Source organism: Paenibacillus sp. J22FR5, assembly GCF_059691975.1.
In genome coordinates, this window is sequence record NZ_JCAUAN010000036.1 from 1 (window position 1) to 57,671 (window position 57,671).

The following is a 57,671-nucleotide window of genomic DNA, read 5'->3' on the forward strand; positions in this document are numbered from 1 at the left end:
GCACCACACTCGGTAACCGTAAAAGTAGATAAGACAGCACCAGTAACTACAGATAACGCACCAACCGAATGGGTAAACAACGAGGTAACGGTAAACTTAAGCGCTAGCGATAGCGGTTCAGGAGTAGCAGCTACCCACTACCAGGTAGATAGTGGAGTTCAACAGGCAGGGAATACTGTTGCTCTGACGACAGAAGGTGTTCATACGCTTGTTTACTGGAGTGTAGACGGAGCAGGAAATGTAGAAGCACCACACTCGGTAACCGTAAAAGTAGATAAGACAGCACCAGTAACTACAGATAACGCACCAACCGAATGGGTAAACAACGAGGTAACGGTAAACTTAAGCGCTAGCGATAGCGGTTCAGGAGTAGCAGCTACCCACTACCAGGTAGATAGTGGAGTTCAACAGGCAGGGAATACTGTTGCTCTGACGACAGAAGGTGTTCATACGCTTGTTTACTGGAGTGTAGACGGAGCAGGAAATGTAGAAGCACCACACTCGGTAACCGTAAAAGTAGATAAGACAGCACCAGTTACCAATACATCATCTAGTGATGTGAATGGTCAAAATGGTTGGTACGTAACAGATCCAACAATAACTCTTTCTTCAAGCGATAATTTATCAGGTGTTGCGCAGACGTTGTTCCGTCTTAACGGAGGCCAGTGGACAAATTATACGAAGCCAATTACGATTTCTACGGAAGGCATTCATACACTTGAATACAAGAGTGCTGATAAAGTCGGAAATTGGGAAGCTGTAAAATCTTTGATAATTAAGCTTGATAAAACATTACCTAATCTAAATATTGTTTTAGATAAGACAACATTGTGGCCGCCAAATCATCAACTTATAACAATTAATGCTGCGATTACAACAAATGATGGCATCTCCCAAACCAATCAGGTAATTCTAACTTCAATTACAAGTAATGAGCCGGATAATGGACTTGGGGATGGGGATGAGCAGAATGATATTCAAGATGCTCAGTATGGTACAGCAGATACTTCGTTTAAGCTTCGTGCGGAAAGATCAGGAAAAGGTAGCGGACGTGTATATACAATTACATATACCGTTATGGATAAAGCAGGGAACAAGGCATCTAAGTCGGTAACTGTAACAGTAGCTCATGATCAATCCAAAAAGTAAACAGTAGCTTTACAATAAAAGAGGGTGTCCCAAAAGCCATGAATTGGCTGGGGCACCCTCTTATAATTTTTCAATCGCAGTAAATCAACTACAAAAATGATTAAGCTTGGACAGTCCATGACTATTCCACTTCGATCGCTTTTACGGTTTCGCCCTCAATTAATACGGGCTGGTAGTAGGTATTGGTGGGCAAGTCTTTTTTGCCTTGTAAATTCTTAATGACCCAGTCCGCTGCGTCGCGTCCCATTTGTTCTTGGGGGTGGGTCAGCGTCGTTAGTTTGATATTCGCGTTTTTGGCGATATATGAATTGTCCTGGCCAATGATGGATAGCTCGTCTGGAATGGAGATACCCAGTTTTCTGCAGACATGTACGACTTCCAAGCCTACCTCGTCGTTGTAACACACAAGCGCAGTCAAGTCATCCCGATTGTCGTTCAGATACACTTCCAAGTTAGCGGACAGGTCCGACTTCGTCGCCGTATCGAAAGAAAGCACATGCTCTTGCTGGAACCGTAATTTGGCTTCACCAAGAGCCTTGATAAATCCCTTCATTCTATACTTCCCTTGCAAATCATCCATTTTCGCGATGATGCCGATCTGGGTATGTCCTTTGGCAATCAGCTCCCGAGTTGCTAGATAGCTGGACTGCACGTCATCCAGACAGAAGAAAGGAACTTCCAACTCTTCATAATAGGCATTGATCATCGTGAACGGAACCTCCTGCTCCTTAAAAGACAGGTAGTAAGCGATATTGGGGTTGTATACATTGCTTCTGGTAGGTTCTATAATCAGTCCATCCACGCCGAAGGACAGCATCATTTCTAACGCCTTTTTTTCCTGGGAGATATCGTTATTTGTACTGGCTAACAGCAAGGAATAGTTATCTTCATTTAATCGGCTTTCAATGCCGCGGATAATGGAGGGAAAGATGTAATCCGAGATATAGGTTGTGATGACGCCAATCGTTTTATTCATGGCTTTCCCACCCGTTCTGGACCGGTATTGGGTGCTGACGTACGTGCCGGATCCTTTCTCGCTTCTTAGGAAACCCTCGTTCGATAACTCCAGAATAGCCTTTCTAACCGTCTGCCGGCTAACGTTGTAGTCCTCCTGCAAAGCGAATTCCGAAGGGATTTTCTCGCCTGCTTTGTACGTTCCCGAGAGGATATAACTTTTAATCTCATCTATGATGATCTGGTACTTTGGCTTCATGAAATCCACTTCTTTCATCGTTGTTCAATAAGTTGTACGTACACATTCTAACATGAATTGCATGAAATGCAAATGCAGTCATATTTGTTTATGATCTCAATGGTACAAGTTCTATACTTATCCTTAGGAAGACGCTATGGTGAGACGAATAGGGGTGGTATTGCAGCTTATGTTAGTATAACTATTAGACTATATTGACAAATGTACGTACAGAAAATATACTAAAGCTGTCAGTAAGAGAAAGCGCCTTCTTTCGATCGAAATCGTCCGTTTGTCTCATCGAGTGACCGGTTCGATCGGAATCAGGCTATTATACGATTCGCAATCGTTTGGGTTTAAGCCACGAACAGAGAGGGGAGATACGTGATTATGAATCATGTAGACTTGAAAGAAGCGATAACCAAGGGTGAAACTTCGCTAGGTATCGAATTCGGATCTACGCGGATCAAAGCGGTGTTGATCGATCGTCGTTTCGAGACCATCGCATCGGGAAGCTATGAGTGGGAAAATCTATTGAAAGACGGATATTGGACGTACAACCAGGAGGATATTATTAAAGGCCTCCAAACCGCTTATCGTGAAATGAAGCAGGAAGTGGAACGGAATTACGGGGTCACCCTCCGGGCCGTGGGTTCGATCGGGTTTTCCGCAATGATGCACGGTTATATGGCATTCGACAGCACGGGTGAGCTGCTGGTGCCGTTTCGGACTTGGCGCAACGCAACAACAGGTGCGGCAGCTAGGGAACTAACGGAATTATTCCAATTCAATATCCCCGAGCGCTGGAGTATCGCACATTTGTACCAAGCAATATTAAACCAAGAGGACCATGTACCTCGCATTGATTTCGTAACGACGTTGGCGGGATACATCCACTGGCTGCTGACGGGTAATAAAGTGATCGGCATTGGGGATGCTTCCGGTATCTTCCCCATTGATGAATCAACCCATAATTACCATCCATCGATGGTCAAGCAATTCGATGAACGAATCGCAGCCAAAGGCTATCGGTGGAAGCTTGAAGATCTTCTTCCCAAAGTGTATCTCTCCGGCGAGCAAGCTGGCGAACTAACGGGGGCGGGAGCCGACATTCTGGACCCGGCCGGGGATCTACAGCCGGGTATTCCGCTATGTCCTCCGGAAGGCGATGCCGGTACAGGCATGGTTGCGACGAATAGCGTCAGGAAGCGTACAGGTAACATTTCTGTGGGCACTTCCGTTTTTGCGATGATTGTATTGGAGAAAGAATTATCCAAGGTTTATCCGGAGATCGATATGGTCACGACGCCGAACGGCAGCCCGGTCGGCATGGTGCATGCCAACAACTGCTCCAGCGATCTCAACGCCTGGATGGGATTGTTCCGTGAATTCTCCGAAGCCATGGGATACGGCGTAGATTCCGGCAAATTGTTCAGCGTGTTGTTGAATAAGGCATTGGAAGCCGACCCGGATGGCGGAGGTTTGCTTAGCTACGGTTATCTCTCGGGCGAGAATATTACGGGAATCGACAAAGGCAGGCCGTTGTTCGTTCGCTCGCCAGAAAGCAACTTTAATCTGGCTAATTTCATGCGAACGCACTTATTCACTGCTTTCGGAGCATTAAAGCTTGGAATGGATATTTTGACCGAAAACGAACATGTGACCATTGATAGCATATTGGCTCATGGCGGCCTATTCAAGACTCCTGTCGTCGGACAAAAAATCTTAGCGGGCGCGCTGAACGTACCGATCTCGGTCATGTCCACGGCCGGCGAAGGCGGGGCATGGGGCATGGCGCTTCTGGCTTCATATTTGATCAACAAGGATCAAGAAGAGAGTCTGGATAACTTCCTCGAGCAGAAGGTCTTTAAAGATGTCGAAGGACAGGAGATTGCTCCGGATGCAACGGATGTACGAGGGTTCCAAGCCTTCATCAAACGATACCAAGCGGGGTTGACCATCGAACAGGCCGCAGTAGACCATCTGCTAGAGAACGGGAGGGACTAACGTTGTTAGAACAACTGAAAGAAGAGGTATATCAAGCGAATCTGGATTTGCCAAAGCACGGACTCGTAAAATTTACTTGGGGCAATGCGAGCGCCATCGATCGGGAAAGCGGCCTGTTCGTGATCAAACCGAGCGGAGTCAGCTATGAAAAGATGAAACCGAGCGACATGGTCGTTGTGGATCTCGACGGTAATGTGGTCGAGGGAGAGCTGAGACCTTCGTCCGATACCGCGACTCACGCCGTGTTGTACAAACACTATCCGCAAATCGGCGGCATCGTGCATACCCACTCGACCTGGGCAACCATTTGGGCGCAAGCGGGACTGGATGTACCCGTTATGGGAACGACGCATGCGGATACCTTCTATGGCACCGTGCCTTGCGCCCGTTTCTTGAATCAAGAGGAGATTGACCGGGGGTACGAAGCGGAGACGGGCCATGTCATCATCGAAACGTTCGAGGAGCGCGGACTGGATGTCATGGCAGTTCCGGCCGTCCTGCTTCAGGGACATGCGCCATTCACTTGGGGGAAAGACGCGAAATCGGCAGTCGTGAACAGCGTCGTGCTGGAGGAAGTTTGTAAGATGAATTTGTACGCGCGGCAATTGAATCATTTTGCAAAAGAACTGCCTCAAGGCATTCTGGATAAGCACTATCTTCGGAAACACGGGAAAGATGCCTACTACGGGCAGAAGTAATTGCCATACCCATTATTAAATACAGAAAAGAGGATGATTAATATGTCAATAACAGCAGCTAAACAGTTTTGGTTCGTCGTAGGTTCGCAACATCTGTACGGGGAAGAAGCGCTGGCTGAAGTTAAAGCTCACGCGCAGACGATGACGGATGCCTTGAATAATAGCGGTGTGCTCCCGTATCCGCTTGTTTTGCAGGACCTGGCAGTAACCGCGGATAAAATTACAAGCCTCATGAAAGAGGTCAACTATCGCGATGAAGTGGCGGGTGTTATCACATGGATGCATACGTTCTCGCCTGCAAAAATGTGGATTCGCGGTACAAAACTGCTGCAGAAGCCGCTGCTTCACTTGGCAACTCAGTTCAATGAAAGCATTCCTTGGGCAACGATTGACATGGACTTCATGAACCTGAACCAAGCCGCTCACGGCGATCGCGAATACGGCTTCATTAATGCCCGTCTGAAGAAACAAAATAAAATCGTCGTAGGCTACTGGGAACGTGCGGAAGTGCAGCAGCAGATTGCGGACTGGATGGACGTAGCGGTTGCCTATAACGAAAGCTTCAACATCAAAGTCGCCCGTTTCGGCGACAACATGCGCAACGTTGGCGTAACGGATGGGGACAAGGTCGAGGCCCAAATTCAATTCGGATGGACCGTGGACTACTACGGCATCGGCGACCTCGTGCAATACGTGAATGCCGTTACAGAGCAAGAAATTGATGATCTGATGGGTCAGTATGCGGAGCTCTACGAATTCGATTACGGCACGAACAGTAAAGAAGCCTGGGAAGCGAGCGTCAGAATCCAAGCGAGCTATGAAATTGCCATCAAACGTTTCTTGGATGAGAAAGGTTATAATGCCTTCACGACGAACTTCGAAGATTTGCATGGAATGAAACAGCTTCCTGGTCTTGCTGTTCAACGTCTGATGGCGCAGGGCTACGGCTTTGCCGGCGAGGGCGACTGGAAGACGGCCGCGCTCGATCGCTTGCTGAAAGTGATGAGCCGCAATCAAAACACAGGCTTTATGGAGGATTACACTTACGAGATGGCGACTGGTCAGGAAGCGATCCTGCAATCCCATATGCTCGAGGTAGATCCGAGCTTGGCAAGCAACAAACCGACAATCATTGTTTCCCCACTCGGAATCGGCGATCGTGAAGATCCGGCGCGTCTGGTATTCGACGGCAAAGCTGGCGAAGGCGTCGTCGTATCCATGGCGGACTTCGGCACTCATTATAAATTGCTGATCAACGAGGTTTCCGCATTCGAGCCGACGGTTCCGGCTCCTAACCTTCCTGTCGCTCGCGTCCTGTGGACGGTGAAGCCGAACTTTCAGGATGGAGTGAAAGCTTGGATCGAGAATGGCGGCGGCCATCATACCGTCGTTTCCTTGAACCTGACGACAGACCAAATCGTGACCTACGCCAAGCTGGTTAACTTGGAATACGTTGTTATTAAGTAAACCTTACTCGAGGCAACCGCTTCCTTGAGCAAAATGTAAAAACCGTTTCTTTCCGTAAATAGGTCATTCTATTTACTAAGAAACGGTTTTTTTGTTTTTCAGAATACCTAACCTCATAAGTGAGATCAGATAAGTCATTAGCGCAAATGGTTTGCGAGTTCATAAAAGAGAGGCCGTTCAATTTTGTTCTATTTCGCTTTATAAATGTTACGGAGAACTGTACGCAGCCCAGCAATATTCAAAATCATCGACACAAATTCGTTAGTTAATATTTTCTCTTGAATCATTTTTGATATAATATTTGGTAGATAAGAGGATTAGTTTTTAATAAACTGTGGAATCCTATTGGTAGGAAAATAAAGAGAGAAAAGAGGAATGGAAATGTCTTATATCGTTGATTTTAAAGATGTGTCTACGGTTGGATTAGAGTCTTCACCTGTAGTAGAAGCGCTTGCTGGTTTACGTGCTAATGAAGCCCGTTACTTTATGAACAAATACAAGCATGAATTTACGGTTGTACCAGCTAGCGAAAGTCAAGAGAGCCTTGATTATGTGAACCGAATTTTGAAAGAAGAACGTGATATTGCGTTTGCGGCCAAACCTTTAGAAACGTCGCAATTTCAAGTGGAAAATATCAAATTTACCTATGTTTTTTATGAGGACGGGCTTGCGCTCAATGTCATGTATACGGTGGATGACCCTAAGAAGCGGGCCGTTGGTTTTAAGCTTTCTGAGGGGATGGAGGTACCAAAGGAGTTAGAAGAGAAGTTTAAGTTTGCCAGGCAGAAGTCTAAACTAGCCGGAACAATTCGGGGCTCGTTTTTTGTAATTAAAGGAGAATATTAGAGTAAGGAAAAGCGCAAGTGGAGGAATCCAGCCATATTATCCAATTGTTTTATCTGATTACTATGAAAATTCCCACTCAATTTTTTAGCGCCAAAGAGTTGGTCCACGCAATGGGAGGGCTGATCAAAGTCAACTCGACCCGGGTTCGTAACTGAAGCCGAAAAAATGTTAAAAGCTACTGACATACTGTTGTCAGTAGCTTTTTGTATAGTGAGATTATAAATAATAAAGGAGTTGTTTGAGGGATATGAACACTACCGAAGCCTTACAGCAGTTTGAAGAAATTGCGAATCAGTATATTCTTGAATTGAATGACATCAGCATGGAGCAGTTGAAGCGTCAACCAAGTGAGGACGAGTGGTCGCTTGGACAAATGTACCAGCATTTGATCAACTCAGCTCTTAATATGCAACTTCGAAATATTGAGCATTGTATGACGCAAACGGAGGATTCCAAGGTCTCTTCGGAGGAAATAACAAGAGAGGGTGCAGCGGTATTTGAACAAGGAAGTTTTCCGCCGCTACGTATTCAAGTTCCGCCCTCCCCACAATATACGCCGAAACAACCAGATAGCAAAGAGCAGCTAATTCAAGGATTGAACACGGTCCTACAACGAATGAAAGAAATCGAGCCGATGCTAGATAAGGTATCTAAGCAGGATACAGTCTCTCATCCGAGGTTCGGTGCCTTGCATGCGAAAGAATGGTTTCTACTTATCGAAATGCACTATCGTCACCATCTACTCCAAAGGGACCGTTTGAAACAGTGGTTAGTAAGTAATGTAAGCATATAAAAAAGGGGATGGGACTATGCCCATAGATACTGCAAACGGACAAAGCCGCTATTGGATCGGCGTTGTATCTGCTACACATGTGAAGCGGGGTGTGGAAGGCGGATTCGCCCAGCTCTGCCACGGAAAGTCAGCACCTTTAAGGCGGATGCGCCCTGGCGATTGGCTGATCTACTACTCTCCGCGAGTCGATATGGCGAAAGGGGAGGCACTCCAAGCATTTACTGCCATTGGGCAGGTTGCAGATGAAAGAGTCTATGAATATCAGATGTCTGAAGATTTTGTGCCATTCCGTCGGAATATTGACTATTCTCTGTGTCGAGAAGTGAAGATTGCAGATCTTTTGGACCAGCTTAGCTTCACGCGAGGGAACCAAAATTGGGGATATGCCTTCCGTTACGGTCATTTCCAGATTGAAAGGGAGGATTTTAAGACGATTGCTGAGGCAATGCTGGGTTCAGAACAACGGTTTGTCGAAATGAAAGAATCTATATTGTAATCAGGAAGGTGAAAGTATTCAACTCGTGCATTGGAGAAAATAACAGGAATACAAAAGGTGACCTTCATATTCCTGCTAGGAAGTAAATTTAATTTTGGATGGTTTCGGTTCGAGAAGTAAGGGAGGTATACCGCGGCAGCAATGGTCACAATTCGTCTTTCAATATACAAATTTGCGCTGCGCCCAATAGCTGAATGTGAATAAGAAGGCTTCCGTCATAAGCTTGGCAGCGACGAGCGGTATGCCGATGGTTTCATGGAAAAGGTGCATGATACCGTAATTCAACAACACGATAACGAGAACGAGAGAGAAGTACCGGGGCAACGATTTGCGGATCGCTGCTCCGTTTTTTTGGGCAAAGACAAATTTCCTATTCATCGAGTAATTGAATATGGAACTACATAAGCGTGATCCAATGACGGCTATGAACAAATTCGATGTCATCCATTGCAGCATGAGCAGCAACACGAAATCCAAGATCGCAGCGAATCCCGAAGACGCACAGAATTTGAAGAAAGGAAAATAGACTCTGGCGGAATCGGCGATCGGACGGAAGTGCGAAGATTTATTGTCGTCCAAATAGATGGTGTCGATCGGCACCTCTACCAAGTCGTATCCGACATTCGGGGCCTCGAGAAGCATATTCATTTCATATTCAAAGCGATCGCCTGGAATTTGGCATAGCCAATCCAGCATATCGGTAGAATAGCCCCGCAGGCCAGTTTGCGTATCTTGTATGGGCTTACCCGTCGCAAAAGCGTACACCATCCGCGTAGCCGAATTCCCGATGCGGCTGCGTAAGGGAACCTTGCCCGAGAATTGTCTGCTACCCAGGACGATATGATTACGATGCTCGCGAACAGCTTCCGTTAGCTTCAGAATATCTCCTGGCAGATGCTGTCCGTCACTGTCGGCGCAGACGACTCCGTCTCTTCCGCCGTGTTGTCTTACATAGTCGAAGCCTGTTTTCAATGCGCTTCCTTTGCCTTGGTTGGTCTGGTGAGTCAGCACGGTACACCCTGCTTTCCTCGCTGAATCGAAAATACCTCGGTAGTCTTCACCGCTGCCATCGTCAACGACAAGGATTGAAGCGTCGCTAACTTCTTTTAAATTATGAATAAGCGTGATTAACCGTTCGTCCGGCTCGTAGGAGGGGATGAGAATGGTCATGATAATCAGTCCTCCTTATTAGGATTTAGGAATATAGATAATGTCACTTACGCCTCGTTCATTGCCTTTGCCAAGCGGATTATTCACGACTCTGCCCATGAAATACATCGTGGACGAGCCGCCGCCATCGAGATTATAAGCCTCGGTAGCGCCGAGCTCATGGAATAGATTCGCGAACTCGGTTAACGTCATGCCTCGGCTATAATTGGTTTGCCGTCCGTCGACCACGACAAACAGAAAGTGATTCGGCGAGATCATCCCAATGCCAGTACGCGGATTGGCATCTTGAATCGAGCGGTTGCCGAAGTTTTTGTCGATTTCCACGCTACTGAAATCGCCGGCTACCTCGCCGTTTTTCACGAGGGTTGGACCGAAGGAAAAGGTGTTGGTTGTTCCGTTAGCGAGCAAAGCGTCCGAAGAAATCTCCTCTTCGTTATAAGCTTGCAAGGTGCCGTTCTCGAGGAGGGCTAAGCCGTCACGCGCCGGTTCGTCGCGGTAAATGGTTCCGCCCCGGATGATGACGCCGTCGTTACGAAAGCCGTAGTAATCGCCGTTAATCGCGAAGACTGCGTTGTTGTTGGCCGCGATCGTTGACGTGTTTTCGATGATATTTGTGCCGAAGGCATTTTTAGCGAATGCTGTAAGCAGGTTTGTTGTCTTGTTGAAAGTTACATCAGCCACGAAATAGGTGATTGTATCCGAGCCGGATCCGCTTTGCACCTTTTTGATATGAATCGTTTCGTTGGCATCCTGATAATTCCAGTCATCCGCTTGCTCTTGCGCCGCTACTTGTTTCACGGGCTCCTCTTGTGTTGCGACGTTGTTCGGGGTGACGACGACCTCAACGTGCTCGATCAAATAACGATTGGCGAGCCAATATAGGATCGAAGCGATGATAAATAGAAATACAACTATAATGGTGATAATTTTGGTTTTTTTTCGTAGACGGAAAATGATGATCACTCCTTCGTATGCTGGTTCATGAATTCATCTTAGAGCGGCAACCTTTAATGAATCTTAAATACCCGTAGCATCGACTACGCATACTGCAGAAGGCGGGTTGTCGATAACAGAAAGAGGAGGATTCCAATAGCGGATCCTCCTTCGTTGGCCTAAGTTATCAATAAAGTTTAAAGTGTAAATTCTAACGTTCAAACGATAAAGTTTAAATTTTAAAGTTTAAACTTTGAACGCTAAACTTTATTGCCTCCAGCAAATCAAATTTGTTAAAAATTCCTAGTAACCCACCCAAATCTCTCCACTAATTCGAATCTATTATACTATCTCAATAAGGTTGGGAGAGGAAATAGACATGGCCAAACAGGATATTCTTACCACAACCATTCAATTGTCCATCGATAACGGCAGCAGTCATATTAAAGGTATATATGACGATTTGAACAACAGCTTTATTTTCCCTAATGTTGTCGCACAACCGTTTGGGGAGCGCTTTTTATTGATGGAACAAGGAGATCCCTTGGATTTCTTAGATGTTCAGATCACATCGCCAGCGATTGATACGGAGCAATACCGTCATGTCTACGTAGGAAACTTGGCTATCGGAGACGAAGGGATCGTTCATGAAATTGTAGGAGATAAAGCCGTACAAAAGAAGGCGCAGAGACCCGAAACGATGGTTACCCTCCTTACGGCTACGGCATATGCCATTGCCATGAAGCATGGGGATGCTATTAAACGCGGTAAGAATCGTATTAAGGCCAAGGTGCATTTAGGAACAGGACTGCCAATAAGAGAGATCACGAAATTCAGCGAAGAATTTGCACAAAAAATAACAGGAGGCGTTCATTCCATCACTTTCATTACGACGCCGGTATTTAAAGGCGTAACGGTAGAAATGGAGTTTACGCTGCCATCGGATATTAGCATTGATGATGTGTCGGGTGTTTATGACATGGAGGCGACTTCCAAGTCACAGTTGTCACATAAAGGCTTTGGTATAGCGGATGTTGGCGGTGTCGATATGGATATCGCGTTTTTTAGACCGGGACTTGATCTGGATCAACGGCATTCTACGGGTGCCAAAATTTATTTAAACGATGCCTTGGAAAGCATACGGAATGAGATCAACGCTCAAGGTGAGGAGTTAATCTCAAGCACGGCGGAACTGACACTCATGCTCGTCAACAAGGAATATGAAATTTATGCAGAGGGTAAGGTTGCTTTCGACATGACGAACCTTGTCAACCGGCACATGCGCATCCTAGCGGAAAAGGTGCTAAAATACGCCCGTAACTCCTGGAAGCATGTTCGTTATGCCAATGAATTTTGGTTTATCGGTGGCGGGGCGATCGTACTTCAACCTTGGATCGAGAAATTAAATGCCGAATTAGGCTTGCCGATCCGTTTCGATCATTCCGAGTTCAGCCAATTCCGCAATGCGCGCGGGACCTTCTTTCTGTTAGAGCACGCCCTGAAACGTACGCATGATGAAGCAGCGGCAACCATTGAATCCGAGAGAGGATCTGAGGGTGGGAGCGGGAGCGGATCGGATTGAAGAAACGGAGATCGACTGTTTTGGTGAGTCCAGGTAAGGATGTGACCCTATATATCCCGACGGAAACACCGCCAGAGGTCATTGCGTATATGAACCAGTTGAAAGCGGAAGGTATGTTTAGTCATGGTATTATGGATATTTTGACAAAGCATATCCTCTATGAGCAATCCATTGCCATGCGGGTTAATGAAGACGATCTAAATCATGTCATCGGATCAAGCGTAGATGATGATAATTTCTTCACAGAACCTATAGAAGCCCAGGAATCTATGGATGATCCGGTTACTAACAGCCAGAAGAACTTCAGTTTGGAAGACATATTTCGTCAAGCTGGTCGGAATGCCGGTAAGCTTTTGTAAGATATAACTAGGTTGGGTGAACTCCGATCATTATGAAAAGGGGGACATCGATATGTCTAACGGACAAGCAAACGAGGGTGCGCGTAATTTTACACTTTCGGATGATATTTTTCGTACACCAGGATTAGATTTAAGTTCTCAAATGGTCTACATTATTTTGAAAAGCTTTAGCTCTGAGTCTAATTTCCCTGAGTTATCAGAGATTGCCAAACTTGGCCGAATGACGGACAAGCAGACGATGAAGGCATTGCAAGACCTCGTAGAACTGAGAATTCTTCCGCATAAATTGTTTCGTCGGATGGTTGGTGACTTCCAAGATGACCGCCTCTCCTGGGCGGCAAAGGGGTTACTCGTCTTTTGCAAAGAGAACCCGCATATTCATTTGCAAGACCTGCTGGAATTAACGAGCCAATCAGGCGAGGACGAACATAGCATTCGAAATTCACTCCAAGAGTTGAGCCAATACGGCTACCTGGATGAATACCCTGAATGGCAACAAATAGCTAACTGAGGTCCATGATACTTCGTAAAAGGCATCCGCTCACGGGTGCCTTTTACATTCTGACTAAACACACCGGAGCTAGAATGGTTTGGAGCCAATTGAGATACAATAACGCGTATGCCAAGGCAACGCGGCTGGCAACAACCACTAACGCTAAGAGGTGATCAAGTGAGCGGAAGAAATAACAAGCCAGACAATGATGGCCCAGCGGGTAAGCCGGGCAGGCTTGACCAGTATGGTGACAAGCTGGGTTCAAGCAATGAGGAAGAATTTAGTGCGGCTGCTCAGCAGGATTGCGAGGTTTCCTCGACGGAGGATTCCAACAAGTAGCCGAAACGCAATAAAAAGGGATATTGCAAGAACATAAAAGTAAGACCATTCATTGAACAGGATGGTTTTTTCATTTTACTTGCCGACAGCACCATAAGATCCAATTACGAAGGAGTTCATAATATTTTGTCGAATCATGTAGAAAAACGTTTTTTTTTGGAGACCTACATGATCCCAATTCAAGCTTCTAAACCCGCAGTACATAATTTACTAACCATGCCGGCGAATCGTTCGCAACGAAGATTTGTCTTTCTGATAGGTGCTATCGTTTGTTTCATTTCTTTGCTTACTATCCCTTATGGCCGAATGAAGTTATCGGAAATTCAAGCATATCAACCGGCAATTTTTTCGACGGTCATTTGTTTTGAGTGGATTACGGCCTATGTGTTGTACAGTCAATTTCGGATTAATCGGTCGCCTTCGGTGCTCGTGCTTGCTGCGGGGTATCTCTTCTCCGGGGGGATGAGTTTGGTGTATTTACTGACCTTCCCGGGTATATTTACCTCGTCCGGATTGTTGGATGCCGGCATGCAGACGGCGCCTTGGATTTATTTGTTCTGGCATACAGGGTTGCCCATAGCTATTTTCTTATATATGCGGGTTGAACATAAATGGAAAGATGTGCAGCTTAGCCCACAGATGGCTCGCAATGTATCCCTGCTGACATTGTCAGGAGTCGTTCTTCTAATTGGCGGGTTTACCTTGCTTGCAACCTATTTCCATGATCGAATGCCAGTCGTCATTCTAAATGGAAATCTCAAACCATTGTTCATCTATGGGCTTGGATTGCCAATTGTATTGTTTAGTTTGATTGCATTGGTCTTATTTTATAGGATGACGAGGGGAAGTACGGTGACTGCGGCTTGGCTGTGCGTCGCTCTTCTTGCGTCGTTGCTTGACGTTTTGCTTGTTCTTTGTGGCGGCAGCAGGTTCAGTATCGGCTGGTATTTGGCAAAATGGAACACGTTTGTATGCGCCAATGCCGTCTTGTTGGGTATGATTTATGAATTCAGCAAAATGTATCTGAGCATGACGGAACTGTACCGTAAAGTGACCGAAAGCGAGAGCAAATATAAAGTTTTATTCGGAGAAAGCCAGTTGGCAGAACGGAAAATTTCCAAACAAAATGAGATTATAGAGCGCATGTTGGAATCAAGCCACGAGGCTATCGTGATGTGCGATGTCGAGGGACAGGTCGTTTTTACGAATCGGAGATTCGAGCAGTTATTTGAAATACCGCTACTGAACGGCCAGAAGCTAGCCGATTACTGTGTAAGCATGAAGGCTGCTCACGGAACGTTGGCTGACATTATTGAAGGTTATTTCGATGGGCAGCTGGAACCTTTTCGCGAGCGAATTTCAATCGTTACGAGTGAAGAAAAGATCAGTTATTACGAATGCTATGTCAGTCCGCTTTCAGATGAAGCCGATGGGATGCTCCATGGTCATTTATTCGGTTTCCATAACCGGACGGAAGAGGTCCGTATGGCTTATTATGATGAATTGACCGGACTTCCTAATCGGAGATATCTAGGGGAGCGGCTCATGGAAGTAGGGGATCGCGCGAAAGACAGCATTGCAACGTTTTCCGTATTCTTTATGGATTTGGATGGATTTAAAAGGGTAAACGACACGCTAGGCCACGAGATGGGGGATCGGCTTTTACAGGAAGTTGCTCACATTCTTGAATCGAGTGTGGGAAACCGCGGCGTATGTGCTCGTTGGGCTGGCGATGAGTTTATCGTTTTGCTGGAGACGATTGAAAATAAGGAGCAGTTGAAAAAAATCGCTCAAAATATTATTCAAGCTATTCGAGAACTGCGCGAAGTAGATGGCATGGAGATCCATGTTACGGCGAGTATCGGTGTTGCCATCTATCCGAGTGACGGATCGGAAGGAAAAACCTTGCTGCAGCGTGCTGACCAAGCTATGTATGAAGCCAAAATCAGGGGCAAGAATAAATGCTGCTTTTTCTCGCCCGTTTCGGAAGTACAATAACCATTTTCTTTTTATCATTTTATGATGCGCCCGCGGCATCCGCGGTCACATTGAAGTTTGTTCCACCCTTGGGGAAGGCACAGTGATTACTTTGGTGGTGCCGAAGTGGCTATAGAGGTTTGAGGTGCCAAAAAAGCTTCATGACAGAATACTGTCATGAAGCTTTTTAACAATCTATCATGTTTTTCACAATGGTATTCATGATGATGACTAAATGAGGTTGATAATCAATCGTTACGCTGTCGAAGTTTGTCATTTTGCCGTCATTGAGGACTGATATGATCATGTTACGCTCTACGTTTTTTTCTTAAACCGAATTTCTCTAAGTAATAAGTCAATATAACAAACACGCTCATAATTCCAAAGTAAGTGAGAATAACCCCTAACGCATTCGGACTTTGAAAGCCATCCCTGTCAGGACCACCTTGTGGACGGCCAGTTGGTTGTTCCCCGTTATTGTCCTCCCTACTCAGACCCTCAGGTCGTGCCTTAAAACCAGCAGGGGGTGATCCTGTCTGACTCATTTGAAATACATTTCCTAAACTTTGGATTCTTGACGCAAAATCAGTCGCGTACATTTGATAGCCGCCAAATAATAAAATAAGAGCGGTTACTACTTTAGCAATAATACCAAGACTGACCTTCGATGATTGTATTCTGAGCATATTTTTCGTTACATTGACTACCCATTTCCAATGCAAACCGACATGAACACCAATCAAAATAAGAGTAAGAAATGACACGCTGATATGTGACATTTTAAACCAGGGGGTACTTCCGATTTGCATATTTGGAAAAACAACCTCTGAGATTAAGATGCCACTCACCACAATAAATGTCATCGAAATTAAGAGTAATAGGTTTAACAAATAACCAAATCGCGTCATGCCTGGAAGCTTGCGATCCAATAGTTTGGCAGTTACTTTGATCACCCATTGGATGTTTAACAAAATGTGAGTAATAAACGCCACCGAAATTGCGAGTCCTGCTATCTCGTGGAAAGTTAATCCTCCCAGTACCCTTTTATTGAAAAGCAATACGAAGGTTAGAGCCATAAGCATATCTAGAATAAATTTGACATAGGTAACTTTCTTCATTGTTCGTCCCTCTCCCATATAGTCTTGTGAATCAAGCATATAAGGTTAGGCTGAATTTTTGCTGAGGGCGAACTGAGTTTCTGCTTAATGCTTGGAAAACGTTAGGGTATGACAAAAATAGGAGAGAAAAGGTGAGGGCGCAATTATGAGCATTATCAAGGACTTTTTGCTGCAACTAGCGCTAATAGCCACGCTAATATTTGCCTATCAGATATTTATTGCGGAGAAGCCTGAACGAAATCATGATCACGCTAAAATCATACAAGCTGTATCATTGGGGCTAGCGATCCTATTATGTATGTCCTTTCCTGCTTATATTAGCGCCAATATCCGGTTGGATATTAGAATCGTTCCCCTCCTGTTAGGGACGCTATATGGCGGCTGGAGAACGGGTGTATTCTTATCGGCTGCGATCATCCTATACCGATTGTATATTGGGACGGATTTGGGATTATATACGACGATAATGACTCTTGTGATCAGTATGCCGGTTATTATTTTCTTTCAGAGGGTCTTCACCAAAGCAAAGAAGAATCGGAGGATACAAATTGCGCTGACCCTATCTATCTTCTATGGGCTTATGGGAATAACGATGGGGACTCTGATTAGAGGGTATTCTTTGAAAATACTTCAGGTTCAGTTCATATATATCCTGATTTCGGCAGCAGCGGTGCTGCTCTTCACATCGCTAAACGAAATGATTAAAGAAATGCTCTTAAAGAATCAAAAGCTGAAATCAGCTGCTAAGGATGCGGAAATCTCCTTTTTACGCTCCCAGATTAACCCTCATTTTCTATACAATGCGCTGAACTCTATTGCCTCGTTGTGTATCGACGAACCACAGAAGGCGGAAGAATTGACGCTAAATCTATCGCAATATTTGAAAAGTAGTTTTGACTTCAAACACCTGGAAGCATTAACCACCATAGATAATGAATTGGAATTAGTAAAAGCGTATCTCAACATCGAAAAGGCGCGTTTTGGTGCTAGATTGTGTGTGGAATACGAGATAGATGCTGATCTAGATGTGTGGATCCCCCCGCTGGTGCTCCAACCTTTGGTGGAAAACGCCATAAGACATGGCCTCATGTCCAATTTACGAGGTGGAACCGTTCGAATATCGGTGAAAAAGGAAGCCAACGCCATCGTCAGCTTTGTTGTTGAGGACAATGGCAGCGGTATGAGTGAACAGAAACGGGAAGAACTACTTCAGCCCCATGCCAAAAAGGAAAGATCAGGCATAGGGCTGTGGAACATAAGTAAACGGATCGAGCTCTTATATGGAAAGAGTATTGGTATTGAAAGCACAGAAGGTATGGGAACAAAGGTGTTCTTCGCCATTCCCGCAAGACCGATGAATCGGATAGGAGGTTAACGTATGCTGCGAGCCATTATCGTGGATGATGAAGAGTTATCGTTGAAACGGATGACTAGGTTACTAGCTGAGAGTGGCGAAATTGAAATATGTCACGCTTTTATGAACCCTATTGAGGCTTATGATTATGTGAAGGCCAACCCCATCGATATCGCATTTCTGGATATTTATATGCCTGAAATTAGTGGTATGAGGTTTGCTAGTCTGCTGCATGAGCATAATGCTTCCATCGATGTGGTCTTTGTAACTGGAAATGATCAATTTGCGGTTCAAGCCTTCGATTTAAGTGCGCTGGATTATCTGCTAAAGCCTGTAACGGCACAGCGAATAACGAAAACGTTTGACAAAATTAGAAAAAGACAACCGGGTGCCGCGATCGAACCTAGCATGTTAATGCTTGCGAGCCCTATTGTTTTACAAGAGGAGCGGTCTCCTCGGGTTATACTGACGGAGCAGGAGACGAGGATTCTACGATTGGTTAACGCTGGATTGACGAACAAGGAAATTGGCAATCACATGCACATCACGGCGGAGACGGTCAAATCACATGTAAAGAATTTGTACAGGAAACTGAATGTGAACAATCGGGTGCAGGCGCTGCATCGTGCCAATGAATTAAGGATACTAGTCTGAGAGATAAACCTCCTATACCAGGCTAATCACCAAAACCACAATGCGAATGAACTTCGTATTGTGGTTTTTTCTTGTAGACCTACTCTATTTTTACATTACCTGGCGTCAAAATCAGTAGTACCCTTCTCCCTTGCATAGTGAGCTTTTGAATATTTGGAAACCTGGACACTGCTTATTTTCAGTTCTGGATAAGGATCCTTTCTTCGCGACCGGACATTTAAATCCGCAGGAGGCTTTAACATCGTATACAAACCAAAGCCCGAAAACAAAAGTATGCAAACAATAAACATAAGAAGACCTCCTGTTCGTTGGAAAGTATTTCATCATAGTTGATGATATAGGAATATAGGATACCAGACATTTGACATGAATCGATATTTATACTGCATGTATATGTCACGCTAATCCTAACGATCTAGGGTATAGCCCTTATTTCTTGTTCTTAGCCATTATAATCCTCTCTTTGACTCAAAATGTGCTATTTCACTAGAACAGGCTATTTTATAGGTTCATACACTGATATTGCAAACACCCACATAGATTAATGTTCCCCAGCAGCAAATATCTAAAATTCTGAAAGGAGGGGTTAGTCATCATGAATCGATCGAAAGTATTTTTTAATCCTAGCGCTTTTGGTATGAAAACTTTTCGTATAGTAAAAGTTGTTGCTAAACTGAGTTCGTACAAAGTAAGGGAAAAGATAAATGTCGCCAATTCTCAATCAAGTGGCTTAGAGGAGCTTTGTATTGTATGTAAAAGAAAAGAGCCTTGCAAATGTGCTAAGCATAAGAAAAAAAAGAGAAAATTCGTGTGTCATAAAGGCAGAAAAAGGCATAAATGCAAAAAACATCACTGTAAGCGATGCCCTAGAGGGGAAAGGGGACCAGCGGGACCAGCAGGGCCACCGGGGCCAGCAGGACCAGCAGGACCAGCAGGGCCAGCGGGACCAGCAGGACCAGCAGGGCCACAAGGACCACAGGGGCCGGAAGGACCGAAAGGGCCTAAAGGACCGGAAGGACCAAAAGGGCCAAAAGGGCATGAAGGGCCAGAAGGACCAAGAGGGCCAAAAGGGCATGAAGGACCAAAAGGACCAGAAGGATCAGAAGGACCACCAGGGCCACCGGGGCCGGCAGGACCGCCGAAGCCACCAGGGCCTCCGGGACCACCAAAACCTAAACCGCCAGGGCCATCTAAACAGGAAGATAGGTCTAGCAATGATGGCTGCAAATGCTGCCATAGTACGGATGCCATGCAAAATCTTCTAAATCAACTAAAAGACAAAAAGTTGAAAGAGTTGCACACATTAGATTACTCAAACGGGAAATATTCGAATGCGAAAATTATTTCCGCCGAAAACCTTATCTTAAATTTTGTAAGTAACGGAGTAGAGCACTTCGTACCTATTCATCTAATTGCAGGCTTAGAGATTTGGGCGGGCGATTTCGACAGTAAGTTGCTGAATGATAAAGAGGACTCCGATAAAAACGAAATGGATCACTGCGAAACCTCTGCGATGATGAACTTATTCAAGCCATTAGTTGGTAAAGCGAAGGTCGACTTCAACACGTTGGCCGAACAGCTTAACGATGTCTTAAATGCGGAAATTATCGGACTTAACGAAGGCATCGTCGTATTGTCCACGCGAGATACCGTGTTTGCTGTTGCCTTAAGCAGCATTTCCGATGTATCAAATATAAAAAAAATGTGACCATAATAAATGATTATAGTCCCCTCCAGTCAACAGTGAGAAACGTTTATCGATGAAGTTAAACGCGATCCTGATGATTGGAGGGGATCTGTGTTTATATCCATGTACATCTGCCCCCTAGTGATACTAGTGGAGTTTTTAAGAGACGGGGCATTCGTTTAGTACAAACCGTTGTCGGGTACGTATATATACAGTATGCAATAACAACTAACCACTACCTGAAGGGGGAAATGATTATCATGGCATTTGATTATTCTGTGTTGATGGGCAAACAAGTAAGACTTGATCGTGGAGGTCCTGAATCTCGACAAGGTGAGATTGTTGCAGTCGGTTTTGATTATGTTGGTATTTATAATGAGAAGGATGGACTTATCTACTACAACACGAATCATCTGAAAAGCATCACACTAAACACGAAGGACTCCGTGGAGTACTTGCAGGCTGCACAGGCGCATCCAGCTACGTTGAAAATTATGGAAGCAGACAATTTTGTTGGTTTGCTGAAAGGTATGAAAAATCTTTGGTGCCAAGTTAACCGTGGAGGCCATGAAAGTGTTCAGGGCGTTTTAGCCGATACGAATGATAATTATATTACCATGGTTGTAAACCATGAATTGGTCACTATTTTTAGCTTTCATATTAAAAGCATGTCTTACGGTGTTAAAAAAGAAAATCAAGAGGAAAAAAAGGATCAAAAGGAAGAGAGTAACGAGAAAAAATAACGCATCTCTGAATCTTAATCGTAGGTGGGAGGAGGGGGAATATAGTGATCATTGTATTCCTAGCAGGATACAGTTTTTATGAAATTCTCACCCTCCCTATCATTATTAAGAATCTTGAACCGTCAACAGCCAACCTATGTGAGGTGCAGGCACATGTTTGATATGACAACTGCGGTAATCTCCTTTGTTTTTGTTACCGTTACGTTGTTGATAATTTGGAGGCCATTTGGTATTAACGAATCCATCCCAACAACCGTTGGTGCTCTGATTTTCTTGGCATTAGGAATCGTGCCTTTTGCGGATATATACCGTATTGCCTCTATTGTCAGTGGGGCCAGCATAACCATTATATCGACAATTGTAATGTCTATCGTTTTGGAGAGTATCGGGATTTTTCGATGGGCGGCAGTTAATTTGGCAGTTCGAGCAAAAGGATCCGGTCGAGCACTGTTCTGGTACATTAATATTTTATGTTTTACGATGACGATGTTTTTTAATAATGACGGCAGCATTCTAATTACAACCCCCATTATCATCCAAACCTTATCCATCCTAAACTTGAAAACCCGGCAAAAAATTCCTTACCTTATATCAGGCGCACTCATTGCAACAGGAGCCAGTGCACCAATAGGCGTCAGCAACCTAGCAAATCTTATCGCGTTAAGAACAGTAGGTTTAGACCTCAACACATACACAGCTATGATGTTTGTACCCGCAATGACAGGGATTATTACGATCGCGTATCTGCTATTCGTTTATTTTAAGCGAGAGATTCCCGTGAGAATTACATCCTTGCAGCCCTATTCTATAAACGCTATTGTACAAAATGATTCCCAAACCTTTCATCCCCTAAAGGTAGATCCGAAGGAAAAATCGTATATGGATTGGCCGCTTTTTCGTATTTGCATCTTAATTGTTATTTTGATTCGGTGCAGCTTTTTCTTGTTGACACCCCTCGGGGTAGCGACGGAATGGCCCGCTATCATAGGTGCAATTCTTCTAATCGCAATTAGGTGGAAACGTAAAGGCATTGGCCCTACTGACATTCTTGCTAAAACGCCTTGGCACATTCTAGTCTTTGCTTTTAGTATCTATGTCATTATCTACGGACTTCATAATTCAGGTCTGACTGATTTTATTGTACGGGGGCTTGGTGAGACGGTTGCCCAAAATCATTTTAATGCCATCTTTGTAATGGGTATTCTACTTACTGCCATGTCTAATTTGTTCAATAACCTGCCGTCAATCATGATTGGCACCCTATCATTGCAGAATATGGGGTTAGACACATTTACTATGCATACGGCTTATTTGGCAAATGTAATTGGTGCGGATATCGGTTCCTTACTGTTACCAATGGGTACTCTGGCTTCATTGATATGGATGCATATTCTTAGAAAACATAAGATAACACTCACCTGGAGCCAATATATAAAAGTGACAATGATGACCGTACCAATCGGTCTGTTTATAAGCCTCCTGTGTTTATATGTATGGACGGGCTGGCTATTTAAGTGAGAGGAGGTGACATTGATGGACCTTTTTCAGAAGAAGCTGGGAGCGGTTATTGATGTTGAATTGCTTGGTGATAAATGGCATACCGGCATGCTGGTAGATGCGGGGCAAGATATTCTAGTTTTATATAACGGGGAGCGCTATATATACATTCCCTCTTTCCATATTCTTAACGTCAGTATGAATACCAAAAAAAGTTCAACGGACTTCTCCGTTCTTACTGAAAAACCAATCAATAGTGACAAAATTTCGTTTAGGAAAATATTAATGAACTCCAAAGGGGTATTTACAGAAATTTTTGTTTCTGGGTATCAGCCTATACATGGTTATATTACCCACGTTATGACGAATTACTTCGAGTTTTACTCCCCCGTATATAAAACGATGTTTATACCATTAAACCATTTGAAATGGCTTATTCCGTATAATAACTATCATACGCCATACCTGTTGGACAAGAAATTTTTTCCTGTGAATCCTTCCGATTTGCCTCTATCTCGCTCCTTTGAGGAGCAACTGAAGAAGCTGGAAGGCAAAATAGTCGTTTTTGATTTGGGGAGAAGCCCCAGTAAGATAGGATTACTCAAAGAAATAGAAAACAATATTGTCCACATGATTACAGCAGAAGGCGGAACCTTTTATACGAATATTCAGCATATCAAAAGCGTCCATTCGCCGACCATGTAACTATAAAATTAGGAGGTAATGCGTATGCCTGGAGGAAAAGGGCCTGGTAAGCACGGTCATGAACACGGTGAACATAAGAATGAGAACGGAAATAAAGAACAGGAAGTAAAAGAAACCACGGGTAAAGAACAAAAAGAGGAAAAAGGTAAGGATTCAACAAAAGGGCATGAGCATAAAGAAGAAAAGGGTAAAGGCGACAAAGGTAAAGAGGAAAAAGGCAAAGGCGACAAGGGTAAAGAGGAAAAAGGTAAGGGAGATAAAGGAGGCAAGGGCAAAGAGGAAAAAGGAAAAGAAGAAAAAGGCAAAGGCAAAGGCAAGGAAGACAAGGGTAAAGAAGGCAAAGAGGGCAAAGAGGAAAAAGGTAAAGAAGATAAGGGCAAAGGTAAAGAAGATAAAGGGAAAAAATAGAATGGCTAGAATAGTTGGATGATAAACCACACTCATAAGAGGTGGTTTTTTGCTCGTTTACTTAAAAAATAAAGCAACTCCCTACAAGTGATCGTATCAAATTCAGCGAACTGCTTATAATAAACTCGCACTATCCAAAACCTACATTTCAAGGAGTGTGAACAACATGTCCGGTCACAAACAGCAAGGGCAATCCAGAAAAAACACAACCACGCGAACACAGGACCAGAGCAGCAATAAAGGTGGAAAATAACGTCGATAGTACATGAGGAGGTCGAAACATGCTCGACAATGTTGAAAGCAATTATGATTGCGCGAATGCGGGAGATGATTTGCACAATTTAATACAAGAACTGGAACAGTTCCAAGGCCCTGAAGAGCAACGTAACCGTCTTGAGAATCAGATCCAATTTATTCAGAATAAGTGCTCAATCACGCACGAACATATCCCTGAATAACAAAAAATCCATGCCTCTCTTATAGAGGCGTGGATTTTTTACTGCGTATCCATTTATGTAGGTAGCGCTCCTTAGTGATGCCTAGTTTAACCCTTCGTCATCCGATTAAGATCGGAAGTTAGCTTGTCCAACTGCAGGAAGCTTTCCAGAATGTCGCTAATCCGGCTGTCCTGTGTCGTCATGCTGGCGGACATTTCTTGGATGGATGCCATGTTCTCTTCAGTAATACCGGCGATCGTAACGATTTGCTCCGTTATTCGGGTGTACTGTTGGTGTAGTTTCTCAGCCGATTGTTCCGCGTGAGCGGATTGGCTTTCCAGATGACCGGAGTCTATCGCCAGCGCATGCATGACTTGAACGACTTTCTGAGCGGCATCACTACTGTTCGCCACGGATTGCTGCCCCTGCAATACCTGCGCAGCGGCTTGGCTTGTTTTCGAGCGGATGTCCTCGAGAATGCGTTCGATCTGCTCGGTGGATTGCTGCGACGTTTCAGCTAACTTACGGATTTCGTGAGAGACGACGCCGAAGCCTCTTCCGTGCTCGCCAGCGCGTGCCGCTTCGATGGCCGCGTTCAAGGCAAGCAAATTCGTCTGCGTCGAAATGTGCTTAATCGTTGCGACGATGTCGCTGATCCGCGAGTTCTGGCTGTCCAGCTCATTCATCAACTGAACGGACGAATCAATCGTCTCGTGGGCACTCTTCATTTGTGTCTCTAGGGACTCAGCTTCTTCACTGCCGACCTTCGTCAGTTGGGCGGAGCTAACGGAGAGATCTCTCATTTCCGTTGAGCGGTTAGCCAATGAAGTGACGGACTGCTCGATGTGCAGAATCGAATCGCTGATGTCCGTGACGCTGGAAGTCTGGGTTTCCGTGCTTGCGGTAATTTCCCCGAAGGCTAGGGTCACTTCTTTGGAGATAGTACCCGTTGCTGTCACATTCTGCTTCAGGTTGGTGCTGAATTCAGTAAGCAAGACCAGTGAAGAGGAAACGAGATGAACCAAATCCTCGGATTTGTTTTTCTCCAGAACAGCTTGCTCTCGCCTAGAAATGATGTCGTTTTGAAGATTCTCGCTGAATTTCGTAGATACGAACAGTGGCACGGCGATGAAAGCTAGGAACATGTATATAGTGATCATGTCGGTGTTGCCGAATATCTCAGTTTTATAGGGGCTTATGAAGAAGTATGCGGTAAGAGTGGCGCCCATGAGGCTGGAGAAGGCAATAGCCCTAGAGCTGCCGTATAAAGTCATAATAGCTAGATTAACGTACACGAGGAGATAAGTTGTCAAGATCGGGCCGGTCAAAAGTAATAACCACGTTAATAGCGTGATAATGGCGGATATGATATACATGATGTATGTTGAAAGCCAACGTTTGTAGGTAAGGACTGTCGCCATTGCGCAGGTCACTGTCCCGACGATGAGCAGGACCATGATCGAGTCCATGGCTGCAGCAGTCAGCAGGTCGACGGCTATGCCAAGCACCAGCATCCCCCAAAGAATATTCACAAGCAATTTGTTGCGGCGGTGCAAAGTTTCCAAATCATTCATCATCGGTTCACCTTTTCCGTATAAAGTTACGTAAAGATAATAACATAAACCGACAAATTTTTACATAAAAACAGTACCTCGAGCCCAAGAACACCGTGTTCTCGTTATTAGGGACTATCCAAGCCGAATGCCAATCTCCCAATGGTAGCCAAATGGATCTACAACGCGCCCTATGCGCCAGCCATGACCTTCATTCATCGGAGCAACCACGATTGCTCCCGCGGCTAGCGCTTGTTCGAACATAGCATCTGGATTTTCTACGGTCACGATCATTCGAAATGCACTGTGCCTTACGTATTCGGCGTTGAAATCTGGATCATCTTGCAGCCAGAAATCGGCTCCATGGATCGATAGGTTGATGATCGCGATCTGTCCGTTATCCTCTTCAAGGCGGTATAGCTCGCTCGCTCCGAATGCGGATTTGTAGAAATCGGCAGCTACAGCGACGTTGTTCACGGAAAGCCAGGGTGAAATTGTCGCCTTAAGCGGTGCGGATGAACCTTGCGTAGAATTGCTCATTTTTATGATTCCCCCAGATATAGGTATAGGCTAGTAGTGGCTGTGAGTTGTGTATCATTCTAGCTCCCAAGATGAGGAAAAACAATTATGAAGGAGAATAATAGCCCTTGAATTACGAATTCACTACGGAAGCTGAACATAAAACGAAGTCGTCTCATTCAGCACGCTTTTCGCGTACATTTTCCCCTTATGCTGCTCGACGATCGACTTTGCGATAGCTAATCCAAGGCCATACCCGCCATGTTTGCGTGAACGAGACGGATCCGCGCGGTAGAAGCGGTCGAAAATCCGCTCCAAATGCTCAGGAGGAATGCCTTCACCTGTGTTGCTCACCGTGAGCAGTGTCTCGTTATGACGTTTCTTCAAGCTAAGCGAGATAGCTCCCTTGGGATGCGTATATTTAATCGCATTGTCCAACAGAATCATAACGACTTGCTTGATTTGCTCGTTGTTACCGTGCAGAGTCAAGTTGGGCTCAATCTCATAGTCCAGCGCTATATCCTTCTCAAATACGACCGCTTCCATCGTGAGAATGACGCTCTCAATCGATTCACTCACATTGAAATCGGAGTAGATCATATTCACCCTAGAATCGTCCATTTCCGTGAGATACAGGAGATCGTTGGTGAGCGTCTTCATGCGTTCCGTTTCAGATTTGATGCGGTGCAGCCACTTCGATTGACTTTCAATCGTATCTTCGCTGTTGGCCAAAAGAACGTCCGCATTGGTATTGATGACGGCTAACGGCGTCTTCAATTCATGCGATGCATCAGCAATAAACTGCTTCTGTTTATGGAACGCTTCTCTGACCGGAGCGATGGAGCGGTTGGCGAAATATCGGCTCGTAAAGAAGATGAGAATCAGCATCACCAATCCGACGAGTGTGAACGTATACACAAGATTCGTAAGGATGCTGTGCTGAGCCGTAACGTCAAGATAGACGACGCAATACCCGGTGTCATTCTTTTGCACCATATAAGCCCACCGGTTGCCATCGAGTGTGAATTGGCCGATATCCGACCTACTGGAGGCGGCTTTCTTAATGGCAAGTTCGTAGAACGCCGTGTCCATGTCAAATCGGGAATTCGTCGCCGTGATTTCCCACTGAGTGTTAGTCTGCAGCTGGAAAGAGACCGAACGCTCTGGCGGGTTATCCGTCCCCTTCATATCTTTCTGAGGATGATCCCCACCAGGTCCAAGCTGCGGATTTCCCTTTTTTCCGTCAGGCTTAAGGTAAAATTCAGAGACGCGGTGCAGCTCCATATCGATGTCCCCCCGCACGTTCTGGTAGGTAATGAAATAGATCGTAGCGAAGGACAGGAGCATCATACAAGAGATGATAACCAGATTGACGATAAGAAATCGGTTGCGGAGCTGGCTGAACATTAAGAGGTCACCTCCAATACGTATCCGACGCCTCTAAGGGTATTTATCCGGACCGATGCTTGTAGAAATGTGAGTTTCTTCCGTAAGAAAGAGATATACACCTCCACGTTGTTATGCTCCACCTCAGAATCGAAGCCCCATAGCTTCTCGATGATCTGTTCCTTCGATGTTACCGCATTCTTTCTCGTCATTAACAGCTCTAGGAGCTCGCTTTCTTTTAAAATCAGCTTAAGTTCCTTCCCTTTGCACGTCAGTTTGAGATTTCCCGTATGCAATTCGATGTCTCCGAACTTGAATGCATCCTCCGGCACGACTTCACCCTTGCGTCTTAACGCCGCGCGTATCCGGGCTAGCAGTTCCTCCGTTGAGAACGGTTTGGCCACATAATCGTCAGCGCCATAATCCAATCCTGTAATTTTATCCGATATTTCACCCTTGGCCGTAAGCAGAATCACAGGGGTTGAGATCCCTTTGGCGCGCAGCGTCTTTAATATCGTGATACCGTCCATCTCAGGCAGCATAATGTCAAGCAATAGCAGATCATATATACCGCTTAACGCGTTATCCAGCCCAGACTGGCCATCATGAACGGCGTCAACAGAGTAATTGTGTTTTTTTAAAATTTGGGATAAAGCTTCCGCTAAATGTACCTCATCTTCTACGATTAGAATCCTCATTCTCGTTTCCCCCTTAGTGCCCTCATGATGCTTCCGAATGGCATGGCTTCATTATAGGCAGCGAACCTTTAATCAACCTTAATAGTAGCACTAGAATGAGGATTTACGAAAAAAACATAAACAATTTCACATTTAAGTTTCACTAAAGGTTCGAGGGCTAAGATACAGTCATGGAACAGCGAGCAACACGCAATAAGAACGAGAAGGAGGCACACCTGAGTGGCAATTGAAGTATTTAATCGATATGAGAATAAGTATCTGATGGATACGAAAGCTTTCTACACGATCTATAATCGACTGCTCGAATATATGGAAATGGATGCTTACAACAAGAATGATCAATTTTATTCGATCAGTAATATTTACTTCGATACCGAGCATGATTCGTTAATTCGAAATAGTCTGGCGAAACCGAAATACCGGGAAAAACTGCGAATAAGAGCTTACGGGGTTCCAGAAAAAGACGCAAAAGTGTATCTAGAGCTGAAGAAGAAGGTGTTCGGTCTCGTGAACAAGCGTAGAACGGCGCTGAAGCTGAATGAGTCGTATGAATTTGTACGAACAGGGATAGAACCCGAATTGAAGCCTTATATGAACAAGCAAGTCATCCAAGAGATCAAATATTTCTTAGGGCGATATGACTTGGAGCCGAAGGTGTATCTGGCGTATGACCGGATTGCGATGTTTTGCAAAAATAACCGAGATTTGAGGATCACGTTCGACACGAATATCCGTTCAAGACGAGTTGATCTCAAGCTGGAGAGCGGCGATCATGGGGAACAACTGATGGGCCGCGGGCAATGGCTGATGGAAGTGAAGGCGGAGAAAACGATCCCGCTCTGGCTGTCCAAGATGCTGTCTGAGCTTCAGATGTTTCGGACTAGCTTCTCGAAGTACGGCAATGAGTACAAGAAAATGCGAATGAATCAACAAATAGCGGGGGAGAGAATCCAAGTATGATCGATTCTATTTTTGCACAAGTCACAGCAGGCACAGAATTAACGCTAACGAATGCACTTTTAACCATTATCATTGCCATTGCGCTAGGCGCTATCATTAGCTTCACCTATATGAAGACGCAAACGGGTTATACGCAGAGCTTTACGCTTACGATGATCGTCTTACCCGTCATTGTGGCCATTATTATCCTACTGATCGGAAGCAACATTGCGAGAGCCTTCAGTCTAGCCGGCGCCTTCTCCATCATTCGGTTCCGAAGTAGCCCGGGCGATCCGAAGGATATCTCGTTCGTCCTGTTCACAATGGCTGCTGGACTTGCCTGTGGGGTTGGATCGTTTGGGTACGCAGTACTTTTCACACTTATCCTTTGTGCATTGATGTTTGTTTTGAAAGTTACGAATTTTGGTGCCAAGAAAGCAACACAAAAGCTGCTAAAAGTGACGATTCCAGAGAATCTAGGCTACGAGGAAGCATTTGACGAGATTTTCAAGACGTTTGGCATTGCTTATGAATTGAAAAAGGTAAGAACAACCGAGCTAGGCAGTCTATATGAACTCGTCTACATGGTTACCATCGATCATCTCACGAGTCAAAAGGAATTCCTGGACGCGATCAGATGCAGAAATGGGAATTTAGACATCACGTTAACGATGAGTCCCACCACATCCGAATACTAAAATCCGAAAATGAGAGAGGAAGTAATCCCAATGAAAAAACCGTTAAATATGAAAGGCGCAGGTGTCCTACTATTATGTGCAGTTGTCTTAGCAGCATGCAACGAAACGACTGAAACAACTTCCAATACAGAGGCAACACCAGCTGCGGCGACGACAACGAGTGGAACGGCTGCTTCAAGTGGAAAAGTAACGACCACGGACATCATCAAGAAGGTCGAATATGCAGCTGATGATGCCTACACAGACTGGGCTTCGGCGAATCCGACGAAGATTGCACTGACAGGAGCTAGTGCAACGATTGAGGGGAAGGGTGCAGAGGCGAAGGACGGTAAGATTACCATTACAACGGCTGGAACTTATGTGGTTAGCGGTAAATTGAACGATGGTCAAATAATCGTCAACGTAAAAGATAAAGGAGTGGTCCGTATCGTCTTGAACGGCGCTGAAATTTCGAATAGCACGAGTTCAGCTATCTATGTCGAAGAAGCGGGCAAGACGATCATCAGCTTACAAGAGGGCACAGAGAACCTAGTCTCTGACGGAACCAAGTATGTATATCCCGATGCTGCAACAGACGAGCCTAACTCGGCCATCTTCAGCAAGGATGATCTGACCATTAACGGAACCGGAAAGCTCGTCGTAAAAGGGAACTACAACAATGGGATTACCAGCAAGGATAAGCTGAGAATAACAGGAGGCAACCTTGATATTCATGCAGTTGATGATGGTATCATGGGCCGCGATTTAGCAGCTGTCCAAGCGGGCACGCTGACCATCGATGCAGGCGGACATGGTATCAAAACATCCAACGATAAAGAGGGCTCCGAAGGCTACATCAGTCTTGCAGGCGGTTCGTTCACGATCAAATCGGGCGAAGATGCGCTGCATAGCAGCGGCGGCCTTGACGTAAGCGGCGGGGATCTTCACATTAATGCTGGCGACGATGGCATTCACGCCGAGGTATCGCTTGCGATCGCAGGAGGCACAATCGATATTGCCCAAAGCAATGAAGGGATCGAGGCGCCAGCGGTTGTGATCTCAGGCGGTAAAACTAACGTTGTCGCTAGTGACGACGGTGTGAATATCTCCAGCGGAGACGCCGAATCTGCTGGCGGCGGCGCACCTGGTGGAGGCGGCCCTGGCGGCGCTCCAGGCGAATCCGGCGCGAATTCAACCAACATGCTGACGATTACCGGCGGCTTCTTAACCGTCGACTCGAAAGGTGACGGATTGGACTCGAACGGCTCCATCACGATGAGCGGCGGAACGGTGATCGTCAACGGTCCGACCGAGAACAACAACGGCTCTCTCGACTACGATGGCACGTTCGTGATGACAGGCGGTTTCCTCGTCGCAGCGGGAAGCTCGGGCATGGTGCAAGCCACATCCGACAAGTCGACGCAAGCTGGCATCTTGATGACGTACACGAAGACCCAGCAAGCGGGCGCGCTGGTTCATCTCGAAGATAGCGCAGGCAACACGATCATCACATTTGCGCCATCGAAGAACTATCAGTCCGTGTTCGTCAGCTCACCGAACTTGAAGCAGGACACCTCGTATACGATTAGCTCGGGAGGATCCTCGACAGGCACCGCCACGAAAGGTCTTTATGACGGCGGCACATACCAAGGCGGGACGAAGGTCGTCGACTTCAAGACGTCGACACTCATCACGTGGTTATCCGAAACAGGCGTAACCGCGGCTAGAAGTGGGATGATGGGTGGCCCCGGTGGCGGAGGCCCTGGCGGTCAGGGCGGTGGCGGTCAACGTCCGCAAAGAGCGCAGTAAACCTAGCTAAGAGAGATTTTGCAGCATAAGATCGCAAATCGCATGGATCAGGGCACCCGATAGGGTGCCCTTTTTCCTAAAAAAGACAGCTTTCCATAAGTGTATTTATTAAATTATTATGACTAATAAAAGGAAATAAGTAGTTATTGTAGAACTTTGTAGAATACGAAATAATTGAGGGTGAGATACGCCGAGTACGGTGATGAATAGTCGAAAAACAGAGCATATTTTCCGGAAGCGGGGTTTGATAAATGTTTAAAGAACAAATGAGATATTCTCGTCTTGCTCATCTCACCAAACTGATCAATACCAAGCTGGAGTTGCGTGAAGTCCTGCAGCACGTGACGACAGCGATATCAGAAGAAATCGTTTCATGTAATTCGGTTGGGATCTATTTACCCCAAGAGGATGGAACCTTCAGGGGATATGTAGGCAAACCGCAGGTTATTAATGGCTGGACGCTGGATATGCATGTCATTGATATGGAAGTAGACTTACTTGCCAAAGAAGTCGTCGAAACCAAGAAAGCCATCTATATCCCAGATACGTCGAAAGATAATCGTCCCGATCCTAGGGCGGTAGAAGGATTTCAAATTAAGTCGTTATTAGTTCTTCCCATCTCCTTTGAGCAAGAATTATTTGGGCTTGTTTTCCTATTCGATTATGGCATTCCCATGAATCTGACAGAGTCGGAAATTCAAACTGTCGAGGCTTATGTGAACATGGCTGCCGTTGCGATACAAAACGCGAAGAATTTAACGTCGAAAGAAAATCTTATTGCGGAAAAGCAGTTGCTGCTTGATGTGACGAGTGATTTGGCGATGTGCTCCACGATGCAAGAAAGTTTAGATAGCTGCTTTTTCTACTTAGGGAAGGTGTTGAACAACTCTAATATTGGTGTTCATTTATTAGACCCCATCACAAAAAGGAAAATAAGACCCGCGAAGTTAAGTAAGGATAGTGACTGGACCGAGGAAGACTGGATGAAGCAACACGGCAAAATCCGAATCGATGAAAGCAATGATCCTGTGCTCCAAGAAGTCGTTCGGACGAAAAAAGCCGTACTCATTCCAGATGTGTTCGCGGACGAACGACCTAACCATGATCTTTGCCGTAATTTTGGAATAAAAAGCATATTTATGCTTCCCATGGTTTCGATGGGTGAGGTCTTGGGTGTCATTCCGGTTGTGGAGCTGGATGAAGTAAATCGCGTATATTCGATCGCGAAGATGCAGCTTGCCCAATCCATTGTGGATGCCACAGCCTCGACACTATCCAACTTATTATATATGGAAAAACAAGAGATCATTATCGAAGAGCGCACTTCCGAAATTACGGTGAAAAATAAAGAGCTCGAGAGAGTTGTCACGGAATTACAACAGCTTAGTCGGGAGAAGGAATTAATTCTCAACTCCGCAGGTGAAGGGATATTTGGTTTAGATCTGGACCGCAATATTACGTTTTGTAATCCTGCAGGGGCTACCATGCTTGGCTATAGCACAAAAGGTGAATTAATCGGTCAGAAATCCAGCCTTATTTTCAATGGGAAGGATTGGGGCAGCCAAGATTATGCTTCGCCTGCTTTTGATAGTAATTGGAACATCTATGATAAGGATAGTCGTTTTTATCGCAATGATAATACAAGCTTTCCAGTCGAGTTCGTCATTTCCTCCATCCGTGAAGGCAATGAGATTGTAGGGGAAGTTGTCACCTTCAAGGACATTACGCAGCGGAAGCAAATGGAAGAAGAAATTAAATACCATGCTTATTTTGATAGCGTAACTGAGCTGCCTAACCGAATTCTCTTGAAGGATCGACTGAATCAAGGCATTGCTTGTGCGCAGCAAAAGGGTGAAAAGCTGGCCGTTCTCTACTTGGATTTGGATCGGTTCAAGTTCATCAATGATTCCTTAGGCCATAGCTTTGGCGATGATTTATTACGGGATGTGGCGAAGCGCTTAAGCTTATGTGTGCCGAAGGGAGCGACGGTATCCAGGCAAGGCGGCGATGAATTCACCATCGTTTTACCACAAATTCAGGGTGAAGCTGAAGTACTAGAGGTTATTCAACTGGTTGTGGACTCGTTTACAGATCCATTCCAGCTAATGGAGAACGAAATTTATATAAAAGCCAGTATTGGGATTAGTCTCTATCCAGATAATGGCGATACGACAGAAATATTAATTAAAAACGCCGATACCGCGATGTACAAATCCAAAGAGATCTCGGGGAATAGTTATCATTTCTTCACTGAAGGGATGGATACACGAACATTTGAGAGTGTTAAACTCGAGAATGACTTATACCGAGCTTTGGATCAGAAGGAACTCATTCTCTATTATCAACCGCAAATTAACTATATAACGAATCAAATTGTGGGCGTAGAGGCGCTGCTGCGATGGAATCATCCGAAGAAAGGCATGGTTGCACCCGATGAGTTCATTCCAATTGCAGAAGAAACAGCCCTCATTGTGCCTATTGGCGAGTGGGTATTGAAGGAGGCTTGTCGCCAATTAAAGGAGTGGCAGAATTTAGGCTATCCTTTGATCAATATGGCGGTTAATTTATCAGCACGTCAGTTTGAGCAGAACAATTTATTTGAAATGGTCAAAAACGTTCTGCAGGAAGCCGATATGTCCCCTGAGTATTTGCATTTGGAGCTTACCGAAAATTTAATTATTAAGAACAAAGATCTGACCTTACAAACGATGAAGGATTTAAAAGGGTTAGGTATCAAAATCGCGATAGATGACTTTGGGACAGGCTATTCCTCCCTAGGTTACTTGAAAAGCTTGCCGATCGATACGCTGAAAATTGACAAGTCATTCCTCCAGGATATTACTAACGATGAGAAAAATGAAGCCATTACCAACACCATTATTACTTTGGCTCAAAATTTAAATCTTAGCGTTATTGCTGAAGGTGTTGAGACCAATCAACATGCACAATTCCTATCCGCTCGAAACTGTTATTTGATGCAGGGCTATTATTTCAGTCGACCTATGAATGCAGAAGATATAGCAGAGAATTTCCTTGCAAAATTCGTTCAATTCTAGTTATGGAGGGTTTTAACGATGAAAGCAGCTCGTGCAGTATTAGAGTTTTTAAAAGGAAGTGGCGTTAAGCATATTTTTGGTATTCCGGCAGGTTCTGTGAATGGTTTTTTTGATCAGCTTTACGAAATGCCAGAAATCGAAGCGGTTATCACCAAGCATGAAGGTGCTGCAGCCTACATGGCAGCGGCTTATGCCAAATATGCGGGCCAGATGAGTGTTAGTATCGGGTGCAGTGGGCCCGGGGGGGCGAACCTGGTTACAGGGGCGGCTAATGCGATGCGCGAGCATCTGCCTGTTTTATTCCTAACAGGCGCTGTACCTGTGAATACAATGGGCTTGAACGCTTCCCAAGAATTAGATCTCGTACCCGTTTTTAGCCCCGTTACGAAATATAGCGTGATGGTGAAAGACGGTAAGGATTTACTTCGTGAAGTGGTCAAAGCCAGTCAAATCGCGATATCTGGTGTGCCAGGTCCTGTTCACATTGCCATTCCAATCGATGTACAGCACGCGGAGGTAGGGAACCCAGAGATCCCGGTACTCGCTGAAAGAAAGCCGATTCTACCTGAACTAGAAACCATCCAATCGGTGGCAAAGCAATTATTTCAGCGGGGAGATGGCTGTATCCTAGTTGGGCAAGGCGTTAGAGGCTCCGTCGATTCATTAATCGAGCTGGCCGAAATGCTCAATTGGCCGATCCTTACAACGCCGCAAGCCAAAGGCTACATCCCAGAGGATCATCCTCTGTTAGTAGGCGTGTTTGGCTTCGCAGGACATGAAGCGGCCTCGTCCTTGATTGCTGAAGGAACAGGAAATTCTTTGCTAATCGTGGGTTCAAGTTTGGGCGAAACCGCTACGAATAACTATAATGAGAACCTGACGAAAGGTCGGTTCACGGTCCAACTTGATTTCGACCAGACCGTATTTAATCGGAAATATAAGATTGATATTCCTGTGCTAGGCGATATTCATTTGGCTTTATTGATGATTATTGAAGAATTGAGAGTCATGGGCGTAACCCGGGGAAGCTCACATCTGGTCTTTGAAGAGAATGAGTTTTCTGTCAAGGAGAACGAGGAATACAATACGAAGAATGTGCTGCTGAATATTCAAAAGTGCATGCCTTCAAATACGCGATATACCGTTGATATTGGTGAATTTATGTCCTATGTCATCCATCATATGAAGGTTCTGGATTATGATTCTTACGCGATAAATGTGCATTTTGGTGCGATGGGTGTGGGGATTAGCTCAGCCATCGGCTCCAAATTAGCGGAACCTGATCGTCCTGTCGTATGTATCACAGGGGATGGTTGCTTTTTCATGCATGGCATGGAAATTTTGACAGCCAAAGAGCAGGGCTTGCCCATTCTGTTTATTGTCATGAACAATGCCCGCTTAGGTATGGTGTATCATGGACATTCGTTACAATTTAAACGCACGCATCCATCCTTCGAGCAGGAACCCGTTCATATTGCGGCAATGGCTGCCGCGATGGGCATTCCAAGCTTTCGAGTTAACCATATGGATGAGATCCAATCTGAGGTCATCCAAGGGTTACTAAATGCCAATGGACCTACCATCCTGGAAGTCGCCTTGCAAGACAACAATACGCCCCCAATGGGGGATCGCGTTAAGTTTTTATCTTCTTTTGGGAAATAATCAGCTAGTTAAGTGTGCGTAGGAATGTTGAATAATTTTCCTTATTGCCATAATTGTTTGTCCCTTGAAGGCATCTGAAACAGCTTCGCCGGTCGGATTCGCATAATAATAGCCTCCAAATTTCTCCTCATAGTCGAACCCCAACGGAAGTAATTCGTTAATTAAATCAAGTGGCAGTGTATTGGAGCCGGTTTGTTCAGCAAAGTAGGGTGTTGTCACAATTCGCACATCCACATCTCCGGCTCCGGTATGAATGACAAATAAGTCTTTCGGGTGCTGAAGCATCCAGTGGCCTTTGGAGAACAAGGAAAATTGCGCGTCTTCTAAGGCGGAGAGGGCATCCAAATTGATACCTAGTGTCTGATTAAATAGGCGGCGAATGCCTGAGCCTGTGACATCATTGCCAGCTTGTGCTAAGTACGCATCCGTGGCTGTTTTAGGTGATGTTGGCAAATCAGAAACGGACTCGACATCGAACTTAAAGACTTGATGAATAATGGCGAAAATGGCAGAGGTGCTAATTTCTTTGTCGTAGGCATTCATAAGCTTGTCCATGGCTTCTGCCTTTGTCATGACATCATTTCGAACATCCATCTATACATAACCCCCATCAGAAAAAAGTTTATAGGATAATTATACGGTGAATGGATGATTTTGACAAAATAAGACCAGGCCTTGTGGAGGTTCTGGTCTTTTTTGCGTTGTCTCTCTTTTTTTCGCTAAAAACCAACAAATCTCGCGTCAAGTTTGATAACATAGAAGATGCAGCATGAACGAAGAATCCTGCACGGAGGCCAATAGCTATGAGTTATAATGCGTATTTATCCGTAATGTTAATAGCAGCTACCTGCTGTTCATTGGTGATCATGTACCTCTGTTGGAAACGAAGAGAGCTTCCTATTGCGATCAGCTACGGCTTGGGCGTGTTAACGGGTGCGTTCTACACATTCGGTTATGCCTTTGAAGTGGTTAGTACCAAATTAGAAGAAATACGTTTCTGGCTGCGAATTGAATATATTGGCATTCCGTTTGGCACAATACTTTGGTTTATTCTCGTTCTACAGTACACAGGGCGACGAAGGTTTGTCAGCAAATGGGTTGTTGCACTGCTCATGATTGTTCCTATGATCACATTTATTTCTCATAATACGAATGAGTGGCATCATTTATTTTATAAAAGTATGAGCTTAAATTACTCCGAAGGCTTTCCACTCGTTACCTTGGTAAAAGGACCCCTATACAAGCTTCATGTGGCTTACTCGTATTCATTTTTTGTCGTAGGTATGGGTATGTTAATCCAAATGTTCCGCAAAGCAACCCCAAGAATGAGGAAACAAATCGCTTTTATGATTATTGGGTCATGGGGGCCGTACGGCTTTACATTGGTCTATTTAAGCGGCATCATTTACATGCCTATTGATATTTCGCCATTCGGATTTATTTTCTCAGGCATCTTCTTCCTCTGGGGGATCTATCAATTCAATATGCTAAGAATAGCTCCTCTAGCTCTGCAAAAGGTGTTCGCTTCGATGCAGGATGCGGTTATGGTGTTTGATTTAGATAACACACTGACAAGTTTTAATCAATCCGCCAAACGCGTCATAGAAGGCATTCATCCGAATTGGATTGGGCAGCCCGCAGGTTATGTTTTCACCCAATATCCTGTGTTGCTTGAGCGAATTCTACAAGGCCCCACTATGGAAAGCAAAATTCAGATTTCCGGTCCAGCGGATACGCGATTTTACAATGTTCATATGTCCTATATTAGTGATCATTCGCAAAAGCCTGCCGGTAAAATGCTCCTGTTAAGTGATGTGACGGAGATGGTGCGCTCAGAGGAGATTCTGCGTGATAACGCCAAACAATTGAGTGAGCTCAACACATTTAAGGATAAAATGTTTAATGTCGTTGCGCATGATATTCGTGACCCCTTGGCCGTTCTCGTTAATTTGATGGACATCATGGAAGATGAGATGGCAGATAGCGGCGGGGAGCATGAGGAAATTGTTCGTGAAATGAGCCAGCAAATTCAGAATACGTTTACCTTAGTTGAAAGCTTACTGGATTGGTTCCGGAGCCAGAGGGGCGGAATGATGTTTAATCCAGCCGTTCGAGATCTAGCTTACGTGGTTCAGACCAATTTGCGCTTGCTGCAAGTTCGAAGTGAGAGTAAGCAGCTTGAGGTTATTGCAGAAATTCCACCCGATACGTTCGTTTATGCAGATAAAGAGATGCTCGATCTCATTATTCGAAACTTGTTATCCAATGCGATTAAGTTTACGACTGTCGGAGGCACGATTCGCCTACAAGCAGCTCGAAGAGCGGATGAAATGGTGGTTTCGGTAAGCGATACAGGGAAAGGGATGACGCCTGCTCAGGCCGATACGTTGTTAAAGGAGGCCTATCCGGTTTCTTTGGCGGGAACGGCTGGAGAGCGAGGTATCGGTCTAGGGCTTACGTTATGCAAGGAGTTTGTTCGTTTAAATGGCGGAGAAATTTGGTTTGAGAGTGCACCTATGCACGGAACCACATTCTATTTCTCAATGCCAACACCTCCGCAAACCACATTCCAACGATTAGGTAGCATGGTAGGAGGTGTCAGATGAAGGTAATTCTGATCGATGACGAAAAAGCAATGCATTTGATCCTGAAACGTATGCTAGCGAAAGTGAAGGATGTCGAGATCGTAGGAAGTTTCATGGAAACCGAGTCCGCGTATACCTATTTAATGAGCCACGAGGTGGATTTGGTCTTTGTCGATATTAGTATGCCGAGGGAGAATGGCCTTGCGTTTGCTGAGCGATTACGGGAGAGCGGCAGAGGAACGAAGATTGTCTTCCTTACATCGCATAAGGAGTATGCGCTCGATGCTTTCGATGTCTATGCCTTCGACTACATGGTGAAGCCTGTGGTGCAAGAGCGATTGCTCAAAACGGTACAACGCGCATTGGCGAAAGAGCCCTCAAATCCCCAGCGCAAAGCGGAGCTGGAGCCAGCGATGGATGAAGTAAGATTCATTTGCTTAGGTGGCATCGATATTCAAAGCAAGAATGGGATAAGAGCCAAATGGAAATCGAGCAAAAGCTCAGAGCTCTTCGGCTATCTGCTTCTGCATAAAGGGCGATTAGTCACGCGAGCAAGGCTGATTGAAGATGTGTTCGGCGATATGCCGCAGAAGAATGCGGAAATTTACTTAAATACGACCGTGTACCAACTTCGGAAGGTATTAAGCACTTTTGGACTTAGGGAGAGTCTGTACTCGGACAGCAACCATTACGCACTTAGCTTGAATGAGGCGCAGGTTGATCTGCTCCATTTCGAAAATGGCTGCAAACAACTTTCTGCCATAGATGAGACCCAGATCGAGCAGGCGGTCGAGCTAGAACAGCTGTACGTGGGTGATGTGTTCGGCGAGCGGGCCTTCCCATGGGCATGGAGTGAAGTGGAGCGCGTATCATTGCTATATGCAGCGTTTGCGCAGCGATTGTGTGCCGCTTGGCTGCACAAAGGGGAGGCTCACGCGGCCGTTCATTTAGCAACTAAGCTTATGTCGCGCAACGAGCTGGACGAAAAGTCTTTTATGCTGCTGATGCGGGCTTTGGCGCAACAGGAGAGCAGAGATGCGTTGACGCAGCGATACATACAGTACGCGCAGACGTTACAACAGGAACTCGGCACACGGCCATCTCGTGAGGCTGAGGAGTTGTATAGGAAGTTGCTTGCGGGAATGAGTTTATAAGAGATTAGATGCGAGGGCTCTAAGGAATTAGGGCTCTTTTTGCAGTCGAAGTTTGTCATTTTGCCGTCATTAGCGTTGGATATACTTGTCTCTAGTATAAAGTAGAGAGAGTGAGGGATTCACATGCAACGATTTTCAATCCGTAGTTTAGGGTTTATTTCGGTTTTAGCTTTATTTTTAGTTTTGTTAAGTGGGTGTGTGAGTACGTACGGGCAAGTTAGTTTTAATTTTTCTAGTGAACAGCTAAATTACCCGGAAAAATTAGTTATCCGATATTCGGATGGAAGTGTATCGCAAGTGCCTAATGCCACAGGTGTGTCTTCGGCAACTGTTACTACGCTGACAGGTAAAAAAATGGTAGGTGGATACGTAACTGATGGTTCGGTAAGCTGGGTTCCGACTTATTCGTATAGTTTTGGCAATGTAACTGTAGGTGGAATAGGAGTAAATAAACCACAACGGGCAGCAGATCATGTCCAGCTAGCTGAACAACCTAAAATTGACTCAACTCATACTGATTACGTAGCTGTAACCTTTGCTGTTTATGGCTCGGACGGTGAACTAGTCGATGGTCAAACAGAGGTATTTGCGCATTCGAAGGATTCAAATGTCATTTTTTACAATACAGATCCCCATGATGTGCCTGTGCCTGGTTTTTCGTATATACCAGCAACTGATGTAAATGAGGGCTTCTCCTCTTTTACGGTCAATGGATTCGTAACTTTTCTTATTAAGTCAGACAGTACAGAGATCTCGACTCTGCCTATTTCTTTGTTCTCAGGTTCCAAATTAGTTTCGAATGATCCCTTTGTTAGTGGAGCTATAAGAGTAAATGAGGGTGACTTTGCCGGTGGGGCAGGCACGGAAGAGAATCCATATCAAATTGCAACAGCAAAGCAACTTAATGAGGTCAGATATCATTTAGAGGCGGATACATATTATCAATTGACTGCGAACATCACTTCCTTCCCAGATGTCGATGGTGGTTGGCAGCCAATTGGCGATGATCTTAACAGATTTCAAGGACATATCGACGGTAATGGGTTTACAATCGGGAATTTATCGATTAATCGCTCAGCTAGTAGTAACATCGGACTTTTTGGTGTAACAAGTACAACGAGTGTAATTGACCATTTGATCCTTGAAAACGTTGACGTAGATGGAAGTGGCTATGTAGGCGCATTAGTGGGTATCAACAACGGAACGATAAGCAACAGCTCCATTGCAGGGAGTGTCAACGGCAGCCATGAGGTAGGGGGCATGGTTGGTGATAACAAAGGCACCATCAGCAACAGCTTTGCTGCAGGGAGTGTAAATGGCACCTATACGGTAGGCGGCTTAGTTGGCACTAACGAGGGAACGATTCTTAATGCCTATGCCACAAGCAGTGTCAGTGGTTATAACGGTGCTGGAGGTTTGGCAGGATCTAACGGTAATACGGGTACGATTAGCAATACATACGCAATAGGTAGAGTCGAGGGTGATAGCTCTCTGGGAGGTTTGGTTCCGTACACAAACAATGTAATCAACAATAACTTCTATGACACAGAAACAACTGAACAATCGGGTTTAGCGGAAGGCACTGGCACTGGCAAATCAACCTTAGAGATGAAGATGCCAAGCACGTATGCGGATGAAAGTTGGGACTTTTCAACTGTGTGGGGCCTAGATCCGGCGATTAATAATGGATATCCCTATTTGAGATTTTTTCATAAGCATGTTACGTATGATGGGAATGGAAATACAGGAGGGGACGTTCCTGTTGACAGCAATACTTACGGTACGGGAGTAACAGTTAATGTGTATAGTGAAGCTGTAGATTTAGTGAAAACAGGCTTTACCTTCTCGGGATGGAACACGCTTGCGAATGGAAGCGGGACGAGTTATGCGCCAGCTGCAGTATTTAAGATAGCAAACGATACGATTTTATTTGCAAAATGGTTGGAGACAGCTGTCCCTGTAACTTCAATAAGTGTATCTGGAACAGGAAGCGTTACAAGCGTTCAGACAGGAAGTAAGCTTCAAATGCTGGCGAGTGTTTCGCCAGGTAATGCTTCAAACCAAATCGTCGCCTGGTCAGTAGTGAATGGTACTGGTTCAGCTACGATTAATGCAACAAGCGGTGAACTGACGGCGGGTAACGTAGGAACAGTAACGGTAAAAGCTACGGCAACAGATCTTAGTGGTGTAAGCGGGACGCTGACAGTAACTGTAACAGCAGTGCCCGACTTGGGTGTTGGCCCTTTGACACCTCCTCCTATCAATCCTGAGCCTGAAACGAAACCCGAACCGAAACCAGACCCAAAGCCGAAAGCTAAATTCGATGATAAGGTTATTAATCTTATCAAGGTACTAGCGAATCTTACTAAGAAAGTAGAAGAAGCTAAAACGGCTCCTCGGACTGAATTCAAAGACACAACGTCGCATTGGGCAGATGCTACGATTGAAATCTTTGTTAAGCTGGGTGTAGTCAACGGGTATAACGATGGAGCCTTCCATCCGAATGCAAGCATTACTCGTGCAGAATTTGCTACAATCCTTGCTAAAGTATTTGATTTATCTTCAACTTCAACTGGAAATAAACTAAAGGATACAACAGGTCACTGGGCGGAATCCTCCATAGACGCACTAATCAAAAGCGGAATTATTTCTGGATATGAAGACGGAACCTTCCAACCGGATAAACAAATCAGTCGTGCTGAAATTATTTCGATGATTAGCAAAATTATGATTATCAAAACGACAACTACCCCTACATCCCTTGCATTTACCGATATCGATGGAGCATGGAACAAAGAACAAATTGAAGCAGCAGCAGCTGCGGGTCTTATTAGTGGAGAAGGTAACGGCGTATTCTCGCCAAATAAACAATCCACTCGAGCAGAAGCGTTAACGATCATTCTGAATGCGTTACAAGCGAATCCAGACTTCGTTAAGCTACTGAGCTCATTGTAGTAAAGGGATGAACAAGGAAGACAGAAATAGATGGAAAACTCCATCTATTTCTGTCCAAATTCCCAAATAAATACGAATAGATGGAAAAAATCCAGCAAATCTCACTCCTTTCCCGCAAAAACGGCAGAAGTGAAGAAAATAGCTGGATTTTTTCCATTTAATTTACAAATAGAGTGAAAAAACTGCTGGGAAAACTGGGCTTTTTCCAGTTAAATGCTCCAGCTATACGCTAGCGCATCAAAAGGCGAAGATCAGCATTTGAATCGCTTCTTCCATAAGTCGATGGCGTGTCTGCGTTTCAGTCATGTGGTGGAAGTGCGAATTGACGAGCAAGAGTGCGGCTAGAACGACGACATTGACGATGAACACCGTGGCAAATGTCCAAGCCCCCTGGCAAACACTGCATGCACATCTCCCCCCGTGCTCATACTATCAGAAAGCGTTCATCCTAGCTGACGAACGCTCTGATCAGGAGGTGACGCAATGCGAAATAGCAGCTGGACGCTCGGACTGCTCGGCTTATTACTCATTTTCTGCTATGTCATGTTCCAGTTTCTCACGTCTACGCTGAAGATGGATCAACTCGTCCGGCAAATGGAGCAGAGCAGCGTGGCTGAGAAGCCGTTCAAACACGTCGTGCTCATCGCACAAGAGCTGGACAATCCGTTCTGGCGAACGGTGGAGAAGGGAGCGAATGAAGCGGCGGCACGCCTTGGCATGAAGATCGACTACTTGGGTCCGATTCGTATCAATCCGGCTGAACAAACGAACCTTCTAGAGAAGTCGATTGCGGCTAAGCCCGACGCTCTCCTTGTGCAAGGGATTAAGGAGCCCAAGTATGACCTGCTCATTAGCAAGGCGATCGATCAAGGCATTCCCGTGATCACGTTAGATGCGGATGAGCCGGCCAGTCGGAGATTGACCTACGTGGGCACCGATAATCGGGAAGCGGGGCGACGACTGGGCGAGCTAGTCGCGGGAGCTGCGATCGGCAAAGGGCGAATCGGAGTCATCATCGGCAGTGAGCTAGCCGAAAATCAGCAGCAACGCCTAGAGGGATTTCGGTCAGCTATTGCGAATGCACCTCATTTTGAGATTATAGATATCCGCGCATCGAATATTTCACGCATTCAGGCCGCGAAGCATACGGAAGCGATGTTGAAGCAATACCCCGTCATTCAGACTATGGTGGGTTTCAGCTCTCTAGATGCCGCAGGCATCGTGGAAGGGGTGAAGGCAGCGCATCGGGAGGGCACCCTTGTATTCGGATTTGATGATGTAGAAGCAACAAGGCAGGGTATCACCCAAGGAAACATCATAGCTTCCGTCGTGCAACAGCCCAAGGAGATCGGTGAGGAGTCTGTTCATCTACTAGAGTTCCACTTCAAAGGGGGCGCTTTACCCCCACAGCATTTTACAGGCACCTACATCCTGAATGCGACTAACCTATCCGCACCTGTGAGCGCCCCATGAACATACGTCGAATGCTGTTTATTGTGCTGCCTGCGCTGTTTATTTTGAGCAATGCGGTCTCGTATTTCATCTTTCATAGCGGCAGAGCGGTGCAGCAAAGTTACATTGTGATGCTCGATCGGGTATTATTATACAAGCAAATTACTGGGCAAACGCAAGATAACCTTCGCGCGATGAACGTTTATTTAGTGGAGCGAAGTGAGAGTAGCCGCTTGGCCTTCCTACGTCAGAAGGATGGGCTGCAGGGGCTTCAGCAGAAATTATCTGCGCAGAACACAATTCCGGCTACTGACCTCACATTTCGCAGCTATACCCATATGGTAGATGCATTCATGGCGCAAGAAGCAAGTGTCATTCAAGCAGCCAATAGCCCAGACGCGTTGGCATATACAGCTTTCTATGAAGAAGCGGAGCGGACAGTGACATTTATTCAGGAGGAAGGCTATCAGTTAATCGACTTGGAGTTGAGCTATTATCAGCCGCTGTATCGGCAAATTTTGATCCAAACCGAAGTGATGAATCAGTGGGGCGTCGTTATTTTCATCCTCAATACCTTGATCAGCATCGTGCTTGCGTATCGAATTTCGATTGGCATCTCGAGACCGATTGGGCAGCTAGCACAAGTGGCTCAGCAAATGTCGGACGGTAATCTGCATGCCCCCATCCCCCAGATGAGCAATGATCGCGAATTTGGCGTGCTAACGAAAGCTTTTGGACAGATGCAGGACAATCTCAAGGAGCTCATTGTGAAGGAAACCGAGGGTTTAGAGAAGGACAAGCAGTTGAAAGAGATGGAGCTCGAGGTGCTGCAAAATCAAATGAACCCGCACTTCCTCTTCAATTCTTTGAATGTACTGTCCAAGCTTGCCCTGCTGGAGGGCGCCGAGCAAACGAGTGATCTGACCGTAACCATGTCCAATCTGCTCCGCTATAATTTGCGGAAGCTGGATCGTCCCGTGAGGCTCAGGGATGAGGTAGAGCATGCGAAACAATATTTTACCATTCAGCAGGCTAGATTTCGCAATCGGATACAGTTCGTGATGGAGATTGATGAGCGCGGACTGGACGTACCTGTGCCGATGCTCACGCTGCAACCGATACTTGAGAATGTGTTTGTGCATGGGATTGAAGGCATGGAAGAAGGGGCTGAGATCAAGCTCGCCATTACATATGAGAATGACGAAACGTTAGTCGCAATATCAGATAATGGGGTCGGGATGAGTGAGGAGATCCGTGGAGCTCTGCTTGATTTTGACGCCGAACCGCAGGCTGACCCCGCGAGGAGCCAGTCCACAGGCTTAGGAACACGAAATGTGTTTAAGCGATTAGCTTTATTTTATGGCAAAAAGGATCTCGTCCACATTCACAGTGATCCCGGCCGGGGGACGACGGTCCTGCTACGGCTTCCTGCCGAAGGAAAGGAGAATGGGGATGTATCGCCTACTGATCGCTGATGATGAGGCCCTAGAGAGAGAAGGCATTGAATGGATCGTAAGCCGCATGATGCCGAATACGTTCGAGGTGATTCATGCGGAGAATGGCCGCACTGCGATTCAAAAAGCGGATGAGCACCGTCCGCACATTATTCTGATGGATATCCGTATGCCGGGTATTCAAGGCTTGGAAGCCTTAAAAGAAATCAAAACGGGGCACCCGCAGACGAAAATGGTGTTAGTGACCGCCTACGAGCAATTCGAGTACGCCAAAGAGGCCCTTTCTTTAGGGGTCAAGGAATACCTGGTCAAACCGGCAAAACGCGATCAGATCGTCGAACTTTTACAGCGTTTAGTTGCTGAAATTGAGCTGGACGGGCGGAAGCGGGAGGAAGAGCTGGCGATGCGGGATAAGTTTTTCCAACTGCTCCCGCTGGCAGAGACGGAAATGGCTTTGGTGTTTATGTCCGATCCTGTCAACGAAACCGATGCTGGTTATCTGGCAGATATTCTGGAGCTATCCATCGAGCAGGGATGTGCGCTTGTGGTTGCTCTGCCTGAACTTGGGCATACATCTGATAAGGAGCTAGGTGCGGCTAAGAAGATCTACGAAACCGTCAAAACCTTCACCAAAGGCTATCTTAAGAATCGGATCGGATGCGTGGTCAGCTCGATGGTACATTGGCATATGGCTGTTTTTCTGTTGGACCGGGCTCAGCTGAAGGCCGATGTTTTGCGGGAAGAAGCCGCCGCACTTGGTGCAAAGCTGGTGGAGCACCTCCGTCAGGTGCGCGGAATCGACGTCAACATAGGCATCGGTTCGGCGCGAGATGAGATTGAGGGCATCCGGAGGTCCTACTTCGAAGCGGTATTTGCCGCCACGTATGATAAAAAGTGGGGCAACCTGCGGTCCTTCGAGGAGCTGAAGGGGCTATCCACGGAAGGGCAGCGTGGCTTGACCGATCACCGTGTCGCAGACAATTCGTCGGAGCGCATTTACGTGGAGCTAGCCATCAGGCGAATCCGCGAAGAGCGTGAACACCAGACATGGTCCGTGCTGGATCGCGCGCTGACCTACATCCACGAGAAGCTTCAGGAGGACATTTCACTCGAGGATGTGGCTGAGCTTGTCCACTTGAATCCGCATTATTTTAGCAAAGTGTTCAAACAGCAAACCGGAGAAACCTTCATCGACTATGTGACGCGCTTGCGCATTGAAAGGGCCAAAGAGCTCATTGGCGATGGCCAGCTTAGCCTCAAGGAAGTCTGCTATTTGGTGGGGTATAAGGATCCGAATTATTTCAGCCGTGTGTTCAAAAAAGTAACAGGCGTCACCCCGACGGAATACCGCACGGGGCTTTAAGAAAGAATAGTCCATGCCAAGAGGCAAGGACTATTTTGTTATTTTCAGACAAGATTGTGCTAGTCGAGGGCACGAATTAGGAGCACGTTCTACACGGATTGGTTTTATGCTGGTATACCACAAATAAGTGCAGGGAAAGGCCCGCCAGCTGGCATCTAGCCCATGATATAATGAGTCTCGCTTCACACGAAATGTAAGAACAAAGACTCGCATGAAGATGCGGCAGACGTCAGAAGGGAACATCATTGTGAGTATACAAATAGACAATCAAAGTGGGCAAGTTAGCATGAAATTCGTAACGTTAGTCTCCATGGTTGCCGCTTTGGGCGGACTCTTATTTGGCTTCGATACAGCGGTCGTATCGGGTGCGGTTGGTTTCATGAAGGAGCGCTTCACCTTAAGTGAAGTGGAAGTGGGCTGGGCGGTATCAAGCTTGATTATCGGCTGTATCGTAGGGGCTGCTGCTTCCGGCGTGCTGAGTGATCGTTTTGGTCGTAAAAAGGTTCTCATTGCGGCTGCGCTGCTTTTCATAATTGGCTCCATCGGATCTGCGATTCCGGCTACGTTCTCAGGGTACATTATTGCTCGTATCATTGGCGGACTCGGTATCGGCATCACCTCTACGTTATGCCCGCTGTATAATGCGGAAATCGCGCCGGCCAAATATCGCGGCCGTCTTGTGGCGTTGAACCAATTTGCTACGGTGACGGGGATTTTCCTTGTCTATTTCATTAATACCAGCATTGCCAATCACGCCGATGAGGCGTGGAACATTGCTTCAGGATGGCGCTGGATGTTCGGCTTCGGGGCTGTTCCCGGCCTTGTATTCCTCGTGCTACTCTTCTTTGTGCCAGAAAGCCCAAGATGGTTGATTAAGCAAGGAAGAGCGGCCGAATCGCTGCCGATCTTGCTGCGCATTCACGGCGAAGAGCTGGCTAGAAAAGAAGTACTGGAGATCAAGGAATCCTTCAAACAAGAAAATGGCTCCATTCGTCAACTGTTCAGCCCTGCGCTTAGGCTTGCATTAATCGTTGGTGTGGGATTGGCCATTCTCCAACAGGTAACAGGCATCAATGCGGTCATGTACTATGCGCCTGAGATTTTTAAACAAACGGGTACAGGTACCAATGGCGCGCTGACGCAGACGATTTTAGTCGGATTGATTAACTTCCTCTTCACTATTCTTGCGATATGGCTCATTGATAAAGTAGGTCGCAAGGTACTGCTGCTCGTTGGCTCCGCCTCGATGACCATTTGCTTAGCGGTGATCGGCATCGCGTTCCATACGGGTCACACATCAGGAAATCTAGTACTCATCTTCATCCTACTTTACGTAGCCTCCTTCGCGGTATCCCTAGGGCCCGTCGTATGGGTGATTATGTCTGAAATTTTCCCGAATCGCATTCGGGGCAAAGCAACAGCGATCGCTTCAATGGCGCTATGGATTGCGGATTATGTGGTCTCACAGACGTTCCCTCCATTGCTTAGCTCCGCTGGTCCAGCGATAACTTTCTGGATTTTCGGCATCTTATCCCTGGTGACGTTCCTCTTCACGATGCGTGTTGTGCCTGAAACCAAGGGCAGATCACTGGAAGAAATCGAGTCCCTATGGTCCCCGAAAAAAGCATAAATGCATGAACAGAAAGGCCGGGGCCCTAACCTCGGCTTTTTTGCATGCAGGGAAGGGCTGTTGAATCGTATGATTGGGGAAATGGAGGCCGCACTAAAGCAAGTTTCCTCGTATTTCTTGATTGAACTAGCATCTACAGGTAAGATGAAACTAGGAAAAAGATGTCATCTATTCATAGGTAGAGAGCTGAGGAGGAATCACATGTTAGCTGAACTGCAACCCGCCCAAGGTGAATATCTAGCGCGTTATGAGCGTCATTGGCATCATACGGTCGAAGAAGTATGGTCATGGTTGACGGAGAATGAGAAGCTAGTGCAATGGTTTCCTGAGCTTGAGGTGGAGGAGCTTCGAGAAGGCGGCATCATAAAGTTTACAATGCCAGACGGTACGGTCATTCCCATGGACATAATCGAGCTTACAACGTATGAGGTACTGGCCTACACCTGGGATAAGGATAGCGTTCGCTTCGAGCTATTTGCGGAGCCAGAGGGCAGATGCCGAATCATCTTCAGCGAGTATTTACATCAAATAACCGCTCATAGCCCAAGGGATTTGGCAGGGTGGCATGTATGTCTCGATGTGATCGAGGCGTTAATGGCGGGTAGAACCATCGCATCTCGTAAAGATATGTGGAATGCCTGGTTTGAGAAGTATAAACAGCTGACAGAGGTATACCTAACGAATCAAGCGTAAAGCTGTTGGTTACCTAAATATGACGGAGGCGATGTAATGAAAGCGTTATTTATAGGCGGAACGGGCACGATTAGCTCGGCTATTACCAAACAACTATTAGCTACAGGCTGCGAGCTATATCTGTTGAATCGAGGCACTCGCAATACGGATTTGCCAGCTGGTGCACGTATCCTGCAAGCGGACATCAACGATGAGGAGCGTGTAGCTAAGCTGATCGAGGAGTTATCGTTCGATGTTGTTGCGGACTTTATCGCGTTCGAGCCGTCACAGCTGGAGCGGGATTACCGTCTTTTTCAGGGTAAAACGAAGCAGTTCATCTTCATTAGCTCCGCTTCCGCGTATCAGACGCCGCTATCCGATTATCGGATCACCGAAGGAACGCCATTATCCAACCCATTATGGGCTTATTCCAGGAACAAAATCGCGTGTGAAGAGTATTTGATCAAGCAATACAGAGAGCAAGGCTTCCCGATCACGATTATTCGCCCGAGTCACACGTACGATGAACGCTCCATTCCACTTGGTGTACACGGCACCAAAGGGAGCTGGCAGGTGGCGAAGCGTATGCTGGAGAACAAGCCTGTGATCATACACGGCGATGGTACTTCCTTATGGACAATGACGCACAACAGCGATTTTGCCAAAGGGTTTATCGGGCTCATGGGCAATCTCCATGCGATTGGTGAGTCTGTTCATATCACGTCGGACGAGACGCTGACTTGGAATCAAATCTACGAAGCTATCGCAGATGCGCTTGGAGTGAAGCTTCATGCGGTGCATGTGGCGTCGGAGTTCTTGGACGCAGTCAGTACGCAGGATTATCGGGGCGGATTGCTAGGGGATAAGGCCAACTCCGTTGTGTTTGACAACGCGAAGTTGAAGCGACTTGTTCCGGAATTCGTTGCTACAACGAGATTTGACCAAGGAATGAAGCGGACTATCGCTACTATTCTAGCTAATCCCGAGCTTCAACGGGAAGATCCGGAATTTGATGTATGGTGCGATAAGGTAGTCGAGGCATTAGAGACTGCACGGAGAATGATCATCGCGTAAATCGAAAAAACGAAGTAGACACCCTTACGCGAGGGTGTCTTTTCTTATGCAGCAGAGTTAAATCAGAATATCCAACGTGCCATTGGGATTGGTGTTCATTTTAGCACCTTTAGCGGAGTTCGGGCTGTTAGTGCTGTTTGGGTTCTTCGCGCCTGAATCATTCTGGCTAGAGCTGCCACTGTTGTTAGCCTTTGAGCTCGCCTGTGCGATCTGCTGGTCGATCTGCTGGAGCTGTTGTTGAATGAGCTGGATTTTCCGCTCTTTCGTCTTTTGATCCTCTTTACTTTGCTGCTCCTTCGTTAATTCCGTTTGCAGCTTGGCCTTTTGCTTCTCAAGAGCGGCTGTGTCTGTCGAGCTGGAGGCGTAAGAATACGAGCTGCTACTCGATGTGGATGATAGGCTGGATATGGAAATAGACATGATGTGGATCAGTCTCCTTTCTAGCTTCGATTTGGATGTATCAGAAAGCCCACAGGTGATTATGACATGCCAAATTGAGGGAATGCTGAAGGTACACTGAGGATTTGCTTAAAATGGAAATTGCCCGTGGGTGAAGCAGGAGCCAACTTGCTCACCCTTTATTTCTTGAAATCCGTATAATGGAAATATCAGGATACGTATTTGAAAGGCGGATAGCCATGTCGAATTTCATTAGAATTGGACTATTTTCCAAAATCGCGCAGGTGACCATACGGACCCTTCGCCATTACGATGAGCGCGGATTATTGAAGCCTGCCTACATCGACAACGCGACGAGCTATCGGTATTACACCTATGAACAGCTCATCCGCATTCATCATATCGTGGTGCTGAAGGAAGCGGGATTTTCGCTTGATGAGATCGCCACAATGATCAATCAAGCGCTCACGATGGACGATATGAAGAGTATGATGCAGAAGAAGAAAGCGGAGCTAGCTACCCAAATCGAAGAGGCAACTCAGCAAATGTCGCGTATAGAAGCTAGATTACATCAACTGGAACGACTGGGAGAGAAGCCTGCCTACGAGGTTGGGATCAAGCAGGTGCCAGCGCTCTACGTGGCTGGACTTCGCCGTATTGTGCCACGACTACAGGATATGCCGGTCTACCGCTGCCGCATGTTCGAGGAGCTCGAAGAGGGTATTGGCGGAAGTGCCGAAGGCAGCAACATGCAGCAAGAGTACGTCCTGTATCATATGACAGAGTTCATTGAGGAGAATTTCGACATCGAGGTGGCTTGTAGCTCCCATTCCTTAGCTAGCATACGTCCAAATGGAGCCGTTACCGTGTATGAAATCCCAGCTGAGCCCATGGTGGCGAGCCTTGTTTACAAGGGGCCTTTCATGGGTGTTGGGGATGGCATTCTGGCGCTATTTACATGGCTCGGGGTCAATGGTTATTCACAAATCGGTCCGGTTCGAGAGTTGCATTTGTTCGGTAGAGAAAATCACCTTCATGACTACAATAACGTGGTTGTAGAGCTTCAAGTGCCTATAGCCAAATAGATAGGCCTGACATCTTCAAAAAGCCTCTTGACTCTCCCGTTACGGTAGACAATATCGTTAAGATATCGAAGACGAGGGGGCATGAAGGATGAATAATCAGGTGAATGTGATTTTTGGAACGGGGCCATTAGGAATGGCAGTAATGCGGGAATTGAAGCGGCGCGGGGTTGAACGGATTCGAATGGTGAATCGCAGTGGCAGGCTGTCCGAAAAGGCGTCTGTTGAAGTTGTAAAAGCGGATGCTTCCCAGTTGGCTGAAGCGATAGCGCTGTGCAAGGATGCTTCCGTGGTCTATCACTGTGCCCATCCAGGCTATACGAATTGGCCGACCCAATTTCCTAGCCTTACCCGAGGGATTATGGAGGGTGCCGCCGCTGCGGGTGCGAAACTCATTTATGGTGACAACCTCTACATGTACGGCCAAGTGAATCAACCCCTAACGGAGAACCTATCGCACCTTGCTACGGGGAAAAAGGGGCTAACACGCGCCCAGATGGCGGAGGAATTGCTGCTTGCGCATCAATCGGGCAAGGTTCGGGTGGCCATTGGCCGAGCGTCTGACTTTTATGGCCCTGGGGTGAAGCAGTCCTCCCTGGGCGAGCGGGTCTTCGGATTCGCAGTGAGCGGCAAGCCAGTAAGTCTGTTAGGTAATCTGGATGTGCCGCACACCTACACGTATATCGATGACTTCGCCAAAGGACTCGTGACCCTGGGTCATGAGGATCGCGCTTTGGGTGAAGCATGGCATATCCCGAGTGCGAAGACGATCACAACGCGAGAGATGTTGGGGCTGCTTTTCGAGGAGCTAGGCTCCACACGTAAAATTAGTACATTATCCCGCAGCATGGTATCGTTGATCGGCCTTTTCCATCCCATGTTGAGGGAAATTAAAGAGACTTTCTATGAATTCGAGGAACCGTTCATACTCGATCATAGTAAATTTGTCGCTGCGTTTGGCCAGCAAAGGACGACTCCGCATGAAGAAGCGATCAGGCAAACGGTGCGGTGGTATAAGGAAATGATGCATGACGCTCGTCATCCAATCTCATCCGGCAATATATAGCCGCCCATATCACGCAGATGTTGTACGACCGCCCTGCGGAGCGACGTGTCACGTGGTGCTTGCGCAATGCCATGGACGTCATGTCCGAAAATACGGCTCCAAGCACCCATGCCTTGATAGAGAATCAGGTACAACGTAAACGACTTCTGGAACTGGACAATGTTCGATGCGGCAGGCAGGATGTAAATTTCGAGTGATCAATGCCAAAACAAGGCTGCTACGCTTGGTCTCCCATCACAATTTGTTGAGAGCCGCAACCTCAAAAAAGGCACCCCAAATGGGTGCCTCTCCTCTTTTAATACCCGTCCGTCCGTTGCCCGGCGTTCTCCGCCAGCTCAGCTCCCGCCTTCGCTGCAGGTGATCCCAAATGCTCCATCTCAACCTTCGCTTGCGCGAGCCCCTCAGACACCCGCCGCCCGTAATCCGGATCGGCATTTGTGAAGTACGTGATCATGTTCGCCTGTATCACAGGCTTACAGATCTTCAAAGCATCGACCAAATTCGCGATCAATTCCTCGCGTTCCCACTCCTCAAACTTGCGATACGTATCGCCCGCTTGCTGAAAATCGTTGGTGCGGCTAATTTTCTCGCGAACGAGCCGATCATTGTACATCGGCTGATGCTCTTTGCCCGAAGGCGCCGCTTCCTGTAGCCCGCCAAGCGAAGAGGGCTCGTAATTCACATGCGGACTTTGCCCAGGGGCTTTGTCCACCATCAGCGTCATTTGCCCGTCCCGCTGGTTGGTCGCGACAGGCGATTTCGGCGCGTTAATCGGCAGTTGGAGGTAGTTCGTTCCCACGCGATACCGCTGGGTATCCGAGTAGGAGAATGTTCGTCCTTGCAGCAGCTTATCGTCTGAGAAGTCGAGGCCATCGACGAGAACTCCCGTCCCAAAAGCGGCCTGCTCCACCTCCGCAAAATAATTGTCCGGATTGCGGTCCAGCACCATTTTGCCTACAGGTCGGAAAGGAATCTTCTCATGATCCCACAGCTTCGTTGGGTCCAAAGGATCGAAATCGAGCTCAGGGTGCTCGTCGTCACTCAAAATCTGCACACACAGCTCCCACTCCGGATAGTCACCATGCGCAATGGCTTCGTATAAATCCTGCGTGGCATGGCTGATATTTTTGCCTTGAATGGCCGCGGCTTCGGACTGCTTTAGGTTCTTCATCCCTTGCTTCAGCGGCTCCCAGTGGTATTTGACCAGCACCGCGTCCCCGTTCTGATTGACCCACTTGTACGTATTGACGCCTGACCCCTGCATTTGCCGATAGTTGGCTGGAATGCCCCAAGGCGAGAAGAGGAAGGTGATCATATGCGTCGCCTCCGGCGTATTCGAGACGAAATCGAACATTTTCTCCGGATTCTGCAGGTTCGTAACGGGGTCAGGCTTGAACGCGTGCACCATATCAGGGAATTTCAACGGATCACGGATGAAAAAGATTTTTAAATTATTGCCGACTAAGTCCCAGTTGCCATCCTCGGTATAAAATTTCGTTGCAAAGCCACGCGGATCCCGCAGCGTTTCTGGCGAGTACGTGCCGTGCACCACGGTCGAAAAACGAACAAAAACAGGGGTACGCTTCCCCTTCTCCTGAAACAGCTTAGCCCGCGTATACGTAGAGACCGACTCATCGCCGACTTGTCCATACGCCTCAAAATAACCGTGAGCCCCCGCGCCGCGCGCATGCACGACCCGCTCTGGAATTCGCTCCCGATCAAAATGGGAAATCTTCTCGATGTAATGGTAATTTTCGAGCGTCGACGGCCCGCGATTGCCAATCGTGCGGATGTTCTGATTATCGGAAATTGGATGGCCTTGGCGGTTGGTTAAGGTCATATTGCTCGTATCCGTTGTATTTGGTTGATCTGTCTTATCATTGTTCATAGTCGTGATGCATCCTCCTAAGCGTAGTTAGAAGTAACTTTTACCAATGAAAGGGAAATTATTCCCTATTAACAAAGCAGGGCAAGCATGACCACATCAAGCAGCTTTTTAGTCACCTCGTGCATCATATATTGCCTTAGAAGGCCTTCCTCTTGGAAGCCTAATTTCTTCAATAGCTTCAGCGAAGAAACGTTCTCTGGATATACTTCGGCTTGGATTCGACGCGCACCGACGTGTGTTCGAGTGAAGTCGAGAACTGCTTGCAGCGCTTCAGACATGATGCCTTTGTTCCAATGGTCTGCTCTTAACTCGTAACCTACAGACAATGGAAAAAGAGGGGCATCTTCGAAATTTCCTCTCGTTGGCATCACCATAATTGTGCCTAGAATTTCCGAATGAGCCGATGGCCCGAAGGATATACCCCATGGAAGGAGCCGTCTAGCAGCAAAAGCTTGCTGCCACCCTTCAATCAACTCCCTTGAGTCTTCTATGGAGGCAGGTCCTAGCCAATCCAAATGCTTGGTAACAAGCGGGTTCGTATAATAGCGATACAAATCTTCTGCATCTTCGGAAACAATTTGCCGCAAAAGTAGGCGTTCAGTACGTAAAAGAGGGAAGGTGGAAAATAGTTCGGCGATCGACATTGGGTCACGTACCTTCTTCTTGAATAAGGATGTAGTTAGCGAAATTGTACACCAGTAAGGTTAAAGAATACTTAAAGCCATATAAATTTTAGCAAAAAAGCCCTCACTCTCTTTCCGAAGAAAGAAGGCAAGGACTTGTAGGATCTTCATCACCATGCGTTGCTTAAAAATCAAAATTGTCCGGATCTGGGCCGACACGCACATTCTGGTTCATCCCATTGATCGCCGCCATGTCTTCGTTCGTTAACTCAAAATCGAAGATCGATCCATTTTCGAGGATTCGATGCTCCTTGGTCGACTTCGGAATCGTCACGATGCCGCGCTGTAAATCCCACCGCAAGATGACTTGGGCAATGGATTTGCCATGACGTTCAGCCAGCGCCTTCAACGCAGGGTTATCCAACAGCTGACCCTGCATCAGCGGGGACCAAGCTTCCAACTGGATGGCATGCTTCTTGCAGAAATCGTGTAAGTCCGTTTGAGCGAGGAGGGGATGAAGCTCTACTTGGTTGACCATGGGTTTAATCTTTGCGGTTCCTATCACATCCTCCAGATGGTGAATCTGGAAGTTACTCACGCCAATCGCTTTGACGCGCCCTTCCTGATAGAGCGTCTCAAGCGCTCGCCATGCTTCGTTATATTTGCCCTGAACAGGCCAATGGATGAGGTAAAGATCCAGATAGTCCAAGCCTAACTTCTCTAAGCTTGTTTCGTATGCAGCTAGCGTGGCTTCGTAGCCGAGATCGGCATTCCACACTTTTGAAGTCACAAAAAGCTCCTCACGAGAGATGCCAAATGCCGCCATACCCTCGCGAATCCCTTGTCCCACGCTGGCTTCGTTCCCGTAGATCGCCGCGGTATCCATACTGCGGTAGCCAATTTTCATGGCGGATTTCACAGCCTGCACGACCTCCGGCCCATCCTCTACCTTAAATACACCAAGGCCGAGATAAGGCATGGTTACGCCATTGTGAAGTGTGATTGTATCCTGAAGGTTACTGTTCATTGAATTTGGTAGATGGTTTGTCATCGTGGTATTCCTCCTAAAAAGGTTGGTTGTGATCGTTCCAATTGTTCTGATTTTTCGAGATTTCGGCTCCAAATAGTGAGCAGGACGGCACCGAAGACCATCAATCCACCCACCCACGTGGTATGAATGAGCCCGATGGAGTCCGTAATGACACCACCCAAGAAGGCTCCACCGGCAATGCCTGCGTTGAAAGCGGCAATGTTGAAGGCAGATGCCACATCTTTGGCCTCTGGGGCGAATCGCTCAGCCAGCTGAACGACATAAATTTGAAGCCCAGGTACGTTCATGAAGGCAAGTAATCCCATGAAAAAGATGGTGATTAAGCCTGCGGCTTTAAAAGGCGCTGTGAACATAAAGAGAAACAGCACGAGGGATTGTAAAAGAAACATGACGAGCAATGCTTTGCTAGCGTTGCGGTTCGCAGCGCGTCCTCCGATGACATTACCAATCGCAATGGCAACCCCATACAGCAGCAGAATCAGCGCTACGGTATGCTCCTGAAACCCTGTAATCTCATGTAACAACGGAGATAAATACGTAAACACCACGAAGGTACCGCCGTAGCCTAAGGCTGTAATCGAGAAGGCGAGCAGCAGTCGCCCGTTTGTGACGAGCTTCAGCTGTGTGCCTAGCCGCGTGCGGGTTCCCTTGCGCAAATTCGCGGACACCAGCACGAGGTTCGCGATGAGCGCCACCACGCCAACGGCGACAATGGCGAAGAACGCGGCGCGCCAGCCTAGCTGCTGGCCGAGGTAAGTGCCGATCGGCACACCGGTCACGGTGGCGACGGTAAGCCCCGAGAACATCAGCGCAATCGCGC

51 protein-coding genes and 1 pseudogene (1 of these 52 running past the window's edge) are annotated in these 57,671 nt (G+C 46.4%); 37 read left to right on the forward strand and 15 right to left on the reverse strand.

All coding sequences use genetic code 11. The annotated features are described in order from the left end of the window. On the forward strand, window positions 1-1,149 hold a 1,149-nt coding region (locus AC58P7_RS28790), incomplete at its 5' end, for an OmpL47-type beta-barrel domain-containing protein (protein WP_497349171.1). Window positions 1,150-1,270: 121 nt separating this feature from the next. On the opposite strand, the gene AC58P7_RS28795 is transcribed toward AC58P7_RS28790, so the two are convergent. Beyond that, window positions 1,271-2,362: a GntR family transcriptional regulator gene (locus tag AC58P7_RS28795; RefSeq protein ID WP_497349275.1), complete on the reverse strand. Its 1,092-nt coding sequence runs from the start codon at window positions 2,360-2,362 to the stop codon at window positions 1,271-1,273. Window positions 2,363-2,731: 369 nt separating this feature from the next. Between AC58P7_RS28795 and AC58P7_RS28800 the strand changes: the two genes are divergently transcribed. The 6 genes from AC58P7_RS28800 to AC58P7_RS28825 all read left to right on the forward strand — a co-directional run bounded on the left by AC58P7_RS28800 (window position 2,732) and on the right by AC58P7_RS28825 (window position 8,648). Further along, window positions 2,732-4,348 (forward strand): xylulokinase, encoded by a 1,617-nt coding sequence (locus AC58P7_RS28800; RefSeq protein WP_497349173.1) that lies wholly within the window; start codon window positions 2,732-2,734, stop codon window positions 4,346-4,348. A 2-nt stretch (window positions 4,349-4,350) separates the two neighbouring features. Next, window positions 4,351-5,046 carry an L-ribulose-5-phosphate 4-epimerase gene (locus tag AC58P7_RS28805; RefSeq protein ID WP_497349175.1) on the forward strand — a complete coding sequence of 232 codons (696 nt, stop codon included), beginning with the start codon at window positions 4,351-4,353 and terminating at the stop codon, window positions 5,044-5,046. Between the two features lie 42 nt (window positions 5,047-5,088). Then, window positions 5,089-6,513, forward strand: a complete 1,425-nt coding sequence (gene araA / locus AC58P7_RS28810; RefSeq protein WP_497349177.1) for an L-arabinose isomerase — start codon at window positions 5,089-5,091, stop codon at window positions 6,511-6,513. A 381-nt stretch (window positions 6,514-6,894) separates the two neighbouring features. Continuing rightward, window positions 6,895-7,359 carry a DUF8821 family protein gene (locus AC58P7_RS28815; RefSeq protein ID WP_497349179.1) on the forward strand — a complete coding sequence of 155 codons (465 nt, stop codon included), beginning with the start codon at window positions 6,895-6,897 and terminating at the stop codon, window positions 7,357-7,359. Window positions 7,360-7,606: 247 nt separating this feature from the next. Further along, window positions 7,607-8,152 carry a DinB family protein gene (locus AC58P7_RS28820; RefSeq protein WP_497349181.1) on the forward strand — a complete coding sequence of 182 codons (546 nt, stop codon included), beginning with the start codon at window positions 7,607-7,609 and terminating at the stop codon, window positions 8,150-8,152. Between the two features lie 16 nt (window positions 8,153-8,168). Continuing rightward, on the forward strand, window positions 8,169-8,648 hold the full coding sequence (locus AC58P7_RS28825) for an EVE domain-containing protein (protein WP_497349183.1): 480 nt from the start codon (window positions 8,169-8,171) through the stop codon (window positions 8,646-8,648). A 159-nt stretch (window positions 8,649-8,807) separates the two neighbouring features. Here the strand turns inward: AC58P7_RS28825 and AC58P7_RS28830 are convergent, their stop codons facing one another. Together AC58P7_RS28830 and AC58P7_RS28835 are read right to left on the reverse strand one after the other, a co-directional pair. After that, entirely contained in the window at window positions 8,808-9,818 is a 1,011-nt protein-coding gene (locus AC58P7_RS28830; RefSeq protein WP_497349185.1) for a glycosyltransferase, read from the reverse strand. An 18-nt stretch (window positions 9,819-9,836) separates the two neighbouring features. Next, window positions 9,837-10,781: a phosphodiester glycosidase family protein gene (locus AC58P7_RS28835; protein ID WP_497349187.1), complete on the reverse strand. Its 945-nt coding sequence runs from the start codon at window positions 10,779-10,781 to the stop codon at window positions 9,837-9,839. A 349-nt stretch (window positions 10,782-11,130) separates the two neighbouring features. Here AC58P7_RS28835 and AC58P7_RS28840 point away from each other — a divergent pair, with 349 nt between their 5' ends. The 5 genes from AC58P7_RS28840 to AC58P7_RS28860 all read left to right on the forward strand — a co-directional run bounded on the left by AC58P7_RS28840 (window position 11,131) and on the right by AC58P7_RS28860 (window position 15,522). Then, entirely contained in the window at window positions 11,131-12,333 is a 1,203-nt protein-coding gene (locus AC58P7_RS28840) for an Alp7A family actin-like protein (protein WP_497349189.1), read from the forward strand. Next, window positions 12,330-12,692, forward strand: a complete 363-nt coding sequence (locus AC58P7_RS28845; protein ID WP_497349191.1) for a hypothetical protein — start codon at window positions 12,330-12,332, stop codon at window positions 12,690-12,692. The genes AC58P7_RS28840 and AC58P7_RS28845 overlap by 4 nt, the downstream gene beginning before the upstream one ends. 52 nt (window positions 12,693-12,744) lie before the next feature. Beyond that, window positions 12,745-13,203: a hypothetical protein gene (locus AC58P7_RS28850; protein WP_497349193.1), complete on the forward strand. Its 459-nt coding sequence runs from the start codon at window positions 12,745-12,747 to the stop codon at window positions 13,201-13,203. Between the two features lie 108 nt (window positions 13,204-13,311). Beyond that, on the forward strand, window positions 13,312-13,524 hold the full coding sequence (locus tag AC58P7_RS28855) for a hypothetical protein (RefSeq protein WP_497349195.1): 213 nt from the start codon (window positions 13,312-13,314) through the stop codon (window positions 13,522-13,524). 168 nt (window positions 13,525-13,692) lie between these two features. Then, on the forward strand, window positions 13,693-15,522 hold the full coding sequence (locus tag AC58P7_RS28860; RefSeq protein WP_497349197.1) for a diguanylate cyclase domain-containing protein: 1,830 nt from the start codon (window positions 13,693-13,695) through the stop codon (window positions 15,520-15,522). A gap of 287 nt (window positions 15,523-15,809) precedes the next feature. On the opposite strand, the gene AC58P7_RS28865 is transcribed toward AC58P7_RS28860, so the two are convergent. Beyond that, window positions 15,810-16,619, reverse strand: coding sequence for a DUF4405 domain-containing protein (locus AC58P7_RS28865; protein WP_497349199.1), 810 nt, complete (start codon window positions 16,617-16,619; stop codon window positions 15,810-15,812). Window positions 16,620-16,764: 145 nt separating this feature from the next. Between AC58P7_RS28865 and AC58P7_RS28870 the strand changes: the two genes are divergently transcribed. The 8 genes from AC58P7_RS28870 (at window position 16,765) to AC58P7_RS28905 (ending at window position 24,125) form a co-directional block, all read left to right on the forward strand. Further along, window positions 16,765-17,994: a sensor histidine kinase gene (locus AC58P7_RS28870; protein ID WP_497349201.1), complete on the forward strand. Its 1,230-nt coding sequence runs from the start codon at window positions 16,765-16,767 to the stop codon at window positions 17,992-17,994. 3 nt (window positions 17,995-17,997) lie between these two features. Then, the gene (locus AC58P7_RS28875; protein ID WP_497349203.1) at window positions 17,998-18,627 is read left to right on the forward strand and encodes a response regulator; all 630 of its coding nucleotides are present in this window, start codon (window positions 17,998-18,000) and stop codon (window positions 18,625-18,627) included. Between the two features lie 595 nt (window positions 18,628-19,222). After that, on the forward strand, window positions 19,223-20,335 hold the full coding sequence (locus AC58P7_RS28880) for a collagen-like triple helix repeat-containing protein (protein ID WP_497349204.1): 1,113 nt from the start codon (window positions 19,223-19,225) through the stop codon (window positions 20,333-20,335). A gap of 239 nt (window positions 20,336-20,574) precedes the next feature. Continuing rightward, entirely contained in the window at window positions 20,575-21,057 is a 483-nt protein-coding gene (locus tag AC58P7_RS28885; protein WP_497349206.1) for a hypothetical protein, read from the forward strand. 153 nt (window positions 21,058-21,210) lie between these two features. Further along, complete coding sequence (locus AC58P7_RS28890) at window positions 21,211-22,575, forward strand: arsenic transporter (RefSeq protein ID WP_497349208.1); 1,365 nt, start codon at window positions 21,211-21,213, stop codon at window positions 22,573-22,575. Between the two features lie 15 nt (window positions 22,576-22,590). Next, a complete protein-coding gene (locus tag AC58P7_RS28895) occupies window positions 22,591-23,259 on the forward strand; it encodes a YwrJ family protein (RefSeq protein ID WP_497349210.1) in 669 nt (222 codons plus the stop codon). A gap of 24 nt (window positions 23,260-23,283) precedes the next feature. Next, window positions 23,284-23,667, forward strand: a complete 384-nt coding sequence (locus AC58P7_RS28900) for a hypothetical protein (protein ID WP_497349212.1) — start codon at window positions 23,284-23,286, stop codon at window positions 23,665-23,667. Between the two features lie 281 nt (window positions 23,668-23,948). After that, entirely contained in the window at window positions 23,949-24,125 is a 177-nt protein-coding gene (locus AC58P7_RS28905; protein ID WP_497349214.1) for a DUF2524 domain-containing protein, read from the forward strand. An 86-nt stretch (window positions 24,126-24,211) separates the two neighbouring features. Here the strand turns inward: AC58P7_RS28905 and AC58P7_RS28910 are convergent, their stop codons facing one another. The 4 genes from AC58P7_RS28910 to AC58P7_RS28925 all read right to left on the reverse strand — a co-directional run bounded on the left by AC58P7_RS28910 (window position 24,212) and on the right by AC58P7_RS28925 (window position 28,260). Next, a complete protein-coding gene (locus AC58P7_RS28910; RefSeq protein WP_497349216.1) occupies window positions 24,212-25,678 on the reverse strand; it encodes a methyl-accepting chemotaxis protein in 1,467 nt (488 codons plus the stop codon). A 114-nt stretch (window positions 25,679-25,792) separates the two neighbouring features. Continuing rightward, window positions 25,793-26,197 carry a VOC family protein gene (locus tag AC58P7_RS28915; RefSeq protein ID WP_497349218.1) on the reverse strand — a complete coding sequence of 135 codons (405 nt, stop codon included), beginning with the start codon at window positions 26,195-26,197 and terminating at the stop codon, window positions 25,793-25,795. Between the two features lie 123 nt (window positions 26,198-26,320). Then, window positions 26,321-27,583, reverse strand: coding sequence for a sensor histidine kinase (locus AC58P7_RS28920; RefSeq protein WP_497349220.1), 1,263 nt, complete (start codon window positions 27,581-27,583; stop codon window positions 26,321-26,323). Further along, on the reverse strand, window positions 27,583-28,260 hold the full coding sequence (locus AC58P7_RS28925) for a response regulator transcription factor (RefSeq protein WP_497349222.1): 678 nt from the start codon (window positions 28,258-28,260) through the stop codon (window positions 27,583-27,585). Before AC58P7_RS28925 ends, AC58P7_RS28920 begins: the two co-directional genes overlap by 1 nt. A gap of 219 nt (window positions 28,261-28,479) precedes the next feature. On the opposite strand from AC58P7_RS28925, the gene AC58P7_RS28930 reads away from it, so the two are divergent. From AC58P7_RS28930 to AC58P7_RS28950, 5 genes are all read left to right on the forward strand, one after another. Then, window positions 28,480-29,220: a polyphosphate polymerase domain-containing protein gene (locus AC58P7_RS28930; protein ID WP_497349224.1), complete on the forward strand. Its 741-nt coding sequence runs from the start codon at window positions 28,480-28,482 to the stop codon at window positions 29,218-29,220. Next, entirely contained in the window at window positions 29,217-29,897 is a 681-nt protein-coding gene (locus AC58P7_RS28935) for a DUF4956 domain-containing protein (RefSeq protein ID WP_497349226.1), read from the forward strand. The genes AC58P7_RS28930 and AC58P7_RS28935 overlap by 4 nt, the downstream gene beginning before the upstream one ends. A gap of 30 nt (window positions 29,898-29,927) precedes the next feature. Continuing rightward, the gene (locus AC58P7_RS28940) at window positions 29,928-31,685 is read left to right on the forward strand and encodes a carbohydrate-binding domain-containing protein (RefSeq protein ID WP_497349228.1); all 1,758 of its coding nucleotides are present in this window, start codon (window positions 29,928-29,930) and stop codon (window positions 31,683-31,685) included. Between the two features lie 251 nt (window positions 31,686-31,936). After that, the gene (locus AC58P7_RS28945) at window positions 31,937-34,741 is read left to right on the forward strand and encodes a bifunctional diguanylate cyclase/phosphodiesterase (protein ID WP_497349230.1); all 2,805 of its coding nucleotides are present in this window, start codon (window positions 31,937-31,939) and stop codon (window positions 34,739-34,741) included. A gap of 18 nt (window positions 34,742-34,759) precedes the next feature. Continuing rightward, the gene (locus AC58P7_RS28950) at window positions 34,760-36,403 is read left to right on the forward strand and encodes a thiamine pyrophosphate-binding protein (protein WP_497349232.1); all 1,644 of its coding nucleotides are present in this window, start codon (window positions 34,760-34,762) and stop codon (window positions 36,401-36,403) included. On the opposite strand, the gene AC58P7_RS28955 is transcribed toward AC58P7_RS28950, so the two are convergent. Further along, the gene (locus AC58P7_RS28955; RefSeq protein WP_497349234.1) at window positions 36,404-36,997 is read right to left on the reverse strand and encodes a hypothetical protein; all 594 of its coding nucleotides are present in this window, start codon (window positions 36,995-36,997) and stop codon (window positions 36,404-36,406) included. 209 nt (window positions 36,998-37,206) lie between these two features. On the opposite strand from AC58P7_RS28955, the gene AC58P7_RS28960 reads away from it, so the two are divergent. The 10 genes from AC58P7_RS28960 to AC58P7_RS29005 all read left to right on the forward strand — a co-directional run bounded on the left by AC58P7_RS28960 (window position 37,207) and on the right by AC58P7_RS29005 (window position 50,742). Further along, window positions 37,207-39,009 carry a sensor histidine kinase gene (locus AC58P7_RS28960; protein WP_497349236.1) on the forward strand — a complete coding sequence of 601 codons (1,803 nt, stop codon included), beginning with the start codon at window positions 37,207-37,209 and terminating at the stop codon, window positions 39,007-39,009. Next, window positions 39,006-40,142: a response regulator gene (locus tag AC58P7_RS28965; RefSeq protein WP_497349238.1), complete on the forward strand. Its 1,137-nt coding sequence runs from the start codon at window positions 39,006-39,008 to the stop codon at window positions 40,140-40,142. The genes AC58P7_RS28960 and AC58P7_RS28965 overlap by 4 nt, the downstream gene beginning before the upstream one ends. Window positions 40,143-40,265: 123 nt before the next feature. Beyond that, window positions 40,266-43,097: an S-layer homology domain-containing protein gene (locus AC58P7_RS28970; RefSeq protein WP_497349240.1), complete on the forward strand. Its 2,832-nt coding sequence runs from the start codon at window positions 40,266-40,268 to the stop codon at window positions 43,095-43,097. 213 nt (window positions 43,098-43,310) lie between these two features. Continuing rightward, entirely contained in the window at window positions 43,311-43,442 is a 132-nt protein-coding gene (locus tag AC58P7_RS28975) for a hypothetical protein (protein WP_497349242.1), read from the forward strand. 138 nt (window positions 43,443-43,580) lie between these two features. Continuing rightward, window positions 43,581-44,570, forward strand: a complete 990-nt coding sequence (locus AC58P7_RS28980; protein ID WP_497349244.1) for a substrate-binding domain-containing protein — start codon at window positions 43,581-43,583, stop codon at window positions 44,568-44,570. Next, window positions 44,567-46,024 carry a sensor histidine kinase gene (locus AC58P7_RS28985; protein ID WP_497349246.1) on the forward strand — a complete coding sequence of 486 codons (1,458 nt, stop codon included), beginning with the start codon at window positions 44,567-44,569 and terminating at the stop codon, window positions 46,022-46,024. The genes AC58P7_RS28980 and AC58P7_RS28985 overlap by 4 nt, the downstream gene beginning before the upstream one ends. After that, a complete protein-coding gene (locus AC58P7_RS28990) occupies window positions 46,002-47,366 on the forward strand; it encodes an AraC family transcriptional regulator (RefSeq protein ID WP_497349248.1) in 1,365 nt (454 codons plus the stop codon). Before AC58P7_RS28985 ends, AC58P7_RS28990 begins: the two co-directional genes overlap by 23 nt. 217 nt (window positions 47,367-47,583) lie before the next feature. Beyond that, a complete protein-coding gene (locus tag AC58P7_RS28995) occupies window positions 47,584-48,996 on the forward strand; it encodes a sugar porter family MFS transporter (protein WP_497349277.1) in 1,413 nt (470 codons plus the stop codon). Between the two features lie 201 nt (window positions 48,997-49,197). Further along, window positions 49,198-49,689 (forward strand): SRPBCC family protein, encoded by a 492-nt coding sequence (locus AC58P7_RS29000; RefSeq protein ID WP_497349250.1) that lies wholly within the window; start codon window positions 49,198-49,200, stop codon window positions 49,687-49,689. A gap of 36 nt (window positions 49,690-49,725) precedes the next feature. Next, window positions 49,726-50,742: an SDR family oxidoreductase gene (locus tag AC58P7_RS29005; protein ID WP_497349252.1), complete on the forward strand. Its 1,017-nt coding sequence runs from the start codon at window positions 49,726-49,728 to the stop codon at window positions 50,740-50,742. 57 nt (window positions 50,743-50,799) lie between these two features. On the opposite strand, the gene AC58P7_RS29010 is transcribed toward AC58P7_RS29005, so the two are convergent. After that, window positions 50,800-51,162, reverse strand: a complete 363-nt coding sequence (locus AC58P7_RS29010) for a FlxA-like family protein (protein WP_497349254.1) — start codon at window positions 51,160-51,162, stop codon at window positions 50,800-50,802. 218 nt (window positions 51,163-51,380) lie between these two features. Between AC58P7_RS29010 and AC58P7_RS29015 the strand changes: the two genes are divergently transcribed. Together AC58P7_RS29015 and AC58P7_RS29020 are read left to right on the forward strand one after the other, a co-directional pair. Continuing rightward, window positions 51,381-52,226, forward strand: coding sequence for a MerR family transcriptional regulator (locus AC58P7_RS29015; RefSeq protein ID WP_497349256.1), 846 nt, complete (start codon window positions 51,381-51,383; stop codon window positions 52,224-52,226). Window positions 52,227-52,314: 88 nt separating this feature from the next. Then, entirely contained in the window at window positions 52,315-53,289 is a 975-nt protein-coding gene (locus AC58P7_RS29020; protein ID WP_497349258.1) for an SDR family oxidoreductase, read from the forward strand. Here AC58P7_RS29020 and AC58P7_RS29025 read toward each other — a convergent pair. The 5 genes and pseudogenes from AC58P7_RS29025 to AC58P7_RS29045 all read right to left on the reverse strand — a co-directional run. Continuing rightward, window positions 53,262-53,477: a hypothetical protein gene (locus AC58P7_RS29025; protein WP_497349279.1), complete on the reverse strand. Its 216-nt coding sequence runs from the start codon at window positions 53,475-53,477 to the stop codon at window positions 53,262-53,264. The two genes, AC58P7_RS29020 and AC58P7_RS29025, sit on opposite strands and share 28 nt — an antisense overlap. Window positions 53,478-53,584: 107 nt before the next feature. Continuing rightward, window positions 53,585-55,135: pseudogene (locus AC58P7_RS29030) on the reverse strand (catalase); the annotation flags it as partial. Between the two features lie 110 nt (window positions 55,136-55,245). Next, on the reverse strand, window positions 55,246-55,821 hold the full coding sequence (locus tag AC58P7_RS29035; protein WP_497349259.1) for a GNAT family N-acetyltransferase: 576 nt from the start codon (window positions 55,819-55,821) through the stop codon (window positions 55,246-55,248). A gap of 163 nt (window positions 55,822-55,984) precedes the next feature. Next, window positions 55,985-56,827: an aldo/keto reductase gene (locus AC58P7_RS29040; RefSeq protein ID WP_497349281.1), complete on the reverse strand. Its 843-nt coding sequence runs from the start codon at window positions 56,825-56,827 to the stop codon at window positions 55,985-55,987. Between the two features lie 20 nt (window positions 56,828-56,847). Further along, window positions 56,848-57,671: the 3' portion of an MFS transporter gene (locus tag AC58P7_RS29045; protein WP_497349261.1), read on the reverse strand. Its footprint extends 400 nt past the window's final position; the window shows 824 of its 1,224 coding nt (coding positions 401-1,224); its start codon lies beyond the right edge, outside the window; its stop codon occupies window positions 56,848-56,850.

Bases quoted from the DNA above. Each gene is read 5' to 3' on its own strand.
- AC58P7_RS28795 (WP_497349275.1), bottom strand. From the start codon at position 2,362: ATGAAGCCAAAGTACCAGATCATCATAGATGAGATTAAAAGTTATATC.
- AC58P7_RS28800 (WP_497349173.1), top strand. From the start codon at position 2,732: ATGAATCATGTAGACTTGAAAGAAGCGATAACCAAGGGTGAAACTTCG.
- araA (WP_497349177.1), top strand. From the start codon at position 5,089: ATGTCAATAACAGCAGCTAAACAGTTTTGGTTCGTCGTAGGTTCGCAA.
- AC58P7_RS28815 (WP_497349179.1), top strand. From the start codon at position 6,895: ATGTCTTATATCGTTGATTTTAAAGATGTGTCTACGGTTGGATTAGAG.
- AC58P7_RS28820 (WP_497349181.1), top strand. From the start codon at position 7,607: ATGAACACTACCGAAGCCTTACAGCAGTTTGAAGAAATTGCGAATCAG.
- AC58P7_RS28825 (WP_497349183.1), top strand. From the start codon at position 8,169: ATGCCCATAGATACTGCAAACGGACAAAGCCGCTATTGGATCGGCGTT.
- AC58P7_RS28830 (WP_497349185.1), bottom strand. From the start codon at position 9,818: ATGACCATTCTCATCCCCTCCTACGAGCCGGACGAACGGTTAATCACG.
- AC58P7_RS28840 (WP_497349189.1), top strand. From the start codon at position 11,131: ATGGCCAAACAGGATATTCTTACCACAACCATTCAATTGTCCATCGAT.
- AC58P7_RS28850 (WP_497349193.1), top strand. From the start codon at position 12,745: ATGTCTAACGGACAAGCAAACGAGGGTGCGCGTAATTTTACACTTTCG.
- AC58P7_RS28855 (WP_497349195.1), top strand. From the start codon at position 13,312: ATGCCAAGGCAACGCGGCTGGCAACAACCACTAACGCTAAGAGGTGAT.
- AC58P7_RS28860 (WP_497349197.1), top strand. From the start codon at position 13,693: ATGATCCCAATTCAAGCTTCTAAACCCGCAGTACATAATTTACTAACC.
- AC58P7_RS28865 (WP_497349199.1), bottom strand. From the start codon at position 16,619: ATGAAGAAAGTTACCTATGTCAAATTTATTCTAGATATGCTTATGGCT.
- AC58P7_RS28870 (WP_497349201.1), top strand. From the start codon at position 16,765: ATGAGCATTATCAAGGACTTTTTGCTGCAACTAGCGCTAATAGCCACG.
- AC58P7_RS28875 (WP_497349203.1), top strand. From the start codon at position 17,998: ATGCTGCGAGCCATTATCGTGGATGATGAAGAGTTATCGTTGAAACGG.
- AC58P7_RS28880 (WP_497349204.1), top strand. From the start codon at position 19,223: ATGAATCGATCGAAAGTATTTTTTAATCCTAGCGCTTTTGGTATGAAA.
- AC58P7_RS28885 (WP_497349206.1), top strand. From the start codon at position 20,575: ATGGCATTTGATTATTCTGTGTTGATGGGCAAACAAGTAAGACTTGAT.
- AC58P7_RS28890 (WP_497349208.1), top strand. From the start codon at position 21,211: ATGTTTGATATGACAACTGCGGTAATCTCCTTTGTTTTTGTTACCGTT.
- AC58P7_RS28895 (WP_497349210.1), top strand. From the start codon at position 22,591: ATGGACCTTTTTCAGAAGAAGCTGGGAGCGGTTATTGATGTTGAATTG.
- AC58P7_RS28900 (WP_497349212.1), top strand. From the start codon at position 23,284: ATGCCTGGAGGAAAAGGGCCTGGTAAGCACGGTCATGAACACGGTGAA.
- AC58P7_RS28905 (WP_497349214.1), top strand. From the start codon at position 23,949: ATGCTCGACAATGTTGAAAGCAATTATGATTGCGCGAATGCGGGAGAT.
- AC58P7_RS28910 (WP_497349216.1), bottom strand. From the start codon at position 25,678: ATGAATGATTTGGAAACTTTGCACCGCCGCAACAAATTGCTTGTGAAT.
- AC58P7_RS28915 (WP_497349218.1), bottom strand. From the start codon at position 26,197: ATGAGCAATTCTACGCAAGGTTCATCCGCACCGCTTAAGGCGACAATT.
- AC58P7_RS28920 (WP_497349220.1), bottom strand. From the start codon at position 27,583: ATGTTCAGCCAGCTCCGCAACCGATTTCTTATCGTCAATCTGGTTATC.
- AC58P7_RS28925 (WP_497349222.1), bottom strand. From the start codon at position 28,260: ATGAGGATTCTAATCGTAGAAGATGAGGTACATTTAGCGGAAGCTTTA.
- AC58P7_RS28935 (WP_497349226.1), top strand. From the start codon at position 29,217: ATGATCGATTCTATTTTTGCACAAGTCACAGCAGGCACAGAATTAACG.
- AC58P7_RS28940 (WP_497349228.1), top strand. From the start codon at position 29,928: ATGAAAAAACCGTTAAATATGAAAGGCGCAGGTGTCCTACTATTATGT.
- AC58P7_RS28945 (WP_497349230.1), top strand. From the start codon at position 31,937: ATGTTTAAAGAACAAATGAGATATTCTCGTCTTGCTCATCTCACCAAA.
- AC58P7_RS28950 (WP_497349232.1), top strand. From the start codon at position 34,760: ATGAAAGCAGCTCGTGCAGTATTAGAGTTTTTAAAAGGAAGTGGCGTT.
- AC58P7_RS28955 (WP_497349234.1), bottom strand. From the start codon at position 36,997: ATGGATGTTCGAAATGATGTCATGACAAAGGCAGAAGCCATGGACAAG.
- AC58P7_RS28960 (WP_497349236.1), top strand. From the start codon at position 37,207: ATGAGTTATAATGCGTATTTATCCGTAATGTTAATAGCAGCTACCTGC.
- AC58P7_RS28965 (WP_497349238.1), top strand. From the start codon at position 39,006: ATGAAGGTAATTCTGATCGATGACGAAAAAGCAATGCATTTGATCCTG.
- AC58P7_RS28970 (WP_497349240.1), top strand. From the start codon at position 40,266: ATGCAACGATTTTCAATCCGTAGTTTAGGGTTTATTTCGGTTTTAGCT.
- AC58P7_RS28975 (WP_497349242.1), top strand. From the start codon at position 43,311: ATGCTCCAGCTATACGCTAGCGCATCAAAAGGCGAAGATCAGCATTTG.
- AC58P7_RS28980 (WP_497349244.1), top strand. From the start codon at position 43,581: ATGCGAAATAGCAGCTGGACGCTCGGACTGCTCGGCTTATTACTCATT.
- AC58P7_RS28985 (WP_497349246.1), top strand. From the start codon at position 44,567: ATGAACATACGTCGAATGCTGTTTATTGTGCTGCCTGCGCTGTTTATT.
- AC58P7_RS28990 (WP_497349248.1), top strand. From the start codon at position 46,002: ATGTATCGCCTACTGATCGCTGATGATGAGGCCCTAGAGAGAGAAGGC.
- AC58P7_RS28995 (WP_497349277.1), top strand. From the start codon at position 47,584: ATGCGGCAGACGTCAGAAGGGAACATCATTGTGAGTATACAAATAGAC.
- AC58P7_RS29000 (WP_497349250.1), top strand. From the start codon at position 49,198: ATGTTAGCTGAACTGCAACCCGCCCAAGGTGAATATCTAGCGCGTTAT.
- AC58P7_RS29005 (WP_497349252.1), top strand. From the start codon at position 49,726: ATGAAAGCGTTATTTATAGGCGGAACGGGCACGATTAGCTCGGCTATT.
- AC58P7_RS29010 (WP_497349254.1), bottom strand. From the start codon at position 51,162: ATGTCTATTTCCATATCCAGCCTATCATCCACATCGAGTAGCAGCTCG.
- AC58P7_RS29015 (WP_497349256.1), top strand. From the start codon at position 51,381: ATGTCGAATTTCATTAGAATTGGACTATTTTCCAAAATCGCGCAGGTG.
- AC58P7_RS29020 (WP_497349258.1), top strand. From the start codon at position 52,315: ATGAATAATCAGGTGAATGTGATTTTTGGAACGGGGCCATTAGGAATG.
- AC58P7_RS29035 (WP_497349259.1), bottom strand. From the start codon at position 55,821: ATGTCGATCGCCGAACTATTTTCCACCTTCCCTCTTTTACGTACTGAA.
- AC58P7_RS29040 (WP_497349281.1), bottom strand. From the start codon at position 56,827: ATGAACAGTAACCTTCAGGATACAATCACACTTCACAATGGCGTAACC.